Below are 57,427 nucleotides of genomic sequence, written 5' to 3'. Positions count from 1 at the left end.
CGCGCCCAGGCCATCGAGCAGCTGCAGAAATCGCCACTGAGCTGGGATCAACTGGACAACCTGAAATCCCAGGGCGGCGCCCCGCTGCTGCCGGCCATGAGCACCCTGTGCATCGGCGCCGGCCGTAAAGACAAGGTTCGCCCGGGCGATATCCTCGGCGCCCTGACCGGCGATGCCGGCATCCCGGGTGCCCAGGTCGGCAAAATCGCGATCTTCGACTTCCAGGCCTACGTGGCCGTGGAACGCACAATCGCCAAGCAGGCTGTGCAGCGCTTGAGCGAAGGCAAAATCAAAGGCCGGTCGCTGCGCGTGCGGATTTTGTAAGAACATGATCGTTCCCACGCTCCCGCGTGGGAATGCATCCCGTGACGCTTCGCGTCACAAAAGCGGACGCGGAGCGTCCAAGGCGGCGTTCCCACGCAGAGCGTGGGAACGATCGAACATGTTGAGGGTTTCGTTTTGCGCTCTACCGAAGTCGTGATCATTGGCGCTGGCGCCGCAGGTTTGATGTGTGCACTGACCGCCGCCGGGCGTGGGCGCAAGGTGATGTTGATCGACCATGCAAACAAGGCCGGCAAGAAAATCCTGATGTCCGGTGGTGGGCGCTGCAATTTCACCAACATGTACACCGAACCGAACAATTTTCTCTCGCAGAACGCGCACTTTTGCAAATCCGCCCTCGCCCGCTACACCCAATGGGATTTCATCGGGTTGGTGGCCAAGCACGGCGTGCCGTACCACGAGAAGAAGCTCGGCCAGTTGTTCTGCGATAACAAATCCAGCGACATCCTCGCCATGCTACTCGAGGAGTGCGAACAGGTCGGCGTCAGCCTGCACCTGGACACTTCGATCCAGCAGATCGAAAAATTCGAAAGCGGGTACCTGCTGGAAACCACCCTGGGGCAGTTGACCTGCGAATCCCTGGTGATCGCCACCGGCGGCCTGTCGATTCCAACCCTCGGGGCTACCGGTTTTGGCTACCAAGTGGCCAGGCAATTCGGCCATGAGCTGCTGCCGACTCGCGCAGGGCTGGTGCCGTTCACCATCACCGATCAGCTCAAAGAGTTGTGCGGCGAGCTGTCGGGTACCTCGGTGGATTGCCTGGTGAGCTGCAACGATCAGAGTTTCCGCGAGAACATCCTGTTCACCCACCGCGGCCTGAGTGGCCCGGCAATTTTGCAGATTTCCTCGTACTGGCAATCGGGCGACACCGTGGAGATCAACCTGCTACCCGATTACGACGTGCCGGGCTGGCTGCAACAGCAACAAGCCGAACGCCCCAACAGCGAGTTGAAAACCCTGCTTGGCGAGATCTTTACCAAGAAGATGGCCAACCTGCTGGCCGAACAATGGTTCGCCTCCAAGCCAATGAAGCAGTACACCCACGCTGAGTTGGCCGATATCGCCGAAAAGCTGGCGTGCTGGAAGCTGGTGCCGGCCGGCACCGAAGGTTATCGCACCGCGGAAGTAACGTTGGGCGGCGTGGACACTCGCGAAGTGTCATCCAAAACCATGGAATCGCTGAAAAGCCCAGGGCTGTATTTCATCGGCGAAGTACTGGACGTCACCGGGCACCTCGGCGGTTTCAACTTCCAGTGGGCCTGGGCCTCCGGCTACGCCGCCGCGCAATACGTCTGACCCTCGCAAATACACAAATCTAATAATGTAGGAGCGAGCTTGCTCGCGATGAGGCCGTCACATTCAACATCAATGTTGACTGACAGGCCGCTATCGCGAGCAAGCTCGCTCCTACATTGAGTCGGTGGTGTTTTGCAGATTGCGTTCACCAAGGACGGAACAGATTTTGCTGTCAGATGTGATCGACGCCATTGCGTCGACGTCATTACTGGCTCAATTTAGCTGCATTGCCCCGGAAGGCCTTCGCACTTCATGTCATCGACCTCGTTCCGTCAGTCTCTGCGGCGCCTTTGGGCGCTGGATAAATTCAGCTACAGCGTGCGGGTATTCGTCGCCCTGACCGGTACGATGGCGCTGTGTTGGTATCAGGATGAAATGGGCCTGCTGATCCCGTTGTTCCTGGGGATTATCGCCAGCGCCCTGGCCGAGACCGACGACGGCTGGCAAGGCCGCTTGAATGCCTTGGCCGTGACCCTGGTCTGTTTCAGCGTCGCGGCGCTTTCCGTCGAACTGTTATTCCCCTACCCGCTGATTTTTGTCGGCGCTCTGGCGCTGGCCAGTTTCAGCCTGACCATGCTCGGCGCCTTGGGCGAACGTTATGGTGCGATTGCTTCGGCGACCTTGATTCTCTCGGTCTACACCATGATTGGCGTGGACCAGCGCGGCGGCGCGGTCAACGACTTCTGGCATGAGCCGGTGCTGCTGGTGGCCGGTGCCGCCTGGTACGGCCTGCTATCCGTGGTGTGGCAGGCGCTGTTTTCCAACCAGCCAGTGCAACAGAGTCTCGCCCGGCTGTTTCGTGAGCTGGGTTATTACCTGAAGCTGAAGTCGTTGCTGTTCGAGCCGATCCGGCAGATGGATGTCGAGGCGCGGCGTCTGCAACTGGCCCAGCAAAACGGCCGGGTCGTCGCAGCGCTCAACGCCGCCAAGGAAATCATTCTGCATCGGGTCGGCAATGGCCGACCGGGCTCGAAAGTCAGCCGCTACCTGAAGCTGTACTTCCTCGCCCAGGACATCCACGAACGCGCCAGCTCTTCCCACTATCCCTACAACGCGCTGGCCGAAGCCTTTTTCCATAGCGACGTGCTGTTTCGCTGCCAGCGCCTGCTACGCCAGCAAGGCAAAGCCTGCCGGGCACTGGCCGAGACGATTCAGTTGCGCCAACCGTTCGTGTATGACGCCAACTTCGCCGAAGCGCTGAGCGACCTGCACGCCTCCCTCGAACACTTGCGCATCCAGAGCAACCCGGCCTGGCGCGGCTTGCTGCGCTCTTTGCGTGCGCTGGCGGCAAACCTGAGCACCCTCGACCGGCTGCTCAGCGATGCGAGCAACCCCGACAGCCTGGCCGACGCCACCGACAGCAGTCTGCTGGACCGTTCGCCGCGCAACCTCAAGGACGTCTGGACGCGCCTGCGAACCCAACTGACGCCAACTTCGCTGTTGTTCCGCCATGCCCTGCGTTTACCCCTGGCCTTGAGCATTGGCTACGGCATGGTGCATTTGATTCACCCGTCCCAAGGCTATTGGATCATCCTCACCACACTGTTCGTCTGCCAGCCGAACTATGGCGCGACCCGGCGCAAGCTTGGTCAACGGGTCATCGGCACGGCGATCGGTTTGACTGCGGCCTGGGCACTGTTCGATCTATTCCCCAGCCCCCTGATCCAGTCGCTGTTCGCCATCGCCGCCGGGATAGTGTTCTTTATCAACCGCACCACCCGTTACACCCTGGCCACGGCGGCGATCACCTTGATGGTGCTGTTCTGCTTCAATCAGGTCGGCGACGGTTACGGGCTATTCCTGCCACGACTGCTCGATACCTTGCTCGGCAGCCTGATCGCGGGGCTTGCGGTGTTTCTGTTCCTGCCGGACTGGCAAGGTCGACGCTTGAACAAAGTGCTGGCCAATACCCTGACCTGCAACAGCATCTACTTGCGGCAAATCATGCAGCAATATGCCATCGGCAAAAGTGACGATCTGGCGTATCGCCTGGCCCGACGCAATGCCCACAACGCCGATGCGGCGCTGTCGACCACGCTGGCCAACATGCTGATGGAGCCGGGGCATTTTCGCAAAGAAGCCGACGTCGGTTTCCGCTTTCTGGTGCTCTCCCACACCTTGCTCAGCTACTTGTCGGGCCTCGGTGCCCACCGTGAAACCCCGTTACCGCCGCCAGTGCGCGAGCAATTGATCGACGGCGCCGGCGTCAGCCTGGCGGCGAGCATCGATGAAATCGCTCAAGGGTTGGCAAGCAAACTGCCGATTGCGATTCAGAGCGATGCCGAAGAAGCACTGGCCAATGAGCTGGAACAGATGCCGGATGAAATCGACGAAGGCCAGCGGCTGGTGCAAACCCAGCTGGCACTGATTTGCCGCCAGCTCGGCCCATTGCGGACCCTGGCGGCGCATTTGATCAAGGATACCAGCGAGGATTAGCAGGGCAGATCGTTCCCACGCTCTGCGTGGGAACGATCATCAGAAACAGCTTCGCTTCAGGTTACATCCCATGCTGCTTCAGCAACCGGTCATAACTCCCGTCAGCCTTCATCGCCGCGATCTCCCGATCGAAACCGGCGACGATTTGTTGATGCTCGGGGTTTTTCAGGCTGACCAGAATATGCAGGCTGTTCTCGCTCAACGGCTTGGGCACAAACTCCACCCCGTTGCGCACCCTGGGCGACTCACGGGCCAGGTAGTAGCGCGCGACGTATTCATCTTCCAGGGTCAACTTCACGCGGCCGGCGGCCAGCATCCGCACCGCCATCGAAAAGTTGTGCACAGGCACTTTCTGTAAGTCCGGGTCTGCGTCGAAGGCCGAGGAATAGGCATAACCACGCACCACAGCGATCGGATATTCATGCAATTGCTGCAAATTGTCGTATTCGATCGGCTCATCCTTGCGCTTGATAAAGCACACCCGATTGATTAGATACCCGCTGGAAAACTGCCCCAGATGGGTCCTGGCCTCGTTGAACCAGGCATTCACCAACACGTCGTAACGCCCTTCGCCAACGCCCTGCAAGGCTCTGGCCCAAGGTACTTGCTCGAATTCACTGGCATAGCCGGCCCGCGCCAGGGCAGTACTGACTATATCGGTGGCTAACCCGCCATTAACCAGAGTGGCATCGGTAAACGGCGGCCAGGCATCGGCTACCAGACGCAATTTTTCCGCGTAAACGCTCTGACCCAGCAAGAGCAATCCAATCAAAGCAAAGGCTCGATGCAATCGCGGCATGCTAAAACATCCTTAGCGGGCGGGCTGCCCAGCGTGTTTTTAGCCAAAACTCGAAGGCCCGTGTGCCGGTACGCCGCCACAACTCCGGTCCTAACACTAGCTCATGGGAGCCACTGCACAGAGCTACCCAGCAGATTACACAAAGAAGACAGGAGCGAGCAAAATGAATGATGGCAATTTGATTTTTCTCACATAAACGACCTCTGCCGGCGGCAGACATCCACTCGCAGGACGCTTAGTATCCGAACCAGGTTTCTTACAGGATGAACAGATGACAATCGATTGGGTCTGCAAACACCACAGCGATCTGGGCAAGGAGCAGTTGTACGCCATTTTGCAATTGCGCACGGAAGTCTTTGTTGTCGAGCAGAAATGCGCCTATCAAGAAGTCGATGGCCAGGACCTGGAAGGTGACACCTGCCATTTGATGGCGTGGGACGGTGATCGGTTAGTGGCGTACTTGCGTTTGCTCGACCCGGTCTCCCAAGGCGGGGACGTGGTCATCGGCCGGGTGGTGATTGCACCGCACGCGCGAGGCAAAGGGCTGGGGCATGAACTGATGGCCAACGCCTTGAAGCAGGCTGAAAAGTACTGGCCTGAGGTCCCGATCTACTTGTCGGCCCAAGCGCATTTGCAGGGCTATTACGAGCGATACGGGTTTGTCGTGGCGGGTGAGGAATATCTTGAAGATGGTATTGCGCATATCGGGATGCGCAAATCCTGAACCTGATCGTTCCCACGCTCCAGCGTGGGAACGATCAGTGCTCAGGGATACCCCAACACCGCTTTGATCTGCCCAAGATTCTGCGTGATCCAGCCCTTATCAATCGCCCCCCAACTGTGGATCTGATAACGCCCGGCATGGTTGCGAGCACCGTCCTGCTGCTCGAACTCACAGACGATATCCAGATCCGCGAGCGCCGCGATCGTGTCCTGCGCCGTGCGTCGGGGCATGCCGGTGACGTCGATGAGCGCCGGGACGCTGCTGGCCAGCTGGCTGTCGATCAGGTAAGCCACGTACAAGCGGCGGTAAAAGCTGCTCTTGGTCTTGCTCACGTCCATCCACAAACTCCTTGTCGGTAACCGTTACGAAGCCACAACGGTCTTGCCCTGCATGTCCCGGTACGTCAGGTAAATCCGCAGGTCGAATTCCAATTGGTGATAGCCCGGCAGCATGTGCTCGCAGAGCTGATAGAACGCCTTGTTGTGGTCGGATTCTTTGAAGTGTGCCAGTTCGTGCACCACAATCATGCGCAGAAATTCCGGTGCCGCGTCCTTGAACAATGACGCGATGCGGATCTCCTTCTTGGCCTTGAGTTTGCCACCCTGCACCCGCGAAATGGCGGTGTGCAAACCAAGGGCGCGATGGGTCAAATCCAGACGATTATCGAACAGCACTTTGTCGATGGCCGGTGCATTACGCAGATGCTCCTGCTTGAGTGCCAGAGCAAAGCTGTACAGCGCCTTATCGCTCTGCACCGCGTGCTTGTGTGGATAACGCTGGCTCAAATAATCGCCCAGCCGATCTTGCGCAATCAGCTGACGCACTTGCTCTTGCAAGGCAGCGGGATAAGCCTGGAGATATTTCAGCGCAGTCATGGGGCAGCAACACAGTCACGAAAGATCGCCAGTGTAGCGAATTCAGCCCTCCAGCGCGCTCCAGTCAAACGGCAGTGCAAAACGGCTGACGTCACGGGCCATCAGCGGATGCGCCACCAGAGAGCCTTGCGCGTACTGACAGCCATTGGCCTGCAACCACTGATACTGCTCGTGGGTTTGCACACCTTCAGCGATCACCAGCAAACCGAACCGCTTGCACAGATCGATAACGCTGCTGGCCATCGCTGCATCGCGCGGCGAATCGAGCAAGCGGGCAATCAGCTGCCGATCGAGTTTCAGGGTGTCAAGTTCCAGGTCGCGCAGATGAGCCAAAGAGCAGTTGCCCATACCAAAGTCATCGAGCGCGACCCGCACCCCAAGCTTGCGCAATAGCCGCAGCTGCTTGCGAGCTTCATCGAGGTTTTGCATCAAGGCGTCCTCGGTCACTTCGACTTCCAGCTGTTGTGGCCGCAAGCCATGACGCTCGAGCACCTGACGCAATTCTGCCGCCAGATTGGGCATGCCAAACTGGGTACTGCTCAGGCTCACGCTGAGCACCAGGTCGTCAGCAAAAACGCTTCCCCAGTCACGCCGCTGAGCCGCACTCTGCTGGTAGATCCAACTACCCAGACAGCTGATCAGCCGTGCCTCTTCCAGCAATGGCAGGAACAACCCCGGCGGCACGTCACCGACGCTCGGGTGCTGCCAGCGCAGCATGGCTTCGAAACCGCGCAGACGGCCGTCGGATATCGCCACCTGAGGTTGGTACACCAGGTTGAAATCCTTGTTCTCAATCGCTGAGCGCACGCTTTCTTCGAGCATCAAACGCGAACGCGCGCGACCATTCATCTCGTAATCGTAGAACCGATACTGCTGGCGCCCCGCGCGCTTGGCCTCGTACATCGCGATATCCGCAGCCCGCAGCAAGCCGTCGAGGTTGGAGCCGCAGTCCGGGTAAGTAGCGATTCCGATGCTTACCCCAAGCGCCATATCCAGGCCCCCGACTTGCTGACAAATCGACACCCGTTCAATGAGTTTCTCCGCTATTTTCGCCGCCTGTTCGGGGAACTCCAGATCGAGAAACGCGGTGAACTCATCGCCCCCCATGCGCGCCAGAATATCGAAGGAGCGCAAGCACGCCTTCAATTGCTCGGACACCCAGCGCAGCACCCGATCCCCGGCATCGTGCCCCAGGGAATCATTGACCCGTTTGAAGCCGTCAAGATCCAGATACAGCAGCACCGGCGTGGTGCCCGATCGCTCACTGCGCAGCAGCAGGTTCTCCACGGTCTGATAAAAGCCACGTCGGTTGAGCAACCCGGTCAAAGGGTCAGTGACCGCCTGGAATTCAAGCTGCTGATGCAGATGGCGCACCTCCGACATATCCAGCACGGTCACGACCATCGCCTTGTGCTCAGACGGCAGCGGCGCACACGACAATGCCACGGGCACCTGCTGGCCGGGAGCCGTGCGCAACACGGCGTCGTGCAAGCGCCAGGTGTCGCCACGGCGGTAGCCCGCATAAAGCTCCGAATCGAGCCAACGGGGCACATGAGGTTTTTGCAGAAAACTCACGAACTCCGCGCCCTGCAGCTCTGTCACCGGGGCATCGAGCAACCGCGAGATCGCCGGGTTGGCGAAGCGGATGACTCCGCCTTCATCCACCACCAGAATCCCTTCAGCCGCGTTTTCCAGCACCGAGGCATTGAATGCCCTCGCCGCCTCCAGATCATGACTCAAGCACTGCAAGGCCAGACGATTGCGCTGGTATTCCAGCAATGCCTGGACTTTGGGTTTGAGAATCTGCGGGTCGAACGGCTTGAACAGGTAATCGACCGCACCGTTGGCGTAGCCCTTGATCACGGCGTCCCGGGACTGCTCGTTGGCGGTAAGGAAAATGATTGGAGTCAGGCGGGTACGCTGGCTGTCGCGCATCAAGCGTGCCACTTCAAAACCATCCATCCCGGGCATCTGCACATCCAGCAGCACCAGGTCGACTTCATGTTCGAGTAATAAGCCCAGAGCCTCGACCCCGGAGGCGGCGGTCATTACGCACCAGTCCTGCTGCTGTAACAACGCACGCATGCTGATCAGGTTTTCAGGATAGTCATCAACGATCAAAAGGACTGAGCGGACTTCACCTGGCTTGGGCTGCGCGCATTCCATGCTGCTTCTCTTGTCTGGACGTCATTCCGGTAACCGAGGGAACACCGGACAAATAGTGAGCCTTCACTCTAGTCCCGGATCAGACAAAGCAGTAGATGTCACCACGCTATCATTTAACCAAATCCTCAGGCACCCGACTAACGGTCAGCGCTTCTGCCCCGGTAAACCGGGGTTAAATGACACACAGTCATTAAACTGACGTCAATTTTATGAAATGTCGAACCCATACGCAGGACACCGCAAGACTTGTAGGAGCGAGGCTTGCCCGCGATCGCCCGCGCAGCGGTCGCAAAACCTTACATCACGGCCCATCAGACAGAATGCGGATGCCGGATTTGCGTGCGCTTCGTCCGAACACGGCCCGACTCGTTCGCGGGCAAGCCTCGCTCCTACCAGAGCTGTGTTCCGGCCGGCAGTGCTGCTTTTTTTTTGAAACATTGATTCATCGTTACAAACGAAGTACCAGATTCAGAGCCGAATCCCGCTGGATGCTGTAATCCGACAATGTGCGTCCATCTTCCAGTTTTATTCCTGAAAAATTCAAACGTTGCTGGTCCGGGGGGATTCCCTCTTTGTCCTGGATCTTCGCTTTGACGCTCTCGATCGTATCCGACGGTTCCGTCTCTAACGGGCGCCCACAAAAAACCCGCATCTCAGCGGGTTTTTTACTAACGCTATTAAACGCTCAGGCTTAGTTGACCTTGGCGTTCAACTCACCTTTGAGGTAACGCTGGAACATCGCTTCCAGAGAGACCGGCTTGATCTTCGAAGCATTGCCCGCAGTACCGAAGGCTTCGTAACGAGCGATGCATACGTCACGCATCGCCGTCACGGTGGCGCCGAAGAATTTACGTGGGTCGAATTCGCTCGGATTGGTGGCCATCAGGCGGCGCATGGCGCCAGTCGATGCCAGGCGCAGGTCGGTGTCGATGTTGACCTTGCGTACGCCGTGCTTGATGCCTTCGACGATTTCTTCAACCGGTACGCCGTAGGTTTCTTTGATGTCGCCGCCGTACTGGTTGATGATCGCCAGCCACTCTTGCGGAACCGAAGAAGAACCGTGCATCACCAGGTGGGTGTTAGGGATGCGTTTGTGGATTTCCTTGATGCGATCGATGGCCAACACGTCGCCGGTAGGTGGCTTGGTGAACTTGTAGGCGCCGTGGCTGGTGCCGATGGCGATGGCCAGGGCGTCGACCTGAGTGCGCTTGACGAAGTCAGCGGCTTCTTCCGGGTCGGTGAGCATCTGGCTGTGATCCAGCACGCCTTCCGCGCCGATGCCGTCTTCTTCACCGGCCATACCGGTTTCCAGCGAACCCAGGCAGCCCAGCTCGCCTTCTACCGAAACGCCGCAGGCGTGAGCCATGGCTACGGTCTGTTGAGTGACACGGACGTTGTAGTCATAGTCGGTCGGGGTCTTGCCATCTTCGCCCAGGGAACCGTCCATCATGACCGAGCTGAAGCCCAGCTGGATGGAACGCTGGCAGACGTCAGGGCTGGTACCGTGGTCCTGGTGCATGCACACCGGGATGTGCGGAAACTCTTCGATCGCGGCCAGGATCAGGTGACGCAGGAATGGCGCGCCAGCGTATTTGCGGGCGCCGGCCGAAGCCTGGACGATCACCGGGGAGTCAGTCTTGTCAGCGGCTTCCATGATGGCGCGCATCTGCTCAAGGTTGTTGACGTTGAAGGCTGGAACGCCGTAGCCGTATTCGGCTGCGTGGTCCAGCATCTGGCGCATGCTGATAAGTGCCATTGGGTGTGTATCTCCCGGTCGAGGGTCGTTAATCGTGCAAGCCTGCCGTAGCGGCGGCTGCTATTCAAGTTATTGCAGATCGGGGGTTAGCCCTGGCTGCCAATCAATTCAGTCATCACGCGGTCCGTAGCAGCTGGCGAAGCCTGCGTTCGGCCGCGAAGCGGTCGTAAAATCGGTTATCCGGATTATCCTGACAAACCGAGGTGTCTGGTTCTACGACCGCTTCGCGGCCGAACGCAGCCTAGCGGCAGCTGCTACGGGTATCCGGCCTTACGGTGTTTTACATCCACGGCCGATCAAATCGTTGGTGGCGACCCAGTAAACCAGGCCTTCCTCACCTTTTATGTGAAACGCCAGCATTTCATTGCTGTACAGCGAGCCCGAGCCGCCTGGCTCAAGCTTCAGGCGATACACCTGGTCGCTGCCGCTCAGGCGTAGATCGACTTCCTTACGACTGCTATCGGTGTAACGCCAGACCACTTGCGCCTGGCTGTCACAGCTCCAGGTTGTCCAGCTATCCTGCTGCGGCGACTCGAGCAAGTGCAGGTTGGTGCAACCTGCAAGCAGCGCCAGCACCGCCACGGCGATAAAGCCTCTCATCGGTGTTCCTCGACTTGCGGCTCACCGCCGCAAGCACAGCGCGTTATTGAATCTGACCCGTCAAGGGCAACCATGTTCCATGGCCTTGGCAGGAGTCTCGTACTTATCCAGACCATCCGGTCCCGAGCGCTTGTCGATCACCGGAGCGGTTTCGGCCTGCCAATCGGCTTGGTAGCAACCTTTTTCCGGCCCACCTGCTGCAGGTTCAGGTCTGGCGGCGTTCGGAGCACTGGCACAACCGGCCAGCAAGCCCGCGACGATCAATAGCGGTAATGTCTTGACCATGTGAATGTTCCTTTTTCCGGCCAGATCAACCTTTACGCTTTCGCGCGGCTTTCCAGCACTTCAACGGCTGGCAGCACTTTGCCTTCGACGAATTCGAGGAATGCGCCACCACCGGTAGAAATGTAGGAGATTTGCTCGGCAACGCCATATTTATCGATGGCTGCCAGGGTGTCGCCACCGCCAGCGATGGAGAATGCCGAGCTGTCGGCGATGGCCTGGGCCAGGACTTTGGTGCCATTACCGAACTGGTCGAATTCGAACACGCCGACCGGGCCGTTCCACAGAATGGTTTTCGACGACTTCAGCAGTTCAGCGAAATGCGCTGCGGTTTGTGGACCGATGTCCAGGATCATGTCGTCTGCAGCTACGTCAGCGATCAGCTTGACGGTCGCGGCGGCGCTTTCAGCGAATTCCTTGGCAACCACCACGTCGACCGGCAATGGCACGCTGACTTTTGCAGCGATGGCACGGGCGGTGTCCAGCAGATCCGGCTCGTACAGCGATTTGCCAACCGGGTGACCGGCCGCAGCGAGGAAGGTGTTAGCGATGCCGCCACCAACTATCAGCTGATCGCAGATCTGGCTCAGGCTGTTCAGCACGTCGAGTTTGGTCGAGACCTTGGAACCGGCAACGATGGCCGCCATTGGCTGGGCCGGGGCGCCGAGGGCTTTGCCCAGTGCGTCCAGTTCGGCCGCCAGCAACGGGCCAGCGGCGGCGACTTTGGCGAATTTGGCTACGCCATGGGTCGAACCCTCGGCACGGTGAGCGGTGCCGAAGGCGTCCATCACGAACACGTCGCACAGGGCGGCGTATTGCCGGGCCAGTTCGTCAGCGTTCTTTTTCTCGCCTTTGTTGAAGCGCACGTTCTCGAACAGCACGATGTCGCCGGCCTTGACGTCAACGCCCCCCAGGTAGTCGGACACCAGCGGCACTTCACGGCCCAGGGCCTTGCTCAGGTAATCAGCAACCGGCTTGAGGCTGTTCTCGGCCGAAAATTCACCTTCGGTCGGACGGCCAAGGTGCGAGCAGACCATCACGGCCGCGCCTTTTTCCAGGGCCAGCTTGATGGTCGGCAGCGAAGCCAGGATTCGCGCATCGCTGGTGACAACACCGTCCTTGACTGGGACGTTGAGGTCTTCGCGGATCAATACGCGCTTACCTTGCAGATCGAGGTCGGTCATCTTCAACACGGTCATGGGTCGCATTTCCTGGGTTACTGCTGTTGAGAAGCAGAGAGTGGAGAGTCAGGTTTTGGAGTAGCGGTGTGCAGATAGTGTTCTGCAACATCCAGCATTCGGTTGGCAAAACCCCATTCGTTGTCGAACCAGGCCAGCACGTTCACCAGCCTTGGGCCGGAAACGCGGGTCTGACTGGCATCGACGATCGCCGAATGTGGGTCATGGTTGAAATCACAACTGGCGTGAGGCAATTCGGTGTAAGCCAAAAGACCTTTGAGCGGGCCGCTGGTAGCCGCCTCGCGCAGGATCCGGTTGACCTCGGTGGCGTCAGTGTCAGTCACGGTTTGCATCGTGATGTCGAGGCAAGACACGTTGACCGTCGGCACGCGTACGGCTTTGGCCTGAATTCGCCCGGCAAGTTCCGGCAGCAGGCGTTCGATACCTCGCGCCAGACCAGTGGACACCGGGATCACCGACTGGAACGCCGAACGGGTGCGGCGCAGGTCTTCGTGGTGATAGGCGTCGATCACCGGCTGGTCGTTCATTGCCGAGTGAATCGTGGTGATAGACACGTAGTCCAGACCAAAGGCCTGATCCAGCAGACGCAACAGCGGCACGCCGCAGTTGGTGGTGCAGGACGCGTTGGAGACCAGCAATTCATCGCCGGTCAGGCAATCCTGATTGACGCCGTAGACGATGGTGGCGTCGACATCCGCTTCACTGGCCATCGGCTGGGAAAACAGCACGCGCGGCGCGCCGGCGTCGAGGAAACGCTGGCCGTCTGCGCGGGTGTGATAAGCGCCGGAGCACTCCAGCACCAGATCGACGCCAAGCGACACCCAATCGATGCCTTCTGGGGTGGCACTGCGCAGGACCTTCACGCAGTCGCCATTAATATGCAGACAATCACCGTCGACCCTCACCTCTCCGGGAAAACGCCCATGGGTGGAGTCGAAGCGTGTCAGGTATTCGATGCTGGCCATATCAGCCAGATCATTGATCGCAACAATTTCAAACCCGGCGCTCGCCCCTCGCTCGAACAAAGCACGCAAGACGCAACGACCGATCCGGCCGTAGCCGTTGAGTGCAACTTTGTAGGGACGCGGTTGAGGCATGGGGTTCTCGATAATGCGCAGCAGACGAATTCTGTAAACAACACGGACCTGTAGCAGCTGGCGCAGCCTGCATCCGGCCGCGTAGCGGTCGTAAAATCAGGCACCGCGCTCCAATTGAAGATACGCGCTGTCAGGTTTACGACCGCTTCGCGACCGGACGCAGCCTTCGGCAGCTGCTACAGGGGATCGCGGCAGCCAGTGGCTACCGCGTCCGCGTTTTTTAGTCTTCCAGCAGCTCTTCAGCCTGACCCAGGATGTTTTCCAGGGTGAAGCCAAACTCTTCGAACAAGGCTGGCGCAGGCGCCGACTCGCCGTAGGTGGTCATGCCGATGACGCGACCTTCCAGGCCCACGTACTTGTACCAGTAATCCGTGTGAGCAGCTTCGATGGCGATACGGGCGCTGACCTGCAACGGCAGAACCGCTTGCTTGTAGCCGGCATCCTGAGCATCGAAGACGCTGGTGCATGGCATGGAAACCACACGCACCTTACGGCCAAGTTCTGTCAGTTTGTCGAAGGCTTGAACCGCCAGACCGACTTCGGAACCGGTTGCGATCAGGATCAGCTCAGGCTCGCCTGCGCAGTCCTTGAGCACGTAGCCACCACGGTTGATGTACTCAATCTGCACGGCATTACGGGTTTGGTGCTGCAGGTTCTGACGCGAGAAGATCAATGCCGACGGACCGTCGTCGCGCTCCAGCGCACATTTCCAGGCCACGGCCGATTCAACGGCATCGGCCGGACGCCAGGTGTCGAGGTTCGGCGTGCAGCGCAGGCTGGACAGTTGCTCGATCGGTTGGTGAGTCGGGCCGTCTTCGCCCAGACCGATGGAGTCGTGGGTGTAGACGTAGATTACGCGTTGCTTCATCAGCGCCGACATGCGCACTGCGTTGCGGGCGTATTCCATGAACATCAGGAAGGTCGCGCCGTAAGGCACCAGACCGCCGTGCAGCGTCACGCCGTTCATGATCGCGCTCATGCCGAACTCGCGAACGCCGTAATACATGTAGTTGCCGCTGGCGTCTTCAGCGCTGACGCCTTTGCAGCCTTTCCACAGGGTCAGGTTGGAACCGGCCAGGTCAGCGGAGCCACCCAGCAGTTCCGGCAGCATTGGACCATAAGCATTCAAGGCATTCTGGCTGGCTTTACGGCTGGCGATGGTTTCGCCTTTGGCCGCCACTTCAGCGATGTAGGCCGCAGCTTTCTCGGAGAAGTCCTCTGGCAGCTCGCCACTCAGGCGACGGATCAGTTCGTTGGCCAACTCCGGGAAGTCTGCAGAGTAAGCAGCAAAACGCTGGTCCCACTCGGCTTCGGCAGCACGACCGGCTTCTTTGGCGTCCCACTCGGCGTAGATGTCGGCCGGGATTTCGAACGGCTCGTAGTTCCACTTCAGGGCAGCGCGGGTCAGAGCGATTTCATCGGCCCCCAGTGGTGCGCCGTGGCAGTCTTCCTTGCCTTGCTTGTTCGGCGAGCCGAAGCCGATGGTGGTCTTGCAGCAGATCAGCGTCGGTTGCTCGCTTTTGCGTGCGGTTTCGATCGCAGTCTTGATTTCGTCCGGGTCGTGGCCATCGACATTGCGGATCACTTGCCAGTTATAGGCTTCGAAACGCTTAGGGGTGTCGTCAGTGAACCAGCCTTCAACTTCGCCGTCGATGGAGATGCCGTTGTCATCGTAGAAGGCGATCAGTTTGCCCAGGCCCAGAGTACCGGCCAGGGAGCAGACTTCATGGGAAATGCCTTCCATCATGCAGCCATCACCCAGGAACACGTAGGTGTGGTGGTCGACAACGTTGTGGCCTGGACGGTTGAACTGCGCCGCCAGGACTTTTTCCGCCAAGGCGAAACCGACAGCGTTGGCCAGACCCTGGCCCAGCGGGCCGGTGGTGGTTTCAACGCCCGGGGTATAGCCGTATTCCGGGTGACCCGGGGTGCGGCTGTGCAGCTGGCGGAAGTTTTTCAGGTCATCGATCGACAGGTCATAGCCGGTCAGGTGCAGCAGCGAGTAGATCAACATCGAGCCGTGGCCGTTGGACAGGATGAACCGGTCACGGTCGGCGAACGATGGATTGCTCGGGTTGTGCTTGAGGTAGTCACGCCAAAGTACTTCGGCGATATCCGCCATACCCATAGGGGCACCGGGATGGCCGCTGTTGGCTTTTTGCACGGCATCCATGCTGAGGGCACGAATGGCGTTGGCACGCTCACGACGGCTGGGCATCGCTGATCTCCTGGGGGCTAAATAAAACGAAACGGAAAAAAGGCGAGCATTTTCCCCCAGCGGACAGCCTTGGGGCAATGACAGATAGTCACTCAAGCGACTTTTTCCTGTGGATAAAGGCCCAATCTCTTGGTGAAACCATTCCGCTGTTCATTTGTAGCGTGAACCCAAGCCCTTGAAGTGCCATTTATCGAGCAATATCAAAACTTTTTGATATTGCTCTTGCGAGGATTTCGCACCCTCACTAGACTGCCAGCCCTATGAACCTGCGCGTACCTTCCATTCGCCATGACGAATCCGATGAGCTGGCTGCCCTGTGCAAAGCCGGCGGCGATCCGTTACGGCTGAATGTATTGCGTGCGCTGGCCAACGATTCGTTCGGCGTGCTGGAGCTGGCACAGATCTTCGCCATCGGCCAATCCGGCATGAGCCACCATTTGAAGGTGCTGGCCCAGGCTGACCTGGTGGCGAGCCGCCGCGAAGGCAACGCGATTTTCTACCGTCGTGCCCTGCCCCACACCGAGCTGCTGGGCGGCAAGCTGCACGCAGCCCTGCTCGATGAAGTGGACAACCTGACCCTGCCTGCCGATGTGCGGTCGCGGATCGGTCAGGTCCATGGGCAGCGGGCCGCGGCCAGCCAGGACTTCTTCTCACGGGTTGCGGAAAAATTTCGTGCCCAGCAGGACTTGATCGCCGGGTTGGCGCAATACCGCGAAAGCGTACTGGCGCTGCTCGACAAGCTGAGTTTCGACAGTGGCGCCACGGCCATTGAAGTCGGGCCCGGCGACGGCGGTTTTCTGCCAGAGCTGGCGCAACGTTTCAGTCAGATCACGGCGCTGGACAACAGCCCGGCGATGCTCGAACTGGCACGTCAGGTCTGTGAGCGTGAATCCCTGACTAACGTCAGCCTGCAATTGGCCGATGCATTGAATGGCGTAAGCCTTCAGGCCGATTGCGTGGTGCTGAACATGGTGCTGCACCATTTCGCGGCACCGGCCGAGGCACTCAAGCACATGGCCAACTTGCTGCAACCAGGCGGTAGCCTGTTAGTGACAGAGTTGTGTAGCCACAATCAAAGTTGGGCCAGGGAGGCCTGCGGTGATCTTTGGTTGGGTTTTGAACAGGACGATTTGGCCCGTTGGGCCACCGCTGCGGGACTCGTTCCCGGGGAAAGCCTCTATGTAGGCTTACGTAATGGTTTCCAGATCCAGGTACGCCACTTTCAGCGACCGGCTGGCGACACTCACCATCGGTAAATTCAGGAAACCATCGAGATGAGCGAATATTCCCTTTTCACCTCCGAGTCCGTGTCTGAAGGGCATCCGGACAAAATCGCCGACCAGATTTCTGATGCGGTGCTGGACGCCATCATTGCTGAAGACAAGTTCGCCCGTGTGGCGTGCGAGACTCTGGTGAAAACCGGCGTAGCAATCATCGCTGGCGAAGTCACCACTTCGGCCTGGGTTGACCTCGAAGACATCGTCCGTAAAGTCATTATCGACATCGGTTACGACAGCTCCGACGTCGGCTTCGACGGTGCGACCTGTGCCGTGATGAACATCATCGGCAAGCAGTCGGTAGACATCGCCCAGGGCGTTGACCGCAGCAAGCCGGAAGACCAGGGCGCCGGCGACCAGGGCCTGATGTTCGGCTATGCCAGCAACGAAACCGACGTGCTGATGCCAGCACCGATCACCTTCTCTCACCAGTTGGTGCAGCGCCAGGCTGAAGCCCGTAAATCCGGCCTGCTGCCGTGGTTGCGCCCGGACGCCAAATCCCAAGTCACCTGCCGCTATGAAAACGGCAAGGTCGTGGGCATCGACGCCGTCGTTCTGTCGACCCAGCACAACCCGGAAGTATCTTACAAAGACCTGCGCGAAGGCGTGATGGAGCTGATCGTCAAGCACGTGCTGCCAGCCGAGCTGCTGCACAAAGACACCCAGTTCCACATCAACCCGACCGGCAACTTCATCATCGGCGGCCCGGTTGGCGACTGCGGCCTGACCGGCCGCAAGATCATCGTCGACACTTACGGCGGCATGGCTCGTCACGGTGGTGGCGCATTCTCCGGTAAAGATCCATCGAAGGTTGACCGCTCTGCGGCCTACGCCGGTCGTTACGTGGCCAAGAACATCGTCGCTGCAGGCCTGGCCGAGCGTTGCGAGATTCAGGTTTCCTACGCCATCGGCGTTGCTCAGCCGACTTCGATCTCGTTGAACACCTTCGGCACCGGCAAGATCAGCGATGAAAAAATCATCAACCTGGTCCGTGAATGCTTCGATCTGCGTCCATACGCAATCACCACCATGCTCGACCTGCTGCACCCGATGTACCAGGAAACCGCAGCCTACGGCCACTTCGGTCGTACGCCGGAAGTGAAGACCGTCGGCAACGACACCTTCACCACGTTCACCTGGGAACGCACCGACCGCGCCGAATCCCTGCGCGCTGCTGCCGGCTTGTAATCGTTCTTCCGCTACACCTAAAGCCCCGCACGGTTCGCCCTGCGGGGCTTTTTTGTGCCCAGACCGACACACCCGGAAAGACACCGACTCGCTCACCAGCGCTCTCCATCACCGCAGCTGACCTAGCCTTAAGCATCCCACCCGAGCAAGGATGCTCACGATGCGTCTGTTCACCGGTTTATGGCTGGTCCTCTGTTACCTGAACGCCAACGCGAACACTTGCCCCGACTGGCCACCGGCACGAGCCGAGAAGGAGATCGGCGCATTGCAACACTACATCGATCGCTGGGACGACAACTACCATCGACAAGGTCGCTCTCTGGTCACCGACGAGCTTTACGACCAGTCCCGCGCCCGACTTACACAATGGCGTGCGTGTTTCCCCCTGGCCAACGAGCCATTGAATCGTCCCTTGCGCACCGCTATTGGGCCCATTGCCCATCCCATCCCCCATACCGGCCTGGAGAAACTCGCCGACAGCCGCGCCGTCGAAGCCTGGCTCAATAGCCGCAACGACGTATGGATTCAACCAAAAGTCGATGGCGTGGCAGTAACGCTGGTGTATCGCCAAGGCCGGTTAACGCAGGCGATCAGTCGCGGTGACGGTGTCCAGGGGCAAGACTGGACAGCCTCGGCCCGCAAGCTCGACGCCATCCCCGCGCACCTGCCGCAAGCTGTCGATCTGCAGCTTCAAGGCGAACTCTATTGGCGCCTCACCGACCATGTGCAAGCCAAGGCCGGCAGCCTCAACGCCCGCAGCACCGTTGCCGGATTGATGGCACGCAAAGAACTCAGTACTGCCCAGGCTGATGGTATCGGGTTGTTCGTCTGGGATTGGCCGCAAGGCCCGGCCACCCTGCCCGAACGGCTGACCGGTTTGAAGGCACTGGGCTTTACCCAAAGCGTGCAATACAGCCATCCGGTTACACGTTTTGCTGACGCCGAACAATGGCGCGAACACTGGTATCGCACGCCCCTGCCGTTTGCCAGCGACGGCGTGGTGCTGCGCCAGAGTCAGCGCCCACCCGCACAACGCTGGCAAGCCAAAACACCTTATTGGAGTGCCGCCTGGAAGTACCCGTTTGCCCAGGCTTTGGCAGAAGTGCGCAAAGTCAATTTCAAGATCGGCCGTACCGGGCGAATCACCCCGGTACTGGAACTCAAGCCGGTGACACTGGATGACCGGCAGATCAAACGCGTGAGTGTCAGCTCACTGCAACGCTGGCAGGCGCTGGACATCCGTCCCGGCGATCAAGTCGCGATCAGCCTGGCAGGCTTGACCATTCCCCGCCTCGACAGCGTCGTTTTGCGCAGCACGGAGCGCCCCGCGGTAGTCGCACCGCGAGCGGAGGACTTTCATCACCTGAGTTGCTGGCAGCCTGTACCGGGATGTGAGAGCCAGTTCCTGGCACGCCTGATCTGGCTCAGTGGCAAGCAGGGGTTGGCGTTGCAACATATTGGCCCCGGCACCTGGGAAAAACTGATCAGCGCCGGGCGCATCAACAGTCTGCTCGATTGGTTGACCCTCGACACGCTAGAGCTTGCTAACATTGACGGCTTCGGCGAACGCAGCAGCGCCCGCCTGCTCAGTAGTTTGCGCGACGCCAGGCAACGCCCTTTTACACGCTGGCTGAAAGCCTTGGGCCTGCCGCCGACAGCTGATGCCCGCCTCACAGGCCCATGGCAGGCGCTGGCAGCAAGAAGCACCGAACAATGGCAAACCGAAGCCGGGATCGGCCCGGGACGGGCCGCGCAATTGAGCGCGTTTTTCCGCGACCCGCAGGTACTGGCCTTGAGTGAAGAATTACGCGCTGCCGGGATTGATGGCTTTTAGTGGCCTCCCGGCAGTTTTGAACCCGATGAATGTAGATGAGCTCCAACAGCGCATCCGTATGCAGACCTGAAAGCGATTTTTTTCACGGAGCCTTTATGAATTTTTTGTCACCGCTCGCCCTGCTCACGGTTTGCAGTCTGCTGGCCACCCCCCTGCTGGCCACAGAAGAAACCCTCGAGCTCACCGGCTGTGCGGCCAAAGGTCAGGCCATCAGCACCCAGATCGACCAGGCTAAAACCAACGGCAACAGTGATCAGCAGGCGGGTCTTGAAAAAGCCCTGAGCGAAGTTACTGCCCATTGCACCGACTCGTCTTTAAAGAAAGAGCGGGAGAACAAGGTGCTCGATGCCAAGCACGAAGTCAGCCGCCGTCAGACCGACCTTGAGAAAGCCATGAAAAAAGGCGACTCCGAGAAGATCAACAAACTCAAAGACAAACTCGCCAAGTCCCGCAAAGATCTGCAGGACGCTCTGAACGAGCTGGATAAGTAAGGCTGGACAAGGCCGGTGCTAGTTGTGGCAAGGGGCCTTTGTGGCGAGCGAGCTTGTTCCCTCGCCACAGGGTTATCTATTGAGCTGAAAGATCAATGATCACGAAACTGCTTATGACACGCACTACAGGCATCTTCGACTTTCTGCACCGCCGGGCCCAGGTTACTGGCCTTGTAGGGCTGAACCTTGCTGACGATCACCAGTTCGCCGGTGGCGGCTTCCAGCGTGCGGGCCAACTCCTGAAAGCGTGCCTGCTGCTGCCAGACATTGTCCTTGGCGCTGGTGTGACCCTCTTCCTTGACCTGTGGAAAATGCTTCCACGGTTCGCGGGACAAACTGTCCAGTTTCACCGCTCCCTCGGCAAAGCGCCCCCCGTCGAAGGGAATGCGCCCGCGCAACATACCGCCCAGGTCTTCACCAGCCTTGAGCATTTGCTTGAAGATTGCCTTGCGCTGACCCAGCGGCGAGTTCGGATCGACACCGCCGCAGGCGGACAGCGTCAAGCAGGCCAGCAATACAACAGAAAGTCTTTTAAGAGTCATGGTGGCTTCAGGTCACGGGAAACGGCGGCCAGTATCCTCGCGTCATCCGCAAAGACCAATAGCCCTATTAACAATACGGGTTGTTTGAACGCTTCAAGCGCTTGGGCAACCGGCAAAGGAAATACCGAATGAATAGCAATTTCAAGGCATGGCGCCGAAGCCTGACCTGGACTCTACCGATAGTCGCCCTGCTTGCCGGTTGCACTGGTGGCGACAACACAAAGCCGAAAACACATGCCGTCGCCACCTACACCAGTGCGACCTGGGATGCACTGCCCGCCGTTTCCGATAATGATTTGCTCGCCGGCTTCGGCTCCTGGCGCAGTGCCTGCACCCGACTCAAGGCTGACCCGATCTGGGCCGCCACCTGCACGACGGCAGCCAATGTGCCGCAGACGCCTGGCGATATTCGTGGTTTCCTCAAGGAACATCTGGACGTTTACGGCCTGCGCTCTGCCAATGGCAGTGGCAACGGCCTGATCACCGGCTATTACGAACCGGTGTATCCAGGCAGCCTGAGCCAGACGGCGCAAGCGACGGTACCCGTCTATGGCGTGCCCGACGACATGATCATCGTAGCGCTCGACAGCATTTACCCCGAACTCAAAGGCAAGCGCCTGCGTGGCCGGCTCGAAGGTCGGGTGCTCAAGCCCTATGACGATGCTGCCGCCATTGATGCCAAGGGCGTCAAGGCGCCGGTGATTGCCTGGCTGACCGATCCGATGAATCTACAATTTCTGCAGATCCAGGGCTCGGGCCGCATTCAACTGGAAGACGGCCGTCAGCTGCGCATCGGTTATGCCGATCAAAATGGTCACCCGTATCGGCCAATCGGTCGCTGGCTGGTCGACCAGGGCGAGCTGAAAAAAGAAGACGTGACCATGGGCGCCATCAGCGCCTGGGCCAAGACGCATCCAACGCGGATTCCAGAACTGCTCGGCAGCAACCCCAGCTACGTGTTTTTCAATCGCAACCCGGACAGCAATGAGGGCCCGCGCGGCTCGCTCAATGTACCGTTGACCGCTGGCTACAGCGTCGCAGTGGACCGCAAGGTGATTCCGCTGGGCAGCCTGTTGTGGTTATCAACCACACGACCTGACGGCTCCGGACTGGTTCGTCCGGTTGCGGCTCAGGACACGGGTGGCGCCATTACCGGCGAAGTCCGTGCAGATCTGTTCTGGGGAACAGGTGATGCGGCAGGGCAATTGGCCGGGGATATGAAACAGCAGGGACAGATCTGGATGCTGTGGCCTAAAGGCGCGGTGTTGCCAAAGGTGCCCGACGCGCCAACTACCCCGTAGCAGCTGCCGAAGGCTGCGTCCGGCCGCGAAGCGGTCGCAGAATGCCATACCGCAATTTATCAGGCAGATTGCAGCGGCCGGACGCAGGCTACGCCAGCTGCTACGAAACTGCGTCGTCCTTCTACACCGAAACAATAAAGAAACCGGTAATGAGCGCCATACCCACAAACCACACCAGCGAACGCAATATCGCCCAATCCGCCAGATAGCAAATGATGTAGAGCAAGCGGCTGGTGATGAACAACACCGCCAACACATCGATGGTCACCAGCTCAGCGTTGTCGGCGATATGCGCAATGATCACCCCTGCGGCAAACGCCGGGATCACTTCGAAGCTGTTCAATTGCGCGGAGTGCGCGCGCCTGGCGAGCCCTTCCAGGTTGTCGAGAAAGGCCCGCGGATCATGGTTCTCCCGCAGCCCAAATTTGCCGCCACTGAACTTGGCAATATAGGTGCACAGGTAAGGGAGAAAAATAGCGATCAACACACACCAGAATGCGACAGTCATTGCAGTTTCCTTCTTGGCGTTCTTTTGAAGTGCGGTTTAAAACTTCATCACGAGCATGCCGACCAGCACCAGCCCACAGGCCAGGAGCCGCGGTCGGCCGAAAGGTTCTTTCAAGTAGCGCATGCCAAACAGCACCACCAGAATCACACTGATCTCGCGCAGGGCCGCTGCTTCGGCAATCGAGCCCAACTGCATGGCCCATAGCACCAAAGCGTAGCTGAACAACACGCAGAACCCGACGCTCAACCCCAATCGCCATTGCTCGCGCCAGAACGACATGTAGGCTGCACGCTTACGCACCAGCGCCAGCAAAGGAAACGGCCAGGCACTGAGCAACGTCACCCACACCAGGTAATCCAACGGGCGGGACCAGCGCCGCAAGGCCTGGCCGTCGATGAAGGTGTAGCAACCGATACACAGACCGATCAACGCGACCACCGGCAGCATCGACCACGGCAAACGTTCGCCGCCTCCGCCCTGCCAAAGCAGACAGAGCATGCCGAAGGGGATCAGTAAAATCCCGAGGGTTTGCTGGGTCGTCAGCACTTCGCCAGCGAAAATCAGCGTCAAGGCCAACACCACCAGTGGCGACAACCCACGCATCAACGGGTAGACAAGTCCCAGATCACCAACCCGGTAGGCCTGAATCAGCAGGTAGCGATAGAGCAACTCGAACGCCGCGGAAGCCAGGATCCACGGCCAGATTTCGACTGGTGGAAGCGACACGAAAGGTAGCATTGGCGCCACCAAGAGCATCGCTACGCTGTCCATACAGGCCACCACCAACAACCGCTCACCACTGAACTTGATCAGGGTATTCCAGGCCGCGTGCAACAGTGCCGCCACTAACACCAGAGCCGTCGCAAGCACGGCACCCTCCTTGTCTGGATCAAGAGAATTGATTCGCCATATGTTGGCAGCTGTTTATACTGAGGCCGACCACGCCGCACTCAGTTGCGCACATACCTATTCCAATAATTTTTTGCAGCTGCCCAATCCAATGGAGAAGGTAGCCTGCATGCGTATGCCTGATCAGAGCGTCAAGACTACAGACAGAGACCCTGCGCATGCCACTCGCCTTGCTTGCACTGGCTGTTGCCGCTTTCGGCATCGGCACTACTGAATTCGTCATCATGGGTTTGCTGCCCGATGTCGCCAGAGACCTTGGCGTCAGCATTCCCGACGCTGGCCTGCTGATCAGCGGCTACGCCCTGGGCGTGGTGTTCGGTGCACCGATCCTGGCAATCGGCACCGCCAACATGCCGCGCAAAGCCACGCTGCTGGGAATGACCTTGATGTTCATCCTCGGCAACATCCTCTGCGCCCTGGCGCCGAACTACACGACCTTGATGGCTGCCCGGGTGATCACCGCCCTTTGCCACGGCGCGTTCTTCGGCATCGGCTCGGTGGTCGCCGCCGGATTGGTGGCACCGAACAAACGGGCTCAGGCGATTGCCATGATGTTCACCGGCCTGACTCTGGCTAATGTGCTCGGCGTGCCATTAGGGACGGCCCTGGGACAATATGCCGGTTGGCGCTCGACCTTCTGGGCAGTCTCGGTGATCGGCGTGATTGCGGCCATTGCCCAATGGGTCTGGCTGCCAAAGGAAATCGCCATGGACAAAGCCAATCTGGCCAGCGAGTTCAAAGTGCTGGGCAAAGCCAATGTGCTGCTGGCACTGGGCATGAGCGTGCTGGCGTCCACCAGCCTGTTCAGCGTCTTCACCTACATTGCGCCGATCCTGCAGGACATCACCGGTGTAAGCCCCCACGGCATCACCATCATGTTGCTGTTGTTCGGCGTCGGCCTGACCGCCGGCAGCATACTCGGTGGTCGCCTGGCAGACAGCCGCTTGCTGCCGTCATTGGTGGGCATGGCGTTGGCCGTGGTGTTGGTCCTGGCTGCGTTCAGTCAGACCAGCCACTCGGTGATCCCGGCCGCCATCACCTTGTTGCTGTGGGGCGTGTTCGCTTTCGCCTTGTGCCCGATCCTGCAACTGCTGATCATCGACCAGGCCCATGAAGCGCCAAATCTTGGTTCGACCCTGAACCAAAGTGCCTTCAACCTCGGCAATGCCGCCGGCGCCTGGATCGGCGGACTGGTGGTCGCCAGCGGCACCGGCCTCGCCGACCTGCCCTGGACCGGTGCACTGGTCGGCGGCCTGACGGTACTCACCGCACTGCTCTTCATCTACCTGCAACGTCGCGGCGTAGCGGCGGTGAAAGTTTGCGCGTAGGAGCGAGGCTGCCCGCGATGAATACGACACGGTATCTCTGGCGCGACGAATCGCGCTATCGCGAGCAATCGAGCGTCGACCGGCCGCTCCTACAGAAGCCTCACGTTACTCGACAGGCGCGTCTTCCTTGAACTGATCCTTCACATACTTGATCTCGGTCTGGCCATGGGGTGCCGGCAAGCCATCTTCACCGAGATTCACGAAAACCATTTTCTCGACCGTGAGGATACTTTTGCGGGTGATCTTGTTGCGCACTTCGCAGGTCAGGGTGATCGAGGTGCGACCGAACTCGGTGGCGGTGATGCCCAGCTCGATAATGTCGCCCTGACGCGAGGCGCTGACGAAGTTGATTTCCGAAATGTACTTGGTGACCACGCGCTGGTTGCCCAGCTGGACGATGGCGTAGATCGCCGCTTCTTCGTCGATCCAGCGCAACAGGCTGCCGCCGAACAGCGTACCGTTGGGGTTGAGGTCTTCGGGTTTTACCCATTTGCGGGTGTGGAAATTCATGCTCACTCCTGACCGTCTTGCCGATTGATGCTGGCCATCATGGCAGACCGCAGCACCGACCTCTATCAAGCAATGACTATGGACTCGATTACCGTTGGAACATCGGCCGACAGAAAGCCTTGGGATCAATCGCCGACACGGCTATAATCGCCTCCGTTTCAAAACGGTCATCTTCACTTGATACCGTTTTCCCGCCACCTGTCCGAGGGGCGCTGCAGCAGGTATTGACCTGTCAGGCTCGGATGGGGCGTTGTTTGTACAGAGCTCTCCTTTCAAGGGCTTTCTGCACAGACACTAAACGCACAACGGCGCCCATTCGCACACTACGAATGGAGGCTCTTGATGAGCGCTGTAATTACGCCTGCAGATTTTAACGACTACAAAGTCGCCGACATGTCCCTGGCCGCCTGGGGCCGTCGCGAAACCATCATCGCCGAATCGGAAATGCCGGCCCTGATGGGTCTGCGTCGCAAGTACGTTGGTGAGCAGCCGCTCAAAGGCGCAAAAATCCTCGGCTGCATCCACATGACCATTCAGACTGCCGTGCTGATCGAAACCCTGGTTGCCCTGGGTGCCGAAGTACGCTGGTCATCCTGCAACATTTTCTCGACTCAAGACCAGGCCGCTGCCGCTATCGCTGCTGCCGGCATCCCGGTTTTCGCCTGGAAAGGCGAGACTGAAGAAGAGTACGAGTGGTGCCTGGAGCAGACCATCCTGAAAGATGGCCAGCCATGGGACGCCAACATGATCCTCGACGACGGCGGCGACCTGACCGAGCTGCTGCACAAGAAGTACCCTGCCGTTCTGGAGCGCGTTCACGGCGTCACCGAAGAAACCACCACCGGCGTTCACCGCCTGCTGGACATGCTGGCCAAGGGCGAGCTGAAAATCCCGGCCATCAACGTCAACGACTCGGTGACCAAGAGCAAGAACGACAACAAGTACGGCTGCCGTCACAGCCTGAACGACGCGATCAAGCGCGGCACCGACCACCTGCTGTCCGGCAAGCAAGCGCTGGTCATCGGCTACGGTGACGTGGGCAAGGGCTCTGCGCAGTCCCTGCGTCAGGAAGGCATGATCGTCAAAGTTTCCGAAGTCGACCCGATCTGCGCCATGCAAGCCTGCATGGACGGTTTCGAACTGGTTTCGCCGTTCATCGACGGTATCAACACCGGTACCGAAGCAAGCATCGACAAAGCGCTGCTGGGCAAGATCGACCTGATCGTGACCACCACCGGTAACGTCAATGTTTGCGACTCGAACATGCTCAAAGCCCTGAAGAAGCGTGCCGTTGTCTGCAACATCGGTCACTTCGACAACGAAATCGACACTGCTTTCATGCGCAAGAACTGGGCATGGGAAGAAGTGAAGCCACAGGTTCACAAGGTTCACCGTACCGGCCCTGGCGATTTCGACGCACAGAACGACGACTACCTGATCCTGCTGGCCGAAGGCCGTCTGGTTAACCTGGGTAACGCCACTGGCCACCCAAGCCGCATCATGGACGGTTCGTTCGCCAACCAGGTTTTGGCGCAGATCTTCCTGTTCGGTCAGAAGTACGCCGACCTGTCGCCAGCCCAGAAAGCCGAGCGCCTGACCGTTGAAGTACTGCCGAAGAAACTCGACGAAGAAGTGGCCCTGGAAATGGTCCGCGGTTTCGGTGGCGTGGTCACTCAACTGACCAAGCAACAGGCTGAGTACATCGGCGTTACCGTCGAAGGCCCGTTCAAGCCGCACGCTTACCGCTACTGATCGGCACTGCTGTCCGCTCCCCTGTGGGAGCGGGCTTATGCAGGAGCAGCGCTTACTGTAGGAGCCGAGCTTGCTCGCGTGCAGGCACCGTGGTGTTTCAGTAACACCACGGTGATGCTATCGCGAGCAAGCTCGGCCCCTACAGTAAGCGGCCGCTCCTTATGCATGTAGAGGCAGCTAAAGCGCTATCGCGAGCAATCGAGCGTCGACCGGCCGCTCCTACAGAGTTTCCAAGGGTATTCCCATGTCCCAAGACCGTCGCTACAGCTTCGAGTTCTTCCCGACCAAGACCGATGCTGGGCATGAAAAGCTCCTCGCCACTGCCCGTCAGCTGGCCAGTTACAACCCCGACTTCTTCTCCTGCACCTATGGTGCTGGTGGTTCCACCCGTGATCGCACGCTCAACACCGTGCTGCAGCTCGAAAGCGAAGTCAAAGTCTCTGCCGCACCGCACTTGTCCTGCGTCGGCGATAGCAAGAATGACCTGCGCAACCTGCTGAGCCAGTACAAGAATGCGGGCATCACCCGCATTGTCGCCCTGCGCGGTGACCTGCCCTCGGGTATGGGCGTGGCCAGTGGCGAACTGCGCTACGCCAATGATCTGGTGAGCTTCATTCGTGAAGAAACCGGCAACCACTTCCACATCGAAGTCGCCGCTTACCCGGAAATGCACCCGCAAGCGCGCAATTTCGAAGATGATCTAACCAATTTCGTGCGCAAAGCCAACGCTGGCGCCAACAGTGCGATCACCCAGTACTTCTTCAACGCCGACAGCTACTTCTACTTCGTCGAGCGCGTGCGTCAGATGGGCGTGAACATCCCGATCGTGCCGGGCATCATGCCGATCACCAACTACAGCAAGCTGGCACGGTTCTCCGACGCCTGCGGTGCGGAAATCCCACGCTGGATCCGCAAGCAGCTGGAAGCCTACGGTGACGACACCCAGAGCATTCAAGCTTTCGGTGAGCAGGTCATCACCCAGATGTGCGAACGCTTGCTGCAAGGCGGCGCACCAGGGTTGCACTTCTATACCCTGAATCAGGCCGAACCTAGCCTGGCTGTCTGGAATAACCTGAAACTGCCACGTTAAAACAGCCGCAAGCAAGATCAAGAGATCGCAGCCTCTGGCAGCGGTCTTTTGATTTTCAGGCCCTTCGACACCCTTGAGCTAGAGCTTCCAACACCGGTTCTGGCTATTGCTGAAGTCTCGTCGTAATCTCCAGCAATGCCCGTCATTGCCCAGCTACTGACCCTCTTTCTTTTTACTTGCCTGAGCTTTACCGCTCGAGGCGAGAAGCTGCGCATTGTCACCGAGCCCTGGGCTCCCTATGTGTACGAGGAAAACGGCGAGTTTCGTGGCCTGGATTACGAAACCACGGCCATCGTCTTCCAGCGCCTGGGAATCGATGTGGAGTGGCAGTTCCTGCCCTGGAAGCGTTGCCTGGCCATGCTGGAACAAGGTCAGGCCGACGGCGCACTGGATATTTTTCACAGCGACGAACGTGACAACACACTGCTTTATCCCGGCGAGCCGCTGTCGCAAGTGGAGTTCGTACTGTTCTACGCCAATGACCGACCTCACCCCATTCGCACCCTGGACGACCTGCGCGGCCTGACTGTCGGGACGTCGCCAGGCTACTTGTACAGCCAGGATTTCAGCGAGTCGACTCTGTTCAAGCGCGAACCAGCGCCCAGCCATGAAGCCAACTTCGGCAAACTGGTGCGCGGCCGCATCGACTTGCTGATCACTGATCGCCGGGTTGGCCAGTACTTGCTCGATGAATTGCATTTACGCGACCAGATCAGTGAAGACCCCACGATGATCAGCAGTAATAGCCAGTTTCTGGCGCTGCGGCGCAATGCAGGCATGGATTTGCTGGTACAGCGCTTCGGTGCAGAGCTCAAGCGCTTCAAGCGTGAACCGGCCTACGCCGCGCTTAGCGCCCGGTACGCCGGTCACAAAGCCATAACGACCCAGCAAGCGACACCTCCAGACAGCGCAGGAAAAACCGTTGAGCAGCAGGAAAGCAGCGCACACTGATTGCTCTGTTATACTCCGGCCTTCCCGCCAGGCTCACGCCCGGACGCTCGACCTTGTACAAGGCATCTCGACACCGCTACAGCGCAGCCCCAGGCCCGCGCGAGCGCTTTCAGACAAGCTTTCAAGACCGAAGCAGGACCGGACGGGATTGCGTCCTCTTAAACGCGATTCACGCCAGGCAAGACTATCCCTTTGGGCCAAGCCCTAACTAAAACAGGATTACTCATGTCCTTTGCTTCCCTCGGTCTCTCCGAGGCTTTAGTCCGCGCCATCGAGGCAGCGGGCTATACCGAGCCTACTCCGGTGCAACAGCGGGCTATTCCCGCCGTGTTGCAAGGTCGCGATTTGATGGTCGCGGCACAGACAGGTACTGGTAAAACCGGCGGCTTCGCCCTTCCGATTCTGGAGCGGTTGTTCCCCAACGGTCACCCGGACAAATCCCAGCGTCACGGCCCGCGCCAACCGCGCGTACTGGTCCTGACCCCGACTCGCGAACTCGCCGCTCAAGTGCATGAAAGCTTCAAGGTCTATGCCCGCGACCTGAAGTTCGTCAGCGCCTGCATCTTCGGCGGCGTCGGCATGAACCCACAAGTCCAGGCCATGTCCCGTGGCGTTGACGTGCTGGTGGCCTGCCCGGGCCGCCTGCTCGACCTCGCCGGCCAAGGCAGCGTCGACCTGTCCCACGTGGAAATCCTCGTGCTGGACGAGGCCGACCGGATGCTCGACATGGGCTTCGTCCATGACGTGAAAAAGGTCCTTGCCCGCCTGCCGGTCAAACGCCAGAACCTGCTGTTCTCGGCGACCTTCTCCAAAGACATCACCGATCTCGCTGGCAAACTGCTGCACAACCCCGAGCGCATCGAAGTCACGCCACCGAACACCACGGTCGAGCGCATCGAGCAACGGGTGTTCCGCCTGGCCGCCAGCCACAAGCGCTCGCTGCTGGCGCACCTGATTACTGCCGGTGCCTGGGAACAGGTTCTGGTCTTCACCCGTACCAAGCACGGCGCCAACCGCCTGGCCGAGTACCTGGACAAACACGGCCTGAGCGCCGTCGCCATCCACGGTAACAAGAGCCAGAACGCCCGCACCAAAGCCCTGGCTGATTTCAAGGCCGGCGAAGTGCGCATCCTGGTGGCCACCGATATCGCCGCTCGCGGCCTGGATATCGACCAGTTGCCACACGTGGTCAACTTCGAGCTGCCGAACGTCGACGAAGACTACGTACACCGGATTGGCCGTACTGGCCGCGCCGGTCGTTCGGGCGAGGCGATCTCGCTGGTGGCTCCGGATGAAGAAAAACTGCTGAAAAGCATCGAGCGCATGACCAAGCAGAAAATCGCCGATGGCGACCTGATGGGTTTTGACTCCAGCGCCGTAGAAGCCGAGAAACCTGAAGTCCGTGAACGTCCGGATGTGCGTAACCCGCGCAATACTCCGCGCGGTCCACGTGGTGACGGCCCGAATGGCAGCGGTGGCGGCGGTGGCCGCAAAGACAAAGGCAAGGACAAGGGTGGCAAAGAGACCCGTTCCGAACGCCCTGCTCGCGAACATAAGCCACGCGAAGGCACTCCGGCCCGTGAACAGCGTCAGCCAGCTCCACGCGCAGCCGCTGATCGTGCACCGGACGAGTTCCTGGACGACGATGTCGATAACTTCGGTAACCGCGTCGATTACGTCCCGCAACAGAAAGCTCCTCAGGGCCGTGGCCGCCGTCCAGGCGCTCCAGCGCAAGGCGCAGGCTCAGGCTCAGGTGCCGGCGCACCGTCTCGCAGCGGTGGCCAAGGTCGCCCAAGCGCTCCGCGCAATGGCAGCGGCGCCAGCACTGGTACCCCGCCAGCCAAGCGCAACGGCCCGCGTAGCGGTGCTCCACGTGACGGTCAGGCCCGTCGCGAAGAGCCGCGTAACCGTCGCCCGGCACGTGACGATCAGCAGTCGCGCCAGGAACCAGCCGTTCAAAACCCGCGCGCAAACCAGCCGAAGATCATGCACAAGGAGTCGAAAAGCGATCGCTTCCCGACACCTGAGCAACTCGATCAACTGCCAAGCCGTCCACGTGGCGAGAAACCAGCATTGCTGACCCGCAATCGCTGATTTCTCCCGCAAACAAAAACGCCCCCGATCTCACGATCGGGGGCGTTTTTGTTTGTGTCTTTGCAGGAGCGAGGCTTGCCCGCGATGGGGGCAGCTCGGTATCTCTGCTGCTCCCGATATAGTTATCGCGAGCAAGCTACGCTCCTACGGTCTCAGCATTACTTCGCTTGAACACCTTCGAACGAGATGATCAGTGCCAGCTCTTGGGTCTTTGGACCCAGGTCTTTCTGAATGGCGAAGTCTTTCAGCTTGATGGTGGTAGTGCCTTCAAAGCCTGCGCGGTAGCCACCCCATGGATCCTTGCCTTCACCCAGGAAGCGAGCAGCAATAACCACTGGTTTGGTCACGCCGTGCAGGGTCAGGTCGCCAGTCACATCAGCAGTGTCAGCGCCGGTCGATTTAACCGAAGTCGAGACGAATTTCGCTTCCGGGAATTTCGCTGCATCGAGGAAATCCGGTGTGCGGATATGCTTGTCACGTTCGGCGTGGTTGGTATCGACGCTGGCGGTTTTCAGCACGACGTTGATTTTGCTGGCTTCAGGATTTTTTTCATCAAAACTGAAGCTCCCATCCCAGTCCTTGAAGCTACCGTAGATGTAGCTGAAGCCCAGGTGGCTGATCTTGAAGTTGACGAAGGCGTGATTGCCTTCCTTGTCGATCTTGTAGTCCGCGGCCATCGCCCCACCGGCAGACAACAATGCAGTACTGATTGCCAGAACGGCGAGAGTCTTTTTCAACATGCTTTCTATTCCTTTTGAGTTGAGATTGAACGTCAGGCTTTGCGCCCCAGCATTCGAGTCAGGGTCGCATCACGGTCTATAAAGTGGTGTTTCAAAGCGGCCAGGGCATGCACACCGGAGAAGATCACCAGTATCCAGGCCAGATACAAATGCACAGCACCCGCCACATCAGCCTGGTCGGGAAGACCGGAAATCAGCGCAGGAACATCGAACAGATCAAACACCGGAATCCCGACACCGTCGGCGGTGGAAATCAGGTAACCGGCGATCATCACCGCGAACAGGCTCAGATAAAGAAAGGCGTGACCGAGCTTGGCGCCAAGGCGAGTCAAACGCCCGTGACTGGCCGGCACGGGTGGCGGCGGGCTGATAAAGCGCCACAACACCCGCAGCAACATGATCGCGAACAGCGTCAGGCCAATGCTTTTATGAAGGTCCGGTGCTTCTTTTCGCCAGGTGCTGTAGTAGTCGAGACCAACCATCCACAAGCCCAAGGCAAATAGACCGAAAACCGCGAGCGCTACGCCCCAGTGCAGAAAAATGCTGACCCAGCCGTAGCGAGTGGAAGAGTTACGTAGCTGCATTACCTGAATCCTGTAAGAACTGCGACCAAGACTAACCACTTATCTATCGAATTAAAGCGCAAAAATTTGCTTTGAAATATCGAGAAATACGATCAAGAGTCTGAGTTGAGTTGGTTAAGGAAAGATTAACGGCAAATAGGGGGGCGCAATTCAGTGCCCCCAAGGGAGGTACCGGATTTATGAGTCCAACGACTCAAAGAACCGCAAAGAATACGTCAGGCATCGCCTCTATCGCCCCGTTCAAGATAGCTCAAATAACACAATAGGTTGTCCAAGGGACTTGCATTGCATAGGCTTGCGCGATTGTTTGCCTGCGCACGTCGCGAGCCGCCTCGAGGAGAGTGAAAATGGGCCTGAATAATCAGTGGATGCAACGTGATCTCGCAGTTTTGTGGCATCCCTGCACCCAGATGAAAGATCACCAACAACTGCCGCTGATTCCAATCAAGCGTGGTGAAGGTGTCTGGCTGGAAGACTTCGAAGGCAAACGCTACCTCGATGCGGTCAGCTCCTGGTGGGTCAATGTGTTCGGCCACGCCAACCCGCGGATCAATCAGCGCATCAAAGATCAGGTCGATCAGCTTGAGCACGTAATCCTGGCCGGTTTCAGCCATCAGCCCGTGATCGAGCTGTCCGAACGCCTGGTACAGATGACGCCCGAAGGCCTGACCCGGTGCTTCTACGCCGATAACGGCTCATCCTGTATCGAAGTTGCACTGAAAATGAGCTTTCATTACTGGCTCAACCGCGGCCAGCCGAACAAGAAGCGCTTCGTCACCCTGACCAACAGTTACCACGGCGAAACCATCGCCGCGATGTCGGTCGGTGATGTGCCATTGTTCACCGAGACCTACAAGGCGCTGCTGCTCGACACGATCAAGGTGCCGAGCCCGGACTGTTACCTGCGCCCGGAGGGCATGGGCTGGGAAGAGCACTCGCGCAACATGTTCGCCGCCATGGAACAGACCCTGGCCGAAAACCATGACAGCGTCGCTGCGGTGATCGTCGAGCCACTGATCCAGGGCGCTGGCGGTATGCGCATGTATCACCCGGTGTACCTCAAGCTGCTGCGCGAAGCCTGCGACCGCTACGGCGTGCACCTGATCCATGACGAAATCGCTGTCGGCTTTGGCCGTACCGGAACGATGTTCGCCTGCGAGCAGGCCGGCATCCGTCCGGACTTCCTCTGCCTGTCCAAAGCGCTGACCGGCGGCTATCTGCCACTGGCTGCGTGTGTGACCACCGACGAGGTCTATAGCGCTTTCTACGACGACTATCCAACCCTGCGCGCCTTCCTGCACTCCCACAGCTACACCGGCAATCCGCTGGCGTGTGCAGCGGCGCTGGCTACCCTGGATATCTTCGAACAAGACAACGTGATCGAGAACAACAAGGCCCTCGCCCAGCGCATGGCCAGCTCGACCGCGCATCTGGTCGATCATCCGCACGTTTCGGAAGTGCGTCAGACCGGCATGGTGCTGGCCATCGAGATGGTTCAGGACAAGGCCGGCAAGACAGCCTATCCATGGCAGGAACGTCGCGGGCTGAAGGTGTTCCAGCATGCGCTGGAGCGCGGTGCGTTGCTGCGGCCGCTGGGCAACGTGGTGTATTTCCTGCCGCCGTATGTGATCACCCCGCAGCAGATCGACTTCCTTGCCGAAGTGGCCAGTGAAGGGATTGATATCGCTACTCGCAGCGATATCAGCGTGGCGGTGCCAGCGAATTTTCATCCGGATTTTCGTGATCCGGGCTGATACCCACTGATCATTCCCACGCACAGCAAAGGAATGATCCCGTGACGCTCTGCGTCACATCCAAGGCGGACGCGGAGCGTCCATGGTGGCATTCCCACGCGGAGCGTGGGAACGATCAAATTACAGAGATCCATGATGAGACTGTCCCGCTTCTTTATCGACGCCCCTCTGAACCTGGGCGAACACGAACTGCCAGAGGCCCAGGCGCACTACATCAGCCGCGTGCTGCGCATGGCCGAAGGCGATGCGCTGCAAGTATTCGACGGCTCAGGATTTGAGTTTCGCGGCAAGCTGCTGGAAGTCGGCAAGAAGCGCGTGCTGGTCCAGCTGGATGAACATTTCGCCGGGCAGATCGAATCGCCGCTACAGATTCATCTGGGCCAGGGTCTGTCCCGTGGTGAGCGGATGGATTGGGCCATTCAGAAAGCCACTGAGCTGGGTGTCACTGAAATCACTCCGATCTTCAGCGACCGCTGCGAAGTTCGCCTCAAGGACGAACGTGCCGACAAGCGCCTGATGCACTGGCGCCAGGTCGCCATCAGCGCTTGCGAACAATGCGGGCGTTCGCGCGTACCGGTGATTCATCCGCCGCTGCTGCTGGCCGATTGGTTGAAACAGACCGAAGCCGAGTTGAAGCTGGTGCTGCACCCGGTGGCCGAGCCGCTGGTCAGCCATGCCAAACCGCAGACGCTGGCCTTCCTGATCGGTCCGGAGGGTGGGCTGTCCGACCCTGAAGTCGATCAGGCTCAAGACGCGGGTTTCCATTCCGCCCGTCTTGGCCCGAGAGTGTTGCGGACCGAGACGGCGCCGGTGGTGGCGTTGGCGGTTGCACAGCAGTTGTGGGGCGATTTCTAACGGCACTATTTGATCGTTCCCACGCTGAGCGTGGGAATGATCTGCGCTGGGGTTATTGCACCGGATCACTCACCGGTTTGGCGATGATTGCCTTCAGCTCGCTGGTCATCGGGAATTCCAGGTTCAGGCCCTTGGGCGGGATCGGCTGTTCGAACCAGCGCTGATAGATGCCGTTGATCTCACCCGAACGGTACAGGTCAGCCAGCGTGCCGTTCACCAGTTCAAGGAACTGCGGGTCATCCTTGCGCACCATGCAGCTGTAGATTTCCCGCGACTGCTCTTCCCCCACCACAACCCATTTATGCGGATCGCGGGCTTTGGCGCGTTCGCCATACAGCAGCGCGTCATCCATGTAAAACGCCGCAGCCCGACCCGTTTGCAACATCTGGAAGGCTTCGCCGTGATCCTTGGCGCTGATCACGAACATGTCGATCTTGTGCTCGGCGTTGTAGCTTTTCAGGAAGCGTTCGTTGGTGGTGCCGGCGGTGGTCACCACGTTCTTGCCGCGCAAGTCGGTGAAACTCTTGATCCCGCTATCCTTGGCGGTCAGCAGTTGGCCCTTCACATAGATAAACCCGTAGGAAAAGGCTACCTGCTTCTGCCGTTCGGCAGTGACGCCGGTGGAGCCGCACTCAAGGTCCACGGTGCCGTTCTGCACCAGAGGGATGCGGGTCTGCGAGGTGACCAGGTTGTAGTTCACCTTGAGCTGCGGCAGATCGAGTTTGTGCCGGATCCGTTCGACGATTTTGTTCGCCAGGTCTACCGAGTAGCCCATGGGTTGGCCAGTGTTGTCACCCACATAGGAAAACGGCACCGACGCATCGCGATAGCCCAAGGTGATGCTTTGGGCATTGGCGATCTTGCTGAGCGTACCCTCGAGCGGTGCTTGGCCGGCCTGCAACTGGGCGCTGAGCAGAAGGCTCAGGGTGCAACCGATCAACGTGATTTTTTGCATTGTTATTCTCCGTTGTGGGTAAGGGAATTTAGCGGCGAGCCGCGGTGACAGTGATTTCTACCAATATTTCCGGCCGCGCCAGTTCGGCTTGCAGGGTTGTGCGCGTTGGTGCCTGACCGGGCGATAACCAGGCCGACCAGATTTCATTCATGGCGGCAAAGTCGTTCTGAATATCCTTCAGGTAAATGGTCGCGCTGAGCAGATGATCCTTGTCGCTGCCCGCCTCGGCCAGCAAGTCGTCGATCTTGTCCAGCACCTCTTGGGTCTGGCCGCTCACTTCGGTACTGGCACCCGGCACTTGGCCGGAAAGAAATACCAGCTCCCCGAAGGTCACGGCACCGCAGAGTCGGCTGTTGCTGTTGATTCGGCTGATGGTCATACGATTTTCCTTCTAATGGATAAGGGGTCAGGCGGCATGGGGCGTGAGGCCCTGCATATCGATCGAGGTACTGCGCTGGCCTATCAACTCGCTGAGCAGACGAGCACTGCCACAGGCCAGGGTGAAGCCCAGGGCACCGTGCCCCAGATTAAGCCAGAGATTGCGATAGGCACTGGCGCCGATCAGCGGCACGCCGCTGGGTGTGGCCGGACGCATGCCGGCCCATTCGGTGGCAGCGTCATAGTCCCCGGCATTCGGGAAAGTCCCGCAGGCCTGGCGTTTCATCAACGCCAGACGTTTTGGCTCAAGGGCCGGATCGAAACCGACGATGTCGACCATCGCCGCCACCCGCAATTGCTGACCGATGCGCGCGTAAACAATCTTGCGGTCGTAATCGGTGATGCTGACGTCCGGCGCCCGATGCTGCGGGCCGATCGGTACGGTGAGGCTGTATCCCTTGAGGGGATAAAGCGGCACATGCATACCGGGCAGCGCCAGGGCCGGGCTGCGATGACCGGCAGCGATCACCAGTTGCTCGACCGGCAGGACTTGATGACCTAGCTCGATGGCCTGCACCGCGCCGTGCGCATGACGAATGCCCGTCACCGAACGGCCCAGCAGAAACTCGCAGCGACCTGAAGCTTTCAATCTCGCGGCCAGTTGCTGGCAGAAGGCGTGACAGTCGCCGACCTCTTCGTCCGGGGTGTAAATCGCGCCGACAAAGGGTGCTCCGCTCAACACCGGCTCGAGTTGTGCGCAGTCGGCCTGGGACAGTATTTGCTGGTGAAGGGTATCGGTCAGTTTGTGCCTGGCATGGGCAAAACTGCCCGGCTCGCGGAAAGTCACCAGCTTGCCATTGCGCCGCCAGTTGAAACCGTCGAGGCGATCTTCGTCACGCCAGGTTTGCAGCGTCGACTGGCTCAACAACGCCAGACGCAACAGGTGACCGGCGTTCTTGCGGTTCACTGAAGTACGGCATGCCCCCAGGAACGCTGCCATCCAGCGCCACTGCGCCAGGTCCAGACGCGGGCGCAGCTTCAACGGCGAATCACCGCGCAACATCCAGCCGATCGCCTGCAAGGGCACACCGGCATCCGCCAGCGGAGCGACATAGCGATAAGAGAGCTGGCCGCCATTGGCGAAACTGGTTTCGCTGCCCAGTGAGTCCCGCGCCTCGACCACAGTGACATCAAAGCCATCGCGAACCAGCGCGTAGGCGGTTGCCAACCCGATCACGCCACCACCGATGATGCAAACCCGCTGAGTCATGTCAGTCCTTAGCCTGTTATTGAAACATGCTTGAGGTTAGGACCAGGTGACAGGCGCGGAACAATGAATAAAGATGTGGCAACCATAAACAAAGGTTATGGACTTGCCATGCGATTGCGCCATATCGAGATCTTCCAGGCCATCCGCCAGACCGGTTCGGTCAGCGGCGCGGCGCAACTGCTGCACGTCTCGCAGCCTGCGGTAACCAAAGTGCTGCAGCATGCCGAGCTGCAATTGGGCTTCCCGTTATTCCTGCGAGTACGCGGCAAATTGCAAGCCACGCCCGAGGCGCTAGAGCTGGAGCGCGAGGTCGATAAGGTTACCGAAAGCCTGCAAGGCGTGCGTCGCCTGGCCCAGAGCCTGCGGCGCGAACCGGGCCACAGCCTGCGCATCGGCGCCACACCGGCGCTGGCCCTCTCACTCTTGCCGCCGGCCATCAGCGAGTGGACCCGGCGTTACCCGGACATCGTCTGCGAGCTGTCCAGTGCCCACAGCCGCGAACTGGTGCAGAACCTGTTGATGCGAGAGATTGATGTCGCCCTCACCCTCCAGCGACCGGACCATCCCGGGCTGACTGCCCAGGCACTGGCTCACGGTGTGCTGGTGGTGTTGGCGCCACTGGACTATTGGCCCGACGACGCCAAAGGCAAGCCGTTACCGCTGATGGAGTTGGCCGATGCGCCATTGATTGGTCTGTCCAGCGCCGATCCGTTATCGGCAAAACTCGACAGTTACCTCAAAGCCGTCGAACCGCCACCGCGGGTCAGCATTGCCGTGCAGACCTATTCATTGGCCAGGGCCATGGTCGAATCAGGCGCCGGGTTGGCGGTGATCGACCCGTTCACCGCCCTTGGCGCCTCGCCGGCCACCACCGCCATCCGCCCGCTGGCGCCGGCGCTGCCGATCACCCTGTACGCCGTGACCCGCGCCGATGAAGCGCCTGCGCATACCCTGAGCAACCTGCTGGAGATTTTCAGCAGCCGCGCTCAGGAGCAGCTGGATCGGTTGATGGATCGGGGTTGAGCTTTTGCTTCACAACACATAAAAAAGAATCGCCACAAAGTGCAGCAAACTGCCGGCGATCACAAACAAGTGCCAGATTCCATGGGCATGCCGCAGACGGCTGTCGAGGGCGAAGAAGATGATACCCACGGTGTAAAACACCCCGCCCGATGCCAGCCAGGCGAAACCGGCAGTGCCCAGTGCCGCCAGCAGTGGCTTGACCGCCACCAGCACGATCCAGCCCATCACGGCGTAGATCACAATCGAAAGTATCCGCGCCTCGGAGCGCGGCTTGATCTCTTGCAGGATGCCGATGATCGCCAACCCCCAGACAATCCCGAACAACGTCCAGCCCCACGGGCCGCGCAAGGTGACCAGACAGAACGGCGTATAACTCCCGGCGATCAGCAGGTAGATCGAAAAGTGATCAACCTTTTGCATGATCGCTTTCTTGCGCCCTTTCACGCTGTGATACACCGTCGAGGCGCTGTATAGCACCAGCAAGGTGAAGCCATAAATCGCCACGCTGACAATCTTCCAGGGACTGCCGTCCAGGCTGGCAATTACCAGTAACCAGACCACCCCGATACACGCCGCGACCGCCCCCACCAGATGCGTCCATGCGTTGAGCTTTTCCCCGTGATACATGCCTCACTCACCTCGTCTACCGACACAACATCACCTAAGGCTTAGTCTTGCAGACTAAAAGTGCAATGTTTCTAAACGTCGCACATTGAAAAATGCTTCAGCCAAGTGCTGATCAGTTGGGCACAATCAGGTCATTCGAATAAGAGTCTGCGCCATGCTGATCGATGAAGAGTTGACCCTGAAAAAGCTTGAAGTGTTCCTGGCCTTCATGCGCACCGGCAATCTGGCGCGGGCGGCGGTTGAGTTGCAGACCAGCAACGTCAGCGTGCACCGGGCGATTCACTCGTTGGAGAGCGCCCTGCGTTGCCCGTTGTTCAAACATGAAGGACGCAACCTGACGCCGCTGGAAAGCGCTTATGTACTGGAAGAACGCGCGCAGAAGCTGATCCAGGACGTGGTCGAATGCGTGCGCCTGACCCGCGAAGCCGCCGGGTTCTCTGCTGAGCGCTTCAAGCTTGGCTCGCTGTATTCGCTGACGGTAAAGACCGTGCCGCAACTGATCATGGGCCTGAAAATCCGCCGCAGCGAACTGAATATCGACCTGATTCTTGGCTCGAACATCGACCTGTTGTACAAGCTGAAAAACATGGAAGTCGACGCGATTCTGGTGTCTCTCGACGAGAGTGTGAACGACCCGGACTGCGAACAGATCCCATTGTTCTCCGACGATATTTTCCTCGCCACACCAGCCGACTCACCGTTCGCGCAACAAGCGGAAGTCGACCTGAACGATGTGCGCGACGCGACGTTCATCACCCTGACCCAAGGCTTCGCCACCCATCAGGACGGCATTCGGGTGTTCAAACAGGCAGGCTTCGAGCCGAAGGTGGCGATGCAGGTCAACGACATCTTCACCCTGCTGAGCATGGTCAGCTCCGGGGTCGGTTATGCGTTGCTGCCGGGGAGGATTGCGGCGGTGTATGAGAATCGGGTGAAGCTGATCCCGTTACAGGCACGTTATCGCCTGCAACAGCATATCGGCGTAGTGTTTCTCAAGGCCAAGGAGCGTGATCCGAATTTGTTAGCGCTGCTGGCAGAGTGTCGAATGTATGCCAATCGACATGCCTGATACACCGCCTAATGATCGTTCCCACGCTTCGCGTGGGAATGCCTGAATGGACGCTCGGCGTCCGCTCTTGTGACGCAGAGCGTCACGGGCTGCATTCCCACGCGGAGCGTGGGAACGATCTGAAAAACGATCTGATGCAGAGTTCGGGCTTACCCCACTATCCCCCGCACAATGAAATACAGCAGCGAAGGCCCAAGCAGGCAACCCAACCCGGTGTGGAAAGTCGCCGTCAGCGCACCATAGGGCACCAGCCGCCGATCTGTCGCCGCCAGTCCCGCCGTCACACCGCTGACCGTTCCGGCCAAACCACCGAAGACCATCGCCGAGCGCGGGTTGTCGAGCCCCATCCAGCGTGCGGCCAACGGCGTGCCAACCATTACCATGATCGCCTTGATCAACCCGGTAGCAATGGACAACGCCACCACATCGGAGCTCGCACCAATCGCCGCACCGGTAACCGGGCCGACGATGTATGTCACCGCGCCGGCACCAATGGTGGTCATGCTGATCGCATCGCGATAGCCGAACACCCAGGCAATACTCGCGCCGACGATAAACGGCAGCACCGTGCCCAACAACAGCGCGATCGCCCCGACCAGTCCGGCCTTGCGCGCTTCGCTGGCTTGTACTTCGAAAGCCGTCGCGACAATCGCAAAGTCCCGCAGCATGGCACCGCCCATCAGGCCGATACCGGAAAACAGGGCCATGTCCGCCAGGCCTTTCTGTCCACCAGTAATGGTGCCGCCGACCCAGGCCAGCACCAGCCCGATGACGATGGCAATCGCCGAGCCGTGAATCCGACCGAAGGTCAATCGCTTGGACAGCACCACGGAGATCCACATGATCACGCCGACGAAAGCGAACGCTGTAACCAGACCGTTATGTTCCAGACCTTGTTCAATGAGATTCCACATATCAGCGGCCCCCAACGGTAGCGACAGGCGACACGCTATCGACCGGTTCGTCCGGCAGTGGCTCGCCTTTATGAGTCCGGCTGATCAGGGCGATGGTGCAACCGCAAACCACCACCGAACCGATCGCCGCCAGCACCGCCACCGGGCCGCCGTGCAGGGCGGTGACCACGTTCTGTTGCGCGGCCATGGCCACCACCACCGGAATGTACATGGCGCCCCAGAAGCCGACGCCCATCTCGCAATCCTTGGTCATGCCACCGTGCCTTTGCATCCACAAGCGCGCGCAGATCAGCAGGATCATGGCGATGCCCACACCGCCGACATTTGATTTCACCCCCAGCAGCACACCGAGCATGTCACCCAGGATCACCCCTGCCAGCGTACAAATCGCCAACAGCGCCACACCGTAAATAATCATTGTTGTTGTCCTCAAAGTGCATCGTCGAAGTTGTTGTTTTTGTCCTTCGAAAGCGTGACCTGTATCTATGGTTGGCGGCTTCCCTCCTCACACAACAGTGCTTGCAAGGTGTCCAGACGCGCACCATCAAAAGCGATGGCCGTGCCTTGCTCGAACACCCGGCGCGCCAGCCCGGTGAGCACCGCACCCGGCGGCAGTTCAATCTGCAAGCGCACACCGCGCTCGTAAGCGCTTTGCACCGTGCCCCGCCAGTCGACAACCCGGCACATGTTAAAGGCCAAGTCATCGCGCAGCTGCTCGACTGTACGAATCGGCCGTGCGCGACTGCCGCTCAGATAGCCCCGCGCCGGAACCTGCAACGGCACCCGGGCAAAGGCTCGCGCCAGGACCTGCGCCGGTTGCTCCAGCAACGGGCAATGGGACGGCACGCTGACCGCCAGCCGCTTGGCCAATCCGGCGCCGCGACCACGAGCCAATTGAGCGACTGCGTTCATCGCCGCGTCGCTGCCGGCAATCACCACCTGGTTATCGGCATTGATGTTGGCCAGGTAGACCGGTGTTTGCACACCGTGCACCTGCGCCAACAACCCTTCCACCGTCGCCAGATCCAGACCGATAATCGCGGTCATGCCATAGCCCTGTGGATAAGCCTGCTGCATCAACTCGCCGCGCAGGCTGACCAACCGCAGCGCATCGCTGAAGGCCAGTGCACCAGCCACCACTGCCGCCGGATAGGCGCCAATCGACAAGCCAGCCACATAGTCCGGCACCAGTGCTTGCTGCAACAGCACATTTGAACCCGCGACCCCGGCAATCAGCAGGCAAAGCTGAACCGCACGGGTTGAAGTCAGCGCCTGGGCCGTGTCTAACTGCAGCACGTCCTCGCCCAGTACCTCATTCGCCTCTTTCAAGCATGCTTGAACCACTGCACCTTGAGGCAAGCGATGGAGCATGCCCGGCTGCTGCGCGCCCTGGCCCGGGAACACAAACAGGCTGCTCACGCTGCCTGCTCCAGTGCATTCCACGGATCCATCACCAACCGCGCACCGCTGGCGCTTTTGAGCAATACCCGCCGCGCCGAGCCAGCCCATTCACGCAAGGCGACGGCGCCGTTGGGGGTTTGCAATTGCATGTCTACCGGGCAAACGGCGGCGTCCAACAGCTTTAACAATTCCAGCGCCTGAGCACGACCCAACGGCTGCGGGGTGCGCAAAATCAGGTCGAGATCGCTGTGCTGATGCAACGCTGCAACACCACTGGCCAATTCAAACCCGGCACTGCCGCTGACACCCCAGCTCACCCCCCCTGCGTCCAACAGTGGACGCACTTGAGCCAACGCCTGCAGCGCCGGCCAATCCCGATCCGTCTCCACATGACACAGCTCTTCGGGCCGCACCCGCCGCTCAATCGCCGCGACCGCCATCAGTGTGGCGTAACGCTGCTCACGCAAACGCCCGCGCACACCGACGGCGACCTGGCCGGCGGCGGCCAACGCACGCCGCACCACCACTGGCTGACCTTCACCCATGGCATCCATCACCCAGGCCGGAGCATCGGCGGGCAAGTAGTCTGGAGTCAGCCCCCAGAGCAGGTCATGGGCAAGTATCTCGATCATTTCGCTCACCACTGCTCGCGCAACAGCTGGCGAACCTTGCTTGACGCGGCTCGATTGCTGGCACCCAAGCGGCTGCCCAAATCATGACCAGAGGCTTGAACATCGCGAATCGCCTGAACCAGGCAACCGTTCACCCGCACCAGATCACTCGCCGTCGGCTGCTCGATCTGGCTGACTTCAAGGGTCTCCCACAGCAAGCCAAGACTGGCGAAGCTATCGATGTCATACGCCATCGGCGGTACGCTGGCGGCCAGGGCTTCGAGCTCTTCGACGCTACGCAAAGTCACTCGCGCTGCCGAGGCCTTGCCCATGGCATGCACCATCACGCCGGGATCGCGCAGGGCGATGAGTCGGTTGGCTTGATAACCATGCGCCAGAAAAGCCCCGGACATTGCCTTGCCTACCAACAGACCAATCACCGCATGCCCGGCCAGTCGTGCCCGGGCATAACTGTCCACCGCGCCAGCCAATGCCTGATGAATGCCCAGCGCCTCTTCGCGCCGGCCATACGCCTGGCTCGGTACATCGACAATGGCGATCAAGGCACGTTTGTGCGGTTTGTTGCGATCAGCCTCGATGATGTCATCCACCGCTTTGGCCAACCCCCAGCCTTCCAGCAAACCGACCTCACCGTTGCGGGCACGCACGAAGCGGTTATCCGGGTCCGCCACTACGGCGAGAAAGCGCACCGGTTGCTCGCCCAGCCGACCGTCGGCGACTTTCAATGACGCGGGTAATCCGCTTACCGGCTCAGCGTCGGCACTCAAGGCCTGGAACCACTGCAAGCCTCTCTGGGAATACATACTCATGAGCGCTCTCCTTGATACAGATCGCGAACCGTCGCCGGATCGATTTGCGGCTCGGCATCCAGACGGGCCAAGCGTTGCAGGAACAGATCGGCCTGACGGCTGCGCTGTTCCGCCGGCAAACCCTGTTGCAGCAATTCACTGATCTGCTGCTGAATCTGCACTACATCGTCGACCACATAACGGTCCACCAAACCACTGGCAAACCGCTGTTCGCCGCCGGTCAGGCTCCAGATGAATGGCCGGTCACGGGAGTCATATTCTTCGAGCCCGGCTTCCTGCTCGATCACCTGCGGACCATTGAGACCAAGCCGTGCTTCCTGGGTCACCAGCAAATAGCTGCACAACCCGGCAGCAATTGACATGCCGCCAAAGCAGCCGACACTGCCGGCCACCACACCGATGACCGGCTGGTACTGACGCAAGTCGACAATCGCCGCGTGAATATCGGCAATCGCTGCCAGGCCGAGATTGGCTTCCTGCAGACGCACGCCGCCGGTTTCCAGTAACAGCACAGCGCGGGTGGGGATGCCTTTGCGGTTGTCCTCAGCCGCCAGTTCCAGCGCACCGGCAATCTTCGCCCCGCCGACTTCGCCAAGGCTGCCGCCTTGAAAAACACCTTCGATGGCGGCTATCACCACCGGCAAACCGCCCATACTGCCTTTGGCAATCACCACGCCGTCATCGGCTTGCGGCACCACGCCCTGGCGGGCAAGCCACGGCGACATCAGGCGCTGAAACGGATCGAGCAATTCACGAAAGCTGCCGACATCGAGCAAGGCTTTCGCCCGCTGCCGGGCACCGAGTTCGACAAAGCTACGTCTCTCAAGGTATGGGTTCAACAACGTTGCGCTGTCAGTCATGGCCGATCTCCTCGAAACCTTGCTCCAGACGCAAACGCACAACACCTGGGGTGGCGCCAAAATCATGGATATCGATCAACAGCGCCGGTGGCGTCGATTCGTCGAACATCCGCTCGAACAGATGCTGCCAGCGTTGCGCACTGCCGTTGACCGAGGTCTGCACCTGGATCGTCAGCTTGCCGGCCTGACCCGGTTCCAGCAGCACTTCCAGATCACCGGAACCGACACAGCCCACCAGCGCCCTGCCCCTGGCTGGCTGCCCGGCGGGGAATTCAAAGGATAAGGTTTCCATCAAAATGCTCCCTGGATGAAGCCGTCGCCGGACTCGATACGATCGATAAACAGGCAAGCCGCGAGCAAATCCGCAGCCCCACCGGGCGAGGCGTTCAATGCCAATAATTGTTGATCCAGCTCGTGCAGGCGACGACGTCCGGCAAGGCTTGCGCTGCCACCCGCGTCGAGCACCGCTTGCGCGCCGTTCTGCATGGTTTGCAGACCTGCTTCGCCAGCGCGATAGAGCACACAGGTGTCAGCCAGCGTGGTCATGATCGCCAGCAAGGCATCGAGCCGGGCGTTCTGCTCACTGTGGCCATCGGCACGGCTGCGCTTGAGTTGCGGCAGAGCCCGTTGCACCACCGCAGGGAAACCAAGTTGCGCTTCTTCACGGGCTCCGCGAGCGCCGTAGCGTTGGGCGACTTGCGCACCGTGACTCTGTGGACGCGGGGCATAACGGTCGTCGAGCAAGGCCATCCGCGCTGCACGCAAGGTCACGGCGCTCGCGGCACTCGATTTGGGTTCCAGCGCGACAGCCGCGACCAAAAGACCCAATGCCCAAATCGCCCCACGATGAGTGTTCACACCGTTGGTGGTGGCGAGCATCGCTTGCTCACCTTCACGACCAATACGCCCGAGCGCTTCTCGCAGCGGCAGGCCGACTTCACCAAACTCAAGCGCCGCTTCGGCCATTTCCTTGAATGCCGGCCACAACGACAACGCCGAAGCGTGCATCAGCCCCAAGTGCAAATCGTTGTGGGCGCCATTGCCACGACAGTCCACCAGCGCCGGTTTCGGTGACAGGTCGGCCTCATCGATCAAAGCGTCTACCGCCAGGTCCGCCAGCCGTTCGGCCAGCGATAGGGTTTTGGGTTGCAGGTTGAATGCGTGCATTACCAGCTCCTGAACTTGGCGGGCGGGTTGTACAAGCCACCCGACCACTCCACCAGATCGGCGACGCTTTTCGCCGCGAGCAATTGACGGGTAGCGTCGGCACGGCGAATACCGAGGTCTTCCGGCAGCGCGATCAATCCTTCGCGGCGCATGCGGGCAGTGTCTTTCGGGTTATGCCGCAGGCCGATTGCCGTCACCCCGGCTACCGCGGCGATCATCGCCTGGCGCTCTTCCAGAGTACGGGCCTTGTACAGGTAGGCGATGCCTTCCTCGGTAAGCAAGTGAGTGACGTCGTCGCCGTAAATCATGATCGGCGCCAGCGGCATGCCGCTTTTCTTCGCCACCTCGACTGCATCCAGAGTCTCGACGAAGGTCGGTTTTCCGCCTTCCTGAAAGGTCTCGACCATCTGCACCACAAGTTTTTTACCGCGTTCAAGCAAGGCTTCCGGTGCATCGCCACGACGCATGTCCAGCCAGGCCGGTGTGCCGTGGCGGCGACCGCGAGGGTCGTGGCCCATGTTCGGCGCCCCGCCGAAACCGGCCAGCCGCCCACGGGTAACGGTCGAAGAATGACCGTCACCATCGACCTGCAAGGTCGCGCCGATAAACAGGTCCACCGCGTATTGTCCGGCCAGTTGGCTGAACATCCGGTTCGATCGCAATGAACCGTCGCGCCCGGTGAAGAACACGTCCGGCCGGGCGGCGATGTAGTTTTCCATCCCCAGCTCCGTGCCGAAACAATGCACGCTCTCGACCCAGCCACTTTCAATGGCCGGAATCAATGTGGGATGGGGGTTGAGGGTCCAGTTGCGGCAGATCTTGCCTTTGAGGCCGAGGGACTCGCCGTAGGTCGGCAGGATCAGCTCGATGGCCGCCGTGTTGAAGCCAATGCCATGGTTGAGAGACTGAACGTTATGTTTCTCGTAGATCCCGCGGATCGCCATCATCGCCATCAACACGTGTACCGGTTTGATGTGCCGCGGGTCACGGGTGAACAGCGGTTCGATGTAGAACGGCTTGTCAGCGACCACAACGAAATCGACCCACGAGGCGGGAATATCCACTCGCGGCAACTCGCTGACGTCATCCACCAACTGGTTGACCTGGACGATCACAATGCCGTCGCTGAAAGCGGCCGGTTCGATCAGTGCCGGGGTATCTTCGGTGCTCGGCCCGGTGTAGATGTTGCCCGCGCGGTCGGCCATAAAACCGGCCGAAAGCACCACGTTGGGAATCAGGTCCACTACCAGTCGGGCGTAAAGTTCGATGTACGTGTGAATCGCGCCGATTTCCAGCAGCCCGTCTTCCAGCAACTGGCTGATACGCAGGCTTTGGGTGCCGGCAAAGGAGAAGTCCAGCTTGCGGGCGATGCCGCGCTCGAACAGGTCCAGATGCTCGGAGCGACCGACGCTGGGCATGATCATGTGCAGATCATGCAACTTCAAAGGATCGGCTTTGGCCAGGGAACGGGAAAGGAAATCCGCCTGCTTCTGGTTGTTGCCTTCAAGCACCACCCGGTCACCGGGCAGAATCAGTGCCTCCAGCGCCGCGACAATCTTGTCGGTCGGCAACACCACTCCATCGGCGAGACCCCGCACCTGTTCGAGGCGACGCTGCTTCTCGCTGCGTCGCCGCGTCCAGCGCGAGTCGGGGGATATTATTGTTGTCATGCTCACTCCACGGGTTCGCTGTCGTGGAGCTACCTTAGGAGCGAATGAGGTGGCGCATCAATCAAGCACAGAGACGGATTGTTACGGTCAGGGTAATGGATGCATGGTCATCGTTTGTTCCACATGCACCAGCAACTGCGCAGTGCTTTCCAGCAACTGAGCGAGTAAAGCCTCGTCCTCATCCATATACCCCTCGTACTCCGCAAGATTACGCCGCTCATGGCACAAGGCGAAAAGTCGGACCTGAATTTTATTCACATTGGCGGTATGGAGGAGACACTGAAACACCAGATAACGTTTATCGGAGCGATAGCCACACAAACGCAAGGCAGTCAGAGCGATGGCGTGGGCGGCGTTATAAGCAAGATCAAAACGACTGGCGAAGGAGAGTTGTGATGCCTGTGCATCCTTCAAGCGGTCTATGGCTGAACGCATCAGCCCTGCACATTCCTTGCGATCGGGTGGCTCGGCTTTCAGACTGCCGCTACGTAGAAGGTTCTCCAGGTTTTCGTTCCTGCCCATCCTTGGACTCCGAAGGGTTCTCACCCATCAGGTTGATCTTTTCCTGTTGTGCTACCCGCTGAACAAAGCTGTTACCAGCCGCCAGTTTGCTCGCCCAATCTTCAGGGGTGTACAGCGTCGGGTTAAGGGTGCGGCCCAATTGCTCTTCAGTTGGCATCAACCGCTCCATCACTTCACTGTAGTGCAACCCCACACCGATCAACATCAGATCTATATCACTGGATGCGTGCGCCTGATCTTTGGCGATGGAGCCGTAGACAAATGCCCATGTCAGTTGAGCTGCAAACGGCGACAACGCCATGCGCAGTGGCTCGGCAATACCGAAAGTCTTACGGGCAATGCCAAGCAGTTCCTGATAAATAGGACAATCAGGATTGGCTTGATAGTGGGTCTGGTTGCCCTGGTGCGTCATGCTCAGCACCCCTGCCAACCGCAACCTCTCCAACTCGCGCATCAGGCTACCCTTACCGACCTGCGCCCAACGAGCGATCTGATTGGCATAAAAGCTTTGGTCGGGTTTGCCAAAGAGCAAACCCAACACTTTTTGCTGTGTTGAGGTAAACAATGCGTCACTTAAAGATAGACTTTGCACGGCCACAACCAACGAGTCCTAAAAAGGGAACGATAGGTCCCTTTTTAGGACTTATCAAGTCACGATCGAATGATCAAACCAACCCTGCTCCCACCAGCAACTCTTCCAGCCCCAGCAAGTCCGGTACCTTGGCCACTTGCTCGGCGATCTGTACGGCGGCTTTTTCCAGTGGGCAGAGCGGCACATCGACGTAGCTCAATTGGCTGTCGAGTTTGCAGGAGCGTGGTATCCCCTGAACCAGCAAGGCAATGAATTTGAGTTGCGGGCGGCCGCCCAGGGCGTTGAGCACGACGATGCGTGCGCGGTCGCCGATCACGGTTTTGTTGCCGCAGGCTGACTCGAAGCTGAGCAGCGGGATTTGCCGGTCGCGCCAGGTCACCATGCCCAGGTACCAGGGCGGCGAGTCGAGGTCGAAGGTGCCGGGTTGGTAGTCGATCAGTTCGGCGATGGCGACGTTGGGCAGGATCAGATTGCGGTCGGCCAAGGGCAGCAGCAGCCCGGTGAGGTTGCTGGTGCGGTGCTCAAGCATGGGTTTTACTCCAGTGGGCGATGCTCTCCAGCAAAACCGATTCCTGATACGGCTTGCCGAGGTAGTCGTTGACACCGATGGCCATGGCGCGATCGCGGTGTTTCTGGCCGGTGCGGGAGGTGATCATGATGATCGGCAGGTGCTGCAAGCGCGGATCGCTGCGGACCTGCATCGCCACTTCGAAACCGTCCATGCGTGGCATTTCGATGTCCAGCAACATCAGGTCAGGGGTGTGCTCCTCCAACAGCGCCATGGCGTCGACACCGTCCTTGGCAGTCAGCACGTTCATACCGTGACGTTCGAGCAGGCGGCTGGTGACCTTACGTACGGTGACCGAGTCATCGACCACCAGCACCAGCATTGGCCGCATCTGTTCGGCCTCAACCACAGGTAACTCGCCGCCGTTGGCAGTACGCAGTTGCGGCAAGCGTGTCTGCGTGGCGCGGATGTGTGTCAGCAGGTCAAGAATCAGCACCACCCGGCCATCGCCGAGGATGGTCGCGCCGGACAACCCCTGCACCGCGGCAAACTGCGGGCCGAGGCTTTTCACCACGATTTCCCGGGTGCCGGCCATGGCATCGACCTGCACCGCAATCCGTCGCTCATTGCAATGCACCAACAGCACCGGCAACGGCAGGCTCTGGCCGAGCAGCTTCGGTTTGACCGTGGTCTGTAGCAGTTCACCGAGGTAGCAGAGTTCATAGCGCTGCCCGGCGTACTCATAGAGCGGCGGGTCGAGTTGGTAATAGCTGTCCAGCTCGTTGGGCAGCACACGAACGATGCCTTCGATGGTGTTCAGCGGGATCGCGTATTGGTCGTCGGCGCACTGCACCATCAGCGCGCGGTTGACCGACACGGTAAACGGCAGACGAATGCGAAAGTGCACACCCTGTCCCGGGATCGAGTCGATGCTCATGCTGCCGCCCAGTTGCCGGACTTCTTCGTGGACCACGTCCATACCGACGCCACGACCGGAGATCTGGGTGATTTTTTCGGCGGTGGAAAACCCCGGTTGCATGATGAACTGCAGCACTTCGCGGTCGCTGATGTCGAGATTCGGATCGAGCAGCCCGCGTTTGATCGCCTTGCGCCGCACCGCTTCGAGGGGCACTCCGGCGCCATCGTCGCGTATGTCGAAAATGATGTCGCCACCTTCGTGAGCCAGATCCAGAGTGATCCTGCCCTGCTCCGGCTTGCCGGCAGCACGGCGCACCTCGGCGGATTCCAGACCATGGTCGACGGCATTACGCAGCATGTGTTCCAGCGGCGCGACCATGCGCTCAAGCACGTTGCGGTCCATCTCGCCCTGGGCGTTGCCGACAATGAATTCGACGTCTTTGCCCAACTCACTGGCGACCTGCCGGACGATTCGCTTCAGGCGCGGCACCATGCGTTCAAACGGCACCATGCGCGTACGCATCAAACCTTCCTGCAATTCGGTGTTGATCCGCCCCTGCTGTTGCAACAGGTTTTCCGCGTCATGGTTGCAGCGGTCAAGCGTTTCCTTGAGGTCGAGCAGGTCGGACGCCGACTCGAACAGCGCCCTCGACAGCTGTTGCAACTGTGAGTGACGGTCCATTTCCAGCGGGTCGAATTCTTCGTAGCCCAGACGTTCGGCCTCGACTTGCTGACGGCTGAGAATCCGCCCCTGAGTTTCGGTGTCCAGACGACGCAACTGGTCGCGCATGCGCTCGATGGTGGTTTCCATCTCGCTCAGGGCTACCTGGGCATCGTTGACCTGCTGCTCGATGCGGCCACGGAAGATCGAGGTTTCCCCGGCCAGATTGACCAGATCATCCAGCAGCTCGGCTGACACCTTGACCATATCGCCGGCCGCGCCGGCTTCGGGCGAAATCACTGGCGACTCGGCTTTAGCCTGTGCTTGTGGCGCGGCCTCGGCGGTTAGAGTCTGCAACTGCGGATCGCCCGCTACAGGATGAGTGAAGCCTCTGATTGCCTCGATCAATGTCTCGGCCGACAGCACCTGTTGACCCGCCCGCGCGGCATCCAGCATTTGTGCAAGCTGGTCATGGCTGCTTTGCAACAGCGTGAACAATTGCGCCGTCGGTTGCAGCAAGCCGGCCGACAGACCTTCGTAAAGAAACTCCAGCTCATGGGCCAGATCGCCAATCGGTGCGATTTCGACCATCCGCGCGCCGCCCTTGAGGGTATGCAGGTCGCGCAGCAGGGTTTCCACTTCAAGACGGTTTTGCGGCTCGGCTTGCCAGCGCAACAACGCGGCACCGGAACTGTCGATGATATCGAAACCTTCTTCGAGGAAGATTTCCAGCAACTCGGGATCGTTGCTCGTCGAGTCTGGCGGGGACGCGACTTCGAGCACTTCAGCGCTCGGGACACTGCCCAGACGGAACTCGCGAATTGCCTCGATCAAGGCACTCGGATCGCTCAGCGGTTGTTGATGGTGCAGTTGCTCAAGCAACATGGCCAAGCGGTCATGGCTCTGCTGCAACAGCTGCGCTAATTCGCTGGAGTGGCTGTAGCGGCGATCGACCAAACCTTCGTAGAGACTTTCCAGCTCATGGGCCAGGTCACCGACCGGCCCGACTTCGGCCATCCGCGCACCGCCCTTGAGGGTGTGCAAGTCGCGCTGCAACGACAATAGCGGCGCGGCGTTATCGGGCTCATCCAGCCAACGCTGCAAGGCTTGCCCGGCGCTGTCGAGGATATCCACCGCCTCTTCGAGAAAGATCGAGACGATTTCGTCATCCAGATCCAGGGCAACCGGCGCCTTCTCCAGCTCAGTGGTGGCGGCGCTCAGTTCGGTAATGCTCAACGAGCGACTGCCATCGCTCCTGATCAGGCCCATGGCTGACGGGTCGAGGCTTTGATCGAGCAAATCGCGCAGGGCTTTCACTCGCGCAGGCTGCGGGCTGACTTCCTGGCCGGCAGCCAGTTGATCAAGCATGCTGATCAACGCTTCGTGGGCACTGTCGGCCTCATGGAAAAACCGTTCGCTGACTGCAAGGCTGCTCTCTTCCACCGCGCCATACAGGTCGAGCAAGGCTTCGCACAGCTCATCGACCGGATGCAGGTCAGCCAGATGCGCGCCTTCACCCAAAGTGGTCAGTTCATCCAGCAAGGCACTGAGTTCCTGACGCTCACCCGGATGTTGCTGCCAACGGCGCAACAGGTTTTCAGCATCCAGCAGGATGTCCATGCCCTGGGCGAGAAAGTTGCTGACCAGTTGCGGATCACGCTTGATCCGAAGGCCCGTGTTCGGAGAGTTGAGGAGCGCTTGCAGGCGTTCGGCGAGTAGCGTCTGGGTACGTTCGATCAATGATTTCGCACCATTGATGTCAGCCAGCGGGTCGGTTTTCAGTTGCGTCAAACCCCGGCGCAACAACCCTTCGGCTTCGAGCAACAGTTCGACCTCATCCAGGTCCAGCGCAACCAGGTGCGCCTTGTATTCACGGGCCAGTTGATCAAGCGGTGTCGCCAGCTCGGCAATCGGCAACACGCCGGCCATGTACGCGCTGCCTTTGAGGGTGTGCAGCGCGCGTTGCAATTCATCGCTGGCCTGTAACGGCATGTGTTCGGCGGCTTGATCGAGAAAGCGGTTGAGGCTGTCGAGATGGGTTTCAGCTTCGTTGCGGAAAATCTCCAGCAACTGCGGATCGAGTGCTTCCAGTTCTTTCGCAATGGCGTCCGGGGCCTGTTCATCGCCCTTGCTCAGCGCATGGGCACGGAAGGCCAAATGGTCAACATCATCACGCTGGCGCTGGGCATTGGCGGCAAACTCGCCGACCAGTTCGGGCAACAGTTGCAACACCTCGCCCAGCAGTTGCTGCACCTGCGACCCTGGCTCGACGCTGTGTTCCAGGACCCGGTTGAGCAGGTTTTCCACCGACCAGGCCAGCTCGCCCAACACCAGTGCCCGGACCATTCGCCCGCTGCCTTTCAACGTGTGGAAGGCACGGCGCAGTTCGCTCAACGCGGCTTTGTTGTCGGGGTCAGCCGACCATCGTGGCAAATATTCGTGCAATACCTCGAGGACTTCGTCGGTCTCTTCGAGAAAGACTTCCCGCAACTCATCGTCCACCGGCGCCTCACCGACGGGCGGTGGCAGCAAGCTGCCCGGCGTATGCAGGGCTGGCGGGTTGAGGACGGAAACCGGGCTGGCCAGTACGTCGGCCAGGGACTGCACGACTTCAGGGCTGTCCAGCGTTTGCAGATCGTTCATCACCAAGGCTTCAGGCGCGGTGAGCACATCATTGAGCAGCGGCACTTGCAGCTGGGCCGGGAAATAACCCAACGCGGCCAGGCTCTCCTCGGCGACGTCCAGCACCTGTTCGCCAGGCGCCTGAGGGTCTTCACTCAAGCGTTCCAGGTAATACTCGACGCTGGTGATGACGTCGGCCAGATTGTCGAGTTGCTGCCAACCGGGCTTAATCCGATCGACCAACAAATGCTCACGGATGAAGCCGTTACAGGCTTCCAGCAGACTCGCCGCGCGACTCAGCGGAATCATCGCCAGGGCACCGCGTACCTGGGTCACCAACGCCGGCAACGGTTGCAGCCGCCGACGATCCCAACCGGCGTCGATGAAGTCGACAATCATGTCCTTGGCTTGCTGCAAACAGATCCGCGCTTCCTTGATCACCAACTGGTGAATCTGGGTCAGGTCGGTGGTCGGCAGCCGGCTTTCTTCGCGACTCTCAGGCTCCACCGTACCGACCATTCCGGCCAGGGTTGCCTCGACGTACAGCAAGGCCCCGGCCACATCCATGAGAATCGCATCATTGGGTTGGCGCTGCCCTTGGGCCAGACTCAGGACTACCGCCAGTTGATCAATGATCACCTTGCGCGGCTGGCCGAAACCGAGCACCGCCAGGGTGTCGGCAATTTGCCGCAACGGCGCGAGCAGGTTGTCCAGGTCGGAGGCATGCTGGCGATCGCTGCGCACGAACAGGTCCAGGCGCTCCTTGACCCGCACCAACTCTTCGCACAACGCGGCCAGTACCGAACGCATGGCATCCCGGTCCGGGCCTGCCAGACGTGCGCGCTCTGCATCGACCACGGCACTGTCAGGCAGCGCGTCATCAAGTCCGTAACTTTCTTTCATGGTCTGCATCTGCCCGGTGGGGTGTTCGGCTTTAGCAATATAGAACAACAGGCTTTTAAGCAGCTCTTGCGGGGCAGGCTGATTGATTCCGGCCATCCCTTGTTCGAGCAAGCGCTTGAGTTCCCTGTCGGCGTCTCTGAGCAAACTGCGCAGTGCCGGGCTGTTGGCGATGCTGCCAGCGAGCATGCCCTCCACCAGCGCCGAAGCGACCTGCCACAACGGACTCAGGGGCGCGTTCCGGCAAAGCTCTTCAAGGCAGGCGAAGACCTTGGCCAGATGAACCAGGTGGGTTTGATCATCCTGTTCGCGCAGCAGCCCGGTAACCGCCACATGCAGCATTTGCCGCAACGTGCGCAGCACACTTGGCAGATCCGCCGGCTCGAGCAGCGCCAGGGTTTCTTCGTCCAGCGCTGGCAAGTCCAGTAACTGCGGGCTGAACAGACTGGTTTCCGACAACAGGCTTTCGCCGCGGGCGCTGCGCAGATCATTGAGCAATGGCAACACCACCAGCGGCAAATCGCGGCGGACGCTGTGAACGCGGTCGAGGTAGATGGGCAGTTGACCAAGCGACTGCTGCAACAGCCGGATGGCTTCATCGCGATGGCTGACGCGGTTCTGCTGTAAAGCCAGCGCCAGTTTTTCCATTTCTTCGGCAAGCAAGGCCGCGCCGTAAAACTCGACCAACTGCAGACTGCCATGAACCTGATGAATGCACGCCAGGCACTGGTTGAACGCGGACGCCACCTGCGGGTCGTCGACCAGGGTGTCGAGGGCCATGCTGTCCAGGGCAAGAAAGGCCTGCTTCAGCGTTTCGGCAATCTCGCCCTTGACCCATTCGAGGGCCACATAGTCGTGCCGATCAACCATAACCACTCCAGTCAATTTCATACCCGGCATGCACTGATCAAGCGTTATCCGCGTCCCGCTCCATGGCGGCTGGCAAGGTGAAGCCGGACACCGAGCGCCGTAGTTGGCTGGCCATTTTCGCCAGGTTACCGATGCTCTCGGCGGTGGCGGTCGAGCCGGACGACGTTTGCGTGGTGATCTGCTGGATCACGTTCATCGTCAAGGAAATCTGACCCGCCGAGGACGTCTGCTGCTGCGCCGCATTGGAGATGCTCTGGATCAAAGCCGCGAGGGTTTTCGACACGCCTTCGATTTCTTCCAGAGCAACCCCTGCATCTTGAGCCAGTCGGGCGCCACGCACCACTTCGGTGGTGGTCTGCTCCATGGAAATGACCGCTTCGTTGGTGTCAGTCTGGATTGCCCGCACCAGGTTTTCGATCTGCCGGGTCGCTGCCGACGAGCGCTCGGCCAGCCGCTGCACTTCATCGGCCACCACGGCAAAGCCACGCCCGGCGTCACCGGCCATGGAGGCCTGAATAGCCGCGTTGAGCGCCAGAATATTGGTTTGATCGGCAATGTCGTCGATCAGGCTGACAATGTCGCCAATTTCCTGAGAAGACTCGCCCAGACGCTTGATGCGTTTTGCGGTGTCCTGAATCTGCTCGCGAATGTTGTCCATGCCGTGGATGGTATTGTGCACCACCTCGTTGCCTTTGTTGGCGATCTCCACCGAACGCTCGGCCACTGCTGAGGATTCCGCCGCGTTGGCCGACACCTGGTCAATGGACTGGGCCATTTCATTAATAGCCGTCGATGCCTCGGAGATCTGCTGCGCCTGATGCTCGGAAGCTTGCGCCAGGTGCATCGCCGTCGCCTGGGTTTCCTGTACCGCGGCGGCGACCTGGCCGGCAGTGAGGTTGATGGTTGCCACCAGATCGCGCAGCTGATCGACCGAGTAGTTGATCGAATCGGCGATGGTGCCGGTAAAGTCCTCGGTCACCGAAGCGGTCACCGTCAGGTCGCCATCGGCCAGGTCTTCGATTTCGTCCAGCAGACGCATGATCGCGTTCTGATTGCGTTCATTCTTCTCGGCCGTCTCGCGCAACTGGCGATTGGTTTCCCGAACCATCACCAGACCGATCAGGATGATCGAGGTCAGCGCCAGCAAGCCCAGAACGTAACCGCCGATAGAATGGGTCGAGCGCCCACCTGCCAGGTTCTCGAAGCCGGTGGCCAGCAGCGAGGCTTCATCGAGCAGGGTCTGCGACAGACTGAAAATGTTGCTGGCCGACTCACGAACCTTGAACAGCTCGGGCGAGGTTTCAAGGATTTCATCCACTGAACCCGAGACGAACTGGAACAGCTCGGCGATCTCGGTCAGACGTGCGCGAGCATCGAGGTCCTCGACCTGACTGACTTTCAGCGCTGGATTGCCCTGGAGCATACCGTTGAGCACCTGGCCAAAGCGCGTCGCATCACGACCAAAGGCATCGGCGGCCTGCACCGCGGTATCGTCACCGGCAAGCACGGTGTTCACCGCACCGAGAATGCGTTCGGCCAACAGCGACTGACGCTGGGCCAT

At 59.6% G+C, this 57,427-nt stretch carries 53 protein-coding genes and 1 riboswitch (2 of these 54 running past the window's edge); of the genes, 18 read left to right on the top strand and 35 right to left on the bottom strand.

Translation table 11 applies throughout. The annotated features are described in order from the left end of the window. The 3 genes from dbpA to yccS all read left to right on the top strand — a co-directional run. Positions 1–324, top strand: partial view of an ATP-dependent RNA helicase DbpA gene (gene dbpA / locus AC07W5_RS02800; RefSeq protein ID WP_494991171.1) — the end only. 1,014 nt of this gene lie to the left of the window's left edge; 324 of the gene's 1,338 nt are visible here — the last part of the coding sequence; its start codon lies beyond the left edge, outside the window; its stop codon occupies positions 322–324. 135 nt (positions 325–459) lie between these two features. Continuing rightward, positions 460–1,638, top strand: a complete 1,179-nt coding sequence (locus AC07W5_RS02795; RefSeq protein WP_495012012.1) for a BaiN/RdsA family NAD(P)/FAD-dependent oxidoreductase — start codon at positions 460–462, stop codon at positions 1,636–1,638. Positions 1,639–1,890: 252 nt separating this feature from the next. Then, positions 1,891–4,074, top strand: coding sequence for a YccS family putative transporter (yccS, locus tag AC07W5_RS02790; protein WP_495012013.1), 2,184 nt, complete (start codon positions 1,891–1,893; stop codon positions 4,072–4,074). Between the two features lie 61 nt (positions 4,075–4,135). Here yccS and AC07W5_RS02785 read toward each other — a convergent pair whose 3' ends face one another. Next, positions 4,136–4,873, bottom strand: coding sequence for a substrate-binding periplasmic protein (locus AC07W5_RS02785; RefSeq protein ID WP_494990651.1), 738 nt, complete (start codon positions 4,871–4,873; stop codon positions 4,136–4,138). Between the two features lie 271 nt (positions 4,874–5,144). Here AC07W5_RS02785 and AC07W5_RS02780 point away from each other — a divergent pair, with 271 nt between their 5' ends. Beyond that, on the top strand, positions 5,145–5,597 hold the full coding sequence (locus tag AC07W5_RS02780) for a GNAT family N-acetyltransferase (RefSeq protein WP_494990652.1): 453 nt from the start codon (positions 5,145–5,147) through the stop codon (positions 5,595–5,597). Between the two features lie 41 nt (positions 5,598–5,638). Here the strand turns inward: AC07W5_RS02780 and AC07W5_RS02775 are convergent, their stop codons facing one another. The 10 genes from AC07W5_RS02775 to tkt all read right to left on the bottom strand — a co-directional run bounded on the left by AC07W5_RS02775 (position 5,639) and on the right by tkt (position 15,790). Next, positions 5,639–5,935: a winged helix-turn-helix domain-containing protein gene (locus tag AC07W5_RS02775; protein ID WP_494990653.1), complete on the bottom strand. Its 297-nt coding sequence runs from the start codon at positions 5,933–5,935 to the stop codon at positions 5,639–5,641. 24 nt (positions 5,936–5,959) lie between these two features. Next, positions 5,960–6,472 (bottom strand): M48 metallopeptidase family protein, encoded by a 513-nt coding sequence (locus AC07W5_RS02770; protein ID WP_494990654.1) that lies wholly within the window; start codon positions 6,470–6,472, stop codon positions 5,960–5,962. 42 nt (positions 6,473–6,514) lie between these two features. Next, positions 6,515–8,638 (bottom strand): putative bifunctional diguanylate cyclase/phosphodiesterase, encoded by a 2,124-nt coding sequence (locus AC07W5_RS02765; RefSeq protein WP_494990655.1) that lies wholly within the window; start codon positions 8,636–8,638, stop codon positions 6,515–6,517. A gap of 448 nt (positions 8,639–9,086) precedes the next feature. Continuing rightward, positions 9,087–9,290 (bottom strand): ubiquitin-like protein, encoded by a 204-nt coding sequence (locus AC07W5_RS02760; protein WP_494990656.1) that lies wholly within the window; start codon positions 9,288–9,290, stop codon positions 9,087–9,089. Positions 9,291–9,329: 39 nt separating this feature from the next. Beyond that, complete coding sequence (gene fba, locus AC07W5_RS02755; RefSeq protein WP_123426473.1) at positions 9,330–10,394, bottom strand: class II fructose-bisphosphate aldolase; 1,065 nt, start codon at positions 10,392–10,394, stop codon at positions 9,330–9,332. Positions 10,395–10,664: 270 nt separating this feature from the next. Further along, positions 10,665–10,994, bottom strand: a complete 330-nt coding sequence (locus AC07W5_RS02750; RefSeq protein WP_495022742.1) for an MliC family protein — start codon at positions 10,992–10,994, stop codon at positions 10,665–10,667. 60 nt (positions 10,995–11,054) lie between these two features. Beyond that, positions 11,055–11,279 carry a hypothetical protein gene (locus tag AC07W5_RS02745; protein ID WP_494990658.1) on the bottom strand — a complete coding sequence of 75 codons (225 nt, stop codon included), beginning with the start codon at positions 11,277–11,279 and terminating at the stop codon, positions 11,055–11,057. 32 nt (positions 11,280–11,311) lie between these two features. Then, positions 11,312–12,475 carry a phosphoglycerate kinase gene (locus AC07W5_RS02740; protein ID WP_494990659.1) on the bottom strand — a complete coding sequence of 388 codons (1,164 nt, stop codon included), beginning with the start codon at positions 12,473–12,475 and terminating at the stop codon, positions 11,312–11,314. A 17-nt stretch (positions 12,476–12,492) separates the two neighbouring features. Then, complete coding sequence (gene epd / locus AC07W5_RS02735) at positions 12,493–13,572, bottom strand: erythrose-4-phosphate dehydrogenase (RefSeq protein WP_494990660.1); 1,080 nt, start codon at positions 13,570–13,572, stop codon at positions 12,493–12,495. 220 nt (positions 13,573–13,792) lie between these two features. Then, the gene (gene tkt, locus AC07W5_RS02730) at positions 13,793–15,790 is read right to left on the bottom strand and encodes a transketolase (protein WP_494990661.1); all 1,998 of its coding nucleotides are present in this window, start codon (positions 15,788–15,790) and stop codon (positions 13,793–13,795) included. Between the two features lie 260 nt (positions 15,791–16,050). Between tkt and AC07W5_RS02725 the strand changes: the two genes are divergently transcribed. From AC07W5_RS02725 to AC07W5_RS02710, 4 genes are all read left to right on the top strand, one after another. After that, positions 16,051–17,046 (top strand): ArsR/SmtB family transcription factor, encoded by a 996-nt coding sequence (locus AC07W5_RS02725; protein ID WP_494990662.1) that lies wholly within the window; start codon positions 16,051–16,053, stop codon positions 17,044–17,046. An 18-nt stretch (positions 17,047–17,064) separates the two neighbouring features. Next, on the top strand, positions 17,065–18,255 hold the full coding sequence (metK, locus tag AC07W5_RS02720) for a methionine adenosyltransferase (RefSeq protein WP_494990663.1): 1,191 nt from the start codon (positions 17,065–17,067) through the stop codon (positions 18,253–18,255). 151 nt (positions 18,256–18,406) lie between these two features. After that, positions 18,407–20,089: an NAD-dependent DNA ligase LigB gene (gene ligB / locus AC07W5_RS02715; protein WP_495022741.1), complete on the top strand. Its 1,683-nt coding sequence runs from the start codon at positions 18,407–18,409 to the stop codon at positions 20,087–20,089. 95 nt (positions 20,090–20,184) lie between these two features. After that, positions 20,185–20,580 carry a DUF1090 domain-containing protein gene (locus AC07W5_RS02710; protein WP_495022740.1) on the top strand — a complete coding sequence of 132 codons (396 nt, stop codon included), beginning with the start codon at positions 20,185–20,187 and terminating at the stop codon, positions 20,578–20,580. A 92-nt stretch (positions 20,581–20,672) separates the two neighbouring features. On the opposite strand, the gene AC07W5_RS02705 is transcribed toward AC07W5_RS02710, so the two are convergent. Beyond that, positions 20,673–21,122 (bottom strand): c-type cytochrome, encoded by a 450-nt coding sequence (locus AC07W5_RS02705; protein WP_495012020.1) that lies wholly within the window; start codon positions 21,120–21,122, stop codon positions 20,673–20,675. A 128-nt stretch (positions 21,123–21,250) separates the two neighbouring features. On the opposite strand from AC07W5_RS02705, the gene mltA reads away from it, so the two are divergent. Further along, positions 21,251–22,423 (top strand): murein transglycosylase A, encoded by a 1,173-nt coding sequence (gene mltA / locus AC07W5_RS02700; protein ID WP_494990667.1) that lies wholly within the window; start codon positions 21,251–21,253, stop codon positions 22,421–22,423. A 121-nt stretch (positions 22,424–22,544) separates the two neighbouring features. On the opposite strand, the gene AC07W5_RS02695 is transcribed toward mltA, so the two are convergent. Together AC07W5_RS02695 and AC07W5_RS02690 are read right to left on the bottom strand one after the other, a co-directional pair. Then, the gene (locus tag AC07W5_RS02695) at positions 22,545–22,931 is read right to left on the bottom strand and encodes an MAPEG family protein (RefSeq protein WP_494990668.1); all 387 of its coding nucleotides are present in this window, start codon (positions 22,929–22,931) and stop codon (positions 22,545–22,547) included. Positions 22,932–22,967: 36 nt separating this feature from the next. Further along, the gene (locus AC07W5_RS02690; protein ID WP_495022739.1) at positions 22,968–23,801 is read right to left on the bottom strand and encodes an EamA family transporter; all 834 of its coding nucleotides are present in this window, start codon (positions 23,799–23,801) and stop codon (positions 22,968–22,970) included. A 197-nt stretch (positions 23,802–23,998) separates the two neighbouring features. Between AC07W5_RS02690 and AC07W5_RS02685 the strand changes: the two genes are divergently transcribed. Next, on the top strand, positions 23,999–25,168 hold the full coding sequence (locus AC07W5_RS02685) for an MFS transporter (RefSeq protein ID WP_495022738.1): 1,170 nt from the start codon (positions 23,999–24,001) through the stop codon (positions 25,166–25,168). Positions 25,169–25,273: 105 nt separating this feature from the next. Here AC07W5_RS02685 and AC07W5_RS02680 read toward each other — a convergent pair whose 3' ends face one another. Continuing rightward, on the bottom strand, positions 25,274–25,678 hold the full coding sequence (locus AC07W5_RS02680; protein ID WP_489069042.1) for an acyl-CoA thioesterase: 405 nt from the start codon (positions 25,676–25,678) through the stop codon (positions 25,274–25,276). Between the two features lie 198 nt (positions 25,679–25,876). Next, positions 25,877–25,999: riboswitch (S-adenosyl-L-homocysteine riboswitch) on the top strand. Positions 26,000–26,020: 21 nt separating this feature from the next. Between AC07W5_RS02680 and ahcY the strand changes: the two genes are divergently transcribed. From ahcY to rhlE2, 4 genes are all read left to right on the top strand, one after another. Further along, entirely contained in the window at positions 26,021–27,430 is a 1,410-nt protein-coding gene (gene ahcY, locus AC07W5_RS02675; RefSeq protein ID WP_494990671.1) for an adenosylhomocysteinase, read from the top strand. A gap of 244 nt (positions 27,431–27,674) precedes the next feature. After that, complete coding sequence (metF, locus tag AC07W5_RS02670) at positions 27,675–28,520, top strand: methylenetetrahydrofolate reductase [NAD(P)H] (RefSeq protein ID WP_494990672.1); 846 nt, start codon at positions 27,675–27,677, stop codon at positions 28,518–28,520. A 135-nt stretch (positions 28,521–28,655) separates the two neighbouring features. Next, positions 28,656–29,471, top strand: a complete 816-nt coding sequence (locus AC07W5_RS02665; protein ID WP_495022737.1) for a substrate-binding periplasmic protein — start codon at positions 28,656–28,658, stop codon at positions 29,469–29,471. 225 nt (positions 29,472–29,696) lie between these two features. After that, positions 29,697–31,565: an RNA helicase RhlE2 gene (gene rhlE2, locus AC07W5_RS02660; protein ID WP_495022736.1), complete on the top strand. Its 1,869-nt coding sequence runs from the start codon at positions 29,697–29,699 to the stop codon at positions 31,563–31,565. A gap of 158 nt (positions 31,566–31,723) precedes the next feature. Here rhlE2 and AC07W5_RS02655 read toward each other — a convergent pair whose 3' ends face one another. Together AC07W5_RS02655 and AC07W5_RS02650 are read right to left on the bottom strand one after the other, a co-directional pair. Beyond that, positions 31,724–32,305, bottom strand: coding sequence for a YceI family protein (locus AC07W5_RS02655; protein ID WP_495022735.1), 582 nt, complete (start codon positions 32,303–32,305; stop codon positions 31,724–31,726). A 32-nt stretch (positions 32,306–32,337) separates the two neighbouring features. Further along, complete coding sequence (locus AC07W5_RS02650) at positions 32,338–32,889, bottom strand: cytochrome b (protein WP_495013113.1); 552 nt, start codon at positions 32,887–32,889, stop codon at positions 32,338–32,340. Positions 32,890–33,236: 347 nt separating this feature from the next. On the opposite strand from AC07W5_RS02650, the gene AC07W5_RS02645 reads away from it, so the two are divergent. Beyond that, positions 33,237–34,643, top strand: coding sequence for an adenosylmethionine--8-amino-7-oxononanoate transaminase (locus AC07W5_RS02645; protein ID WP_495013112.1), 1,407 nt, complete (start codon positions 33,237–33,239; stop codon positions 34,641–34,643). A 135-nt stretch (positions 34,644–34,778) separates the two neighbouring features. After that, entirely contained in the window at positions 34,779–35,498 is a 720-nt protein-coding gene (locus AC07W5_RS02640) for a 16S rRNA (uracil(1498)-N(3))-methyltransferase (protein ID WP_494991172.1), read from the top strand. 52 nt (positions 35,499–35,550) lie between these two features. On the opposite strand, the gene AC07W5_RS02635 is transcribed toward AC07W5_RS02640, so the two are convergent. From AC07W5_RS02635 to AC07W5_RS02625, 3 genes are read right to left on the bottom strand one after another with little or no spacing between them, the layout of a single operon-like run. Next, positions 35,551–36,453 (bottom strand): transporter substrate-binding domain-containing protein, encoded by a 903-nt coding sequence (locus AC07W5_RS02635; RefSeq protein ID WP_494990678.1) that lies wholly within the window; start codon positions 36,451–36,453, stop codon positions 35,551–35,553. Between the two features lie 28 nt (positions 36,454–36,481). After that, positions 36,482–36,832: a RidA family protein gene (locus AC07W5_RS02630; protein WP_494990679.1), complete on the bottom strand. Its 351-nt coding sequence runs from the start codon at positions 36,830–36,832 to the stop codon at positions 36,482–36,484. Positions 36,833–36,859: 27 nt separating this feature from the next. After that, positions 36,860–38,101 (bottom strand): D-amino acid dehydrogenase, encoded by a 1,242-nt coding sequence (locus AC07W5_RS02625; protein ID WP_495013111.1) that lies wholly within the window; start codon positions 38,099–38,101, stop codon positions 36,860–36,862. Positions 38,102–38,209: 108 nt separating this feature from the next. On the opposite strand from AC07W5_RS02625, the gene AC07W5_RS02620 reads away from it, so the two are divergent. Then, a complete protein-coding gene (locus tag AC07W5_RS02620; RefSeq protein WP_494990681.1) occupies positions 38,210–39,124 on the top strand; it encodes a LysR family transcriptional regulator in 915 nt (304 codons plus the stop codon). A 9-nt stretch (positions 39,125–39,133) separates the two neighbouring features. On the opposite strand, the gene trhA is transcribed toward AC07W5_RS02620, so the two are convergent. Further along, positions 39,134–39,751 (bottom strand): PAQR family membrane homeostasis protein TrhA, encoded by a 618-nt coding sequence (trhA, locus tag AC07W5_RS02615; protein WP_495022734.1) that lies wholly within the window; start codon positions 39,749–39,751, stop codon positions 39,134–39,136. Between the two features lie 154 nt (positions 39,752–39,905). Here trhA and AC07W5_RS02610 point away from each other — a divergent pair, with 154 nt between their 5' ends. Further along, a complete protein-coding gene (locus AC07W5_RS02610; RefSeq protein ID WP_494990683.1) occupies positions 39,906–40,820 on the top strand; it encodes a LysR family transcriptional regulator in 915 nt (304 codons plus the stop codon). A 149-nt stretch (positions 40,821–40,969) separates the two neighbouring features. Here the strand turns inward: AC07W5_RS02610 and madM are convergent, their stop codons facing one another. The 14 genes from madM to AC07W5_RS02540 all read right to left on the bottom strand — a co-directional run. Then, on the bottom strand, positions 40,970–41,734 hold the full coding sequence (gene madM / locus AC07W5_RS02605; protein WP_494990684.1) for a malonate transporter subunit MadM: 765 nt from the start codon (positions 41,732–41,734) through the stop codon (positions 40,970–40,972). 1 nt (position 41,735) lies between these two features. After that, entirely contained in the window at positions 41,736–42,152 is a 417-nt protein-coding gene (gene madL / locus AC07W5_RS02600) for a malonate transporter subunit MadL (protein WP_494990685.1), read from the bottom strand. 65 nt (positions 42,153–42,217) lie between these two features. Further along, the gene (gene mdcH, locus AC07W5_RS02595; protein WP_495013110.1) at positions 42,218–43,153 is read right to left on the bottom strand and encodes a malonate decarboxylase subunit epsilon; all 936 of its coding nucleotides are present in this window, start codon (positions 43,151–43,153) and stop codon (positions 42,218–42,220) included. After that, a complete protein-coding gene (locus AC07W5_RS02590) occupies positions 43,150–43,767 on the bottom strand; it encodes a malonate decarboxylase holo-ACP synthase (protein ID WP_495013109.1) in 618 nt (205 codons plus the stop codon). The genes mdcH and AC07W5_RS02590 overlap by 4 nt, the downstream gene beginning before the upstream one ends. 5 nt (positions 43,768–43,772) lie before the next feature. After that, positions 43,773–44,576 carry a biotin-independent malonate decarboxylase subunit gamma gene (gene mdcE, locus AC07W5_RS02585; RefSeq protein ID WP_495022733.1) on the bottom strand — a complete coding sequence of 268 codons (804 nt, stop codon included), beginning with the start codon at positions 44,574–44,576 and terminating at the stop codon, positions 43,773–43,775. Continuing rightward, positions 44,573–45,436, bottom strand: coding sequence for a biotin-independent malonate decarboxylase subunit beta (locus AC07W5_RS02580; protein WP_494990689.1), 864 nt, complete (start codon positions 45,434–45,436; stop codon positions 44,573–44,575). The genes mdcE and AC07W5_RS02580 overlap by 4 nt, the downstream gene beginning before the upstream one ends. Then, complete coding sequence (locus AC07W5_RS02575; RefSeq protein ID WP_494990690.1) at positions 45,429–45,728, bottom strand: malonate decarboxylase subunit delta; 300 nt, start codon at positions 45,726–45,728, stop codon at positions 45,429–45,431. The genes AC07W5_RS02580 and AC07W5_RS02575 overlap by 8 nt, the downstream gene beginning before the upstream one ends. After that, a complete protein-coding gene (locus AC07W5_RS02570) occupies positions 45,728–46,603 on the bottom strand; it encodes a triphosphoribosyl-dephospho-CoA synthase (RefSeq protein WP_495022732.1) in 876 nt (291 codons plus the stop codon). The genes AC07W5_RS02575 and AC07W5_RS02570 overlap by 1 nt, the downstream gene beginning before the upstream one ends. Then, positions 46,603–48,273 carry a malonate decarboxylase subunit alpha gene (mdcA, locus tag AC07W5_RS02565; RefSeq protein ID WP_495022731.1) on the bottom strand — a complete coding sequence of 557 codons (1,671 nt, stop codon included), beginning with the start codon at positions 48,271–48,273 and terminating at the stop codon, positions 46,603–46,605. Before mdcA ends, AC07W5_RS02570 begins: the two co-directional genes overlap by 1 nt. A gap of 87 nt (positions 48,274–48,360) precedes the next feature. Beyond that, positions 48,361–48,795: a hypothetical protein gene (locus tag AC07W5_RS02560; RefSeq protein ID WP_494990693.1), complete on the bottom strand. Its 435-nt coding sequence runs from the start codon at positions 48,793–48,795 to the stop codon at positions 48,361–48,363. Continuing rightward, positions 48,758–49,387, bottom strand: a complete 630-nt coding sequence (locus AC07W5_RS02555; RefSeq protein ID WP_495013115.1) for a nucleotidyltransferase domain-containing protein — start codon at positions 49,385–49,387, stop codon at positions 48,758–48,760. The genes AC07W5_RS02560 and AC07W5_RS02555 overlap by 38 nt, the downstream gene beginning before the upstream one ends. Positions 49,388–49,460: 73 nt before the next feature. Next, a complete protein-coding gene (locus AC07W5_RS02550; RefSeq protein ID WP_494990694.1) occupies positions 49,461–49,916 on the bottom strand; it encodes a chemotaxis protein CheW in 456 nt (151 codons plus the stop codon). Beyond that, positions 49,909–55,866 (bottom strand): Hpt domain-containing protein, encoded by a 5,958-nt coding sequence (locus AC07W5_RS02545; RefSeq protein ID WP_495022730.1) that lies wholly within the window; start codon positions 55,864–55,866, stop codon positions 49,909–49,911. Before AC07W5_RS02545 ends, AC07W5_RS02550 begins: the two co-directional genes overlap by 8 nt. A gap of 37 nt (positions 55,867–55,903) precedes the next feature. Then, positions 55,904–57,427 carry the 3' portion of a methyl-accepting chemotaxis protein gene (locus AC07W5_RS02540; RefSeq protein ID WP_495013105.1) on the bottom strand. Its footprint extends 537 nt past the window's final position, so 1,524 of the gene's 2,061 nt are visible here — the last part of the coding sequence; its start codon lies off the right edge, out of view; the stop codon is at positions 55,904–55,906.

Source organism: Pseudomonas sp. GW821-FHT01E05, assembly GCF_059422425.1.
Note: the sequence above shows the minus strand (reverse complement) of the source record. Positions and strands in the feature narration are given on the sequence as shown.

Bases quoted from the DNA above. Each gene is read 5' to 3' on its own strand.
- AC07W5_RS02640 (WP_494991172.1), top strand. From the start codon at position 34,779: ATGAGACTGTCCCGCTTCTTTATCGACGCCCCTCTGAACCTGGGCGAA.
- AC07W5_RS02590 (WP_495013109.1), bottom strand. From the start codon at position 43,767: ATGATCGAGATACTTGCCCATGACCTGCTCTGGGGGCTGACTCCAGAC.
- AC07W5_RS02570 (WP_495022732.1), bottom strand. From the start codon at position 46,603: ATGCACGCATTCAACCTGCAACCCAAAACCCTATCGCTGGCCGAACGG.
- AC07W5_RS02655 (WP_495022735.1), bottom strand. From the start codon at position 32,305: ATGTTGAAAAAGACTCTCGCCGTTCTGGCAATCAGTACTGCATTGTTG.
- AC07W5_RS02705 (WP_495012020.1), bottom strand. From the start codon at position 21,122: ATGACTCTTAAAAGACTTTCTGTTGTATTGCTGGCCTGCTTGACGCTG.
- AC07W5_RS02785 (WP_494990651.1), bottom strand. From the start codon at position 4,873: ATGCCGCGATTGCATCGAGCCTTTGCTTTGATTGGATTGCTCTTGCTG.
- AC07W5_RS02770 (WP_494990654.1), bottom strand. From the start codon at position 6,472: ATGACTGCGCTGAAATATCTCCAGGCTTATCCCGCTGCCTTGCAAGAG.
- yccS (WP_495012013.1), top strand. From the start codon at position 1,891: ATGTCATCGACCTCGTTCCGTCAGTCTCTGCGGCGCCTTTGGGCGCTG.
- AC07W5_RS02665 (WP_495022737.1), top strand. From the start codon at position 28,656: ATGCCCGTCATTGCCCAGCTACTGACCCTCTTTCTTTTTACTTGCCTG.
- AC07W5_RS02620 (WP_494990681.1), top strand. From the start codon at position 38,210: ATGCGATTGCGCCATATCGAGATCTTCCAGGCCATCCGCCAGACCGGT.
- fba (WP_123426473.1), bottom strand. From the start codon at position 10,394: ATGGCACTTATCAGCATGCGCCAGATGCTGGACCACGCAGCCGAATAC.
- AC07W5_RS02630 (WP_494990679.1), bottom strand. From the start codon at position 36,832: ATGACCATCAGCCGAATCAACAGCAACAGCCGACTCTGCGGTGCCGTG.
- AC07W5_RS02635 (WP_494990678.1), bottom strand. From the start codon at position 36,453: ATGCAAAAAATCACGTTGATCGGTTGCACCCTGAGCCTTCTGCTCAGC.
- AC07W5_RS02695 (WP_494990668.1), bottom strand. From the start codon at position 22,931: ATGACTGTCGCATTCTGGTGTGTGTTGATCGCTATTTTTCTCCCTTAC.
- AC07W5_RS02625 (WP_495013111.1), bottom strand. From the start codon at position 38,101: ATGACTCAGCGGGTTTGCATCATCGGTGGTGGCGTGATCGGGTTGGCA.
- AC07W5_RS02750 (WP_495022742.1), bottom strand. From the start codon at position 10,994: ATGAGAGGCTTTATCGCCGTGGCGGTGCTGGCGCTGCTTGCAGGTTGC.
- AC07W5_RS02650 (WP_495013113.1), bottom strand. From the start codon at position 32,889: ATGCAGCTACGTAACTCTTCCACTCGCTACGGCTGGGTCAGCATTTTT.
- madM (WP_494990684.1), bottom strand. From the start codon at position 41,734: ATGTGGAATCTCATTGAACAAGGTCTGGAACATAACGGTCTGGTTACA.
- AC07W5_RS02725 (WP_494990662.1), top strand. From the start codon at position 16,051: ATGAACCTGCGCGTACCTTCCATTCGCCATGACGAATCCGATGAGCTG.
- madL (WP_494990685.1), bottom strand. From the start codon at position 42,152: ATGATTATTTACGGTGTGGCGCTGTTGGCGATTTGTACGCTGGCAGGG.
- AC07W5_RS02645 (WP_495013112.1), top strand. From the start codon at position 33,237: ATGGGCCTGAATAATCAGTGGATGCAACGTGATCTCGCAGTTTTGTGG.
- AC07W5_RS02760 (WP_494990656.1), bottom strand. From the start codon at position 9,290: ATGCGGGTTTTTTGTGGGCGCCCGTTAGAGACGGAACCGTCGGATACG.
- rhlE2 (WP_495022736.1), top strand. From the start codon at position 29,697: ATGTCCTTTGCTTCCCTCGGTCTCTCCGAGGCTTTAGTCCGCGCCATC.
- AC07W5_RS02560 (WP_494990693.1), bottom strand. From the start codon at position 48,795: ATGGGCAGGAACGAAAACCTGGAGAACCTTCTACGTAGCGGCAGTCTG.
- AC07W5_RS02545 (WP_495022730.1), bottom strand. From the start codon at position 55,866: ATGGTTGATCGGCACGACTATGTGGCCCTCGAATGGGTCAAGGGCGAG.
- mdcA (WP_495022731.1), bottom strand. From the start codon at position 48,273: ATGACAACAATAATATCCCCCGACTCGCGCTGGACGCGGCGACGCAGC.
- AC07W5_RS02575 (WP_494990690.1), bottom strand. From the start codon at position 45,728: ATGGAAACCTTATCCTTTGAATTCCCCGCCGGGCAGCCAGCCAGGGGC.
- mdcE (WP_495022733.1), bottom strand. From the start codon at position 44,576: ATGAGTATGTATTCCCAGAGAGGCTTGCAGTGGTTCCAGGCCTTGAGT.
- AC07W5_RS02780 (WP_494990652.1), top strand. From the start codon at position 5,145: ATGACAATCGATTGGGTCTGCAAACACCACAGCGATCTGGGCAAGGAG.
- AC07W5_RS02765 (WP_494990655.1), bottom strand. From the start codon at position 8,638: ATGGAATGCGCGCAGCCCAAGCCAGGTGAAGTCCGCTCAGTCCTTTTG.
- AC07W5_RS02745 (WP_494990658.1), bottom strand. From the start codon at position 11,279: ATGGTCAAGACATTACCGCTATTGATCGTCGCGGGCTTGCTGGCCGGT.
- ligB (WP_495022741.1), top strand. From the start codon at position 18,407: ATGCTCACGATGCGTCTGTTCACCGGTTTATGGCTGGTCCTCTGTTAC.
- AC07W5_RS02610 (WP_494990683.1), top strand. From the start codon at position 39,906: ATGCTGATCGATGAAGAGTTGACCCTGAAAAAGCTTGAAGTGTTCCTG.
- AC07W5_RS02710 (WP_495022740.1), top strand. From the start codon at position 20,185: ATGAATTTTTTGTCACCGCTCGCCCTGCTCACGGTTTGCAGTCTGCTG.
- AC07W5_RS02740 (WP_494990659.1), bottom strand. From the start codon at position 12,475: ATGACCGTGTTGAAGATGACCGACCTCGATCTGCAAGGTAAGCGCGTA.
- metF (WP_494990672.1), top strand. From the start codon at position 27,675: ATGTCCCAAGACCGTCGCTACAGCTTCGAGTTCTTCCCGACCAAGACC.
- AC07W5_RS02685 (WP_495022738.1), top strand. From the start codon at position 23,999: ATGCCACTCGCCTTGCTTGCACTGGCTGTTGCCGCTTTCGGCATCGGC.
- ahcY (WP_494990671.1), top strand. From the start codon at position 26,021: ATGAGCGCTGTAATTACGCCTGCAGATTTTAACGACTACAAAGTCGCC.
- metK (WP_494990663.1), top strand. From the start codon at position 17,065: ATGAGCGAATATTCCCTTTTCACCTCCGAGTCCGTGTCTGAAGGGCAT.
- AC07W5_RS02550 (WP_494990694.1), bottom strand. From the start codon at position 49,916: ATGCTTGAGCACCGCACCAGCAACCTCACCGGGCTGCTGCTGCCCTTG.
- tkt (WP_494990661.1), bottom strand. From the start codon at position 15,790: ATGCCCAGCCGTCGTGAGCGTGCCAACGCCATTCGTGCCCTCAGCATG.
- mltA (WP_494990667.1), top strand. From the start codon at position 21,251: ATGAATAGCAATTTCAAGGCATGGCGCCGAAGCCTGACCTGGACTCTA.
- AC07W5_RS02775 (WP_494990653.1), bottom strand. From the start codon at position 5,935: ATGGACGTGAGCAAGACCAAGAGCAGCTTTTACCGCCGCTTGTACGTG.
- AC07W5_RS02580 (WP_494990689.1), bottom strand. From the start codon at position 45,436: ATGACTGACAGCGCAACGTTGTTGAACCCATACCTTGAGAGACGTAGC.
- trhA (WP_495022734.1), bottom strand. From the start codon at position 39,751: ATGTATCACGGGGAAAAGCTCAACGCATGGACGCATCTGGTGGGGGCG.
- epd (WP_494990660.1), bottom strand. From the start codon at position 13,572: ATGCCTCAACCGCGTCCCTACAAAGTTGCACTCAACGGCTACGGCCGG.
- AC07W5_RS02680 (WP_489069042.1), bottom strand. From the start codon at position 25,678: ATGAATTTCCACACCCGCAAATGGGTAAAACCCGAAGACCTCAACCCC.